Source organism: Ancylobacter sp. G4_0304 (assembly GCF_047501495.1).
Taxonomy (GTDB): domain Bacteria; phylum Pseudomonadota; class Alphaproteobacteria; order Rhizobiales; family Xanthobacteraceae; genus Ancylobacter.
On the sequence record NZ_JAZDRM010000033.1, the window covers coordinates 1 to 52,358 of the forward strand.

47 protein-coding genes and 2 tRNA genes are annotated in these 52,358 nt (G+C 66.2%); 31 read left to right on the forward strand and 18 right to left on the reverse strand.

Going from position 1 to position 52,358, the window contains the following annotated elements; genetic code table 11:
- Positions 1 to 229, forward strand: a 229-nt coding sequence (locus VRZ77_RS17115) for a hypothetical protein (RefSeq protein WP_414593820.1), incomplete at its 5' end; no start/stop codon positions are given.
- Positions 230 to 432: 203 nt separating this feature from the next.
- Here VRZ77_RS17115 and VRZ77_RS17120 read toward each other — a convergent pair.
- From VRZ77_RS17120 to VRZ77_RS17140, 5 genes are all read right to left on the reverse strand, one after another.
- Positions 433 to 1,488, reverse strand: coding sequence for a serine/threonine protein kinase (locus VRZ77_RS17120; protein ID WP_414593821.1), 1,056 nt, complete (start codon positions 1,486 to 1,488; stop codon positions 433 to 435).
- A complete protein-coding gene (gene trmFO / locus VRZ77_RS17125; protein WP_414593822.1) occupies positions 1,485 to 2,918 on the reverse strand; it encodes a methylenetetrahydrofolate--tRNA-(uracil(54)-C(5))-methyltransferase (FADH(2)-oxidizing) TrmFO in 1,434 nt (477 codons plus the stop codon). The genes VRZ77_RS17120 and trmFO overlap by 4 nt, the downstream gene beginning before the upstream one ends.
- 156 nt (positions 2,919 to 3,074) lie before the next feature.
- Positions 3,075 to 3,236, reverse strand: coding sequence for a DUF1127 domain-containing protein (locus VRZ77_RS17130; protein WP_241615986.1), 162 nt, complete (start codon positions 3,234 to 3,236; stop codon positions 3,075 to 3,077).
- A 247-nt stretch (positions 3,237 to 3,483) separates the two neighbouring features.
- Positions 3,484 to 4,785: an O-acetylhomoserine aminocarboxypropyltransferase gene (locus VRZ77_RS17135; RefSeq protein ID WP_414593823.1), complete on the reverse strand. Its 1,302-nt coding sequence runs from the start codon at positions 4,783 to 4,785 to the stop codon at positions 3,484 to 3,486.
- Between the two features lie 186 nt (positions 4,786 to 4,971).
- Positions 4,972 to 5,412: a CoA-binding protein gene (locus VRZ77_RS17140; protein ID WP_414593859.1), complete on the reverse strand. Its 441-nt coding sequence runs from the start codon at positions 5,410 to 5,412 to the stop codon at positions 4,972 to 4,974.
- Between the two features lie 149 nt (positions 5,413 to 5,561).
- On the opposite strand from VRZ77_RS17140, the gene VRZ77_RS17145 reads away from it, so the two are divergent.
- From VRZ77_RS17145 to VRZ77_RS17165, 5 genes are all read left to right on the forward strand, one after another.
- Positions 5,562 to 6,011 (forward strand): PaaI family thioesterase, encoded by a 450-nt coding sequence (locus tag VRZ77_RS17145; RefSeq protein WP_414593860.1) that lies wholly within the window; start codon positions 5,562 to 5,564, stop codon positions 6,009 to 6,011.
- Positions 6,012 to 6,176: 165 nt separating this feature from the next.
- Complete coding sequence (gene rplM, locus VRZ77_RS17150; RefSeq protein WP_414593824.1) at positions 6,177 to 6,638, forward strand: 50S ribosomal protein L13; 462 nt, start codon at positions 6,177 to 6,179, stop codon at positions 6,636 to 6,638.
- Position 6,639: 1 nt separating this feature from the next.
- A complete protein-coding gene (rpsI, locus tag VRZ77_RS17155) occupies positions 6,640 to 7,113 on the forward strand; it encodes a 30S ribosomal protein S9 (protein WP_414593825.1) in 474 nt (157 codons plus the stop codon).
- Between the two features lie 142 nt (positions 7,114 to 7,255).
- Complete coding sequence (locus tag VRZ77_RS17160; RefSeq protein ID WP_414593826.1) at positions 7,256 to 8,455, forward strand: diguanylate cyclase; 1,200 nt, start codon at positions 7,256 to 7,258, stop codon at positions 8,453 to 8,455.
- Between the two features lie 260 nt (positions 8,456 to 8,715).
- Positions 8,716 to 9,942 (forward strand): GGDEF domain-containing protein, encoded by a 1,227-nt coding sequence (locus VRZ77_RS17165; RefSeq protein WP_414593827.1) that lies wholly within the window; start codon positions 8,716 to 8,718, stop codon positions 9,940 to 9,942.
- Between the two features lie 88 nt (positions 9,943 to 10,030).
- Here VRZ77_RS17165 and glnA read toward each other — a convergent pair whose 3' ends face one another.
- Together glnA and VRZ77_RS17175 are read right to left on the reverse strand one after the other, a co-directional pair.
- On the reverse strand, positions 10,031 to 11,440 hold the full coding sequence (glnA, locus tag VRZ77_RS17170; protein WP_414593828.1) for a type I glutamate--ammonia ligase: 1,410 nt from the start codon (positions 11,438 to 11,440) through the stop codon (positions 10,031 to 10,033).
- Positions 11,441 to 11,764: 324 nt separating this feature from the next.
- Positions 11,765 to 12,103, reverse strand: a complete 339-nt coding sequence (locus VRZ77_RS17175) for a P-II family nitrogen regulator (RefSeq protein ID WP_213355983.1) — start codon at positions 12,101 to 12,103, stop codon at positions 11,765 to 11,767.
- Positions 12,104 to 12,466: 363 nt separating this feature from the next.
- Here VRZ77_RS17175 and VRZ77_RS17180 point away from each other — a divergent pair, with 363 nt between their 5' ends.
- The 5 genes from VRZ77_RS17180 (at position 12,467) to clpX (ending at position 18,197) form a co-directional block, all read left to right on the forward strand.
- Positions 12,467 to 13,954 carry an NAD(P)H-hydrate dehydratase gene (locus VRZ77_RS17180; protein WP_414593829.1) on the forward strand — a complete coding sequence of 496 codons (1,488 nt, stop codon included), beginning with the start codon at positions 12,467 to 12,469 and terminating at the stop codon, positions 13,952 to 13,954.
- Between the two features lie 208 nt (positions 13,955 to 14,162).
- A tRNA-Leu gene (locus tag VRZ77_RS17185) sits at positions 14,163 to 14,247 on the forward strand.
- Between the two features lie 133 nt (positions 14,248 to 14,380).
- Entirely contained in the window at positions 14,381 to 15,730 is a 1,350-nt protein-coding gene (gene tig / locus VRZ77_RS17190) for a trigger factor (protein WP_414593830.1), read from the forward strand.
- Between the two features lie 195 nt (positions 15,731 to 15,925).
- The gene (locus VRZ77_RS17195) at positions 15,926 to 16,558 is read left to right on the forward strand and encodes an ATP-dependent Clp protease proteolytic subunit (protein ID WP_414593831.1); all 633 of its coding nucleotides are present in this window, start codon (positions 15,926 to 15,928) and stop codon (positions 16,556 to 16,558) included.
- 367 nt (positions 16,559 to 16,925) lie between these two features.
- Positions 16,926 to 18,197 carry an ATP-dependent Clp protease ATP-binding subunit ClpX gene (clpX, locus tag VRZ77_RS17200; RefSeq protein WP_414593832.1) on the forward strand — a complete coding sequence of 424 codons (1,272 nt, stop codon included), beginning with the start codon at positions 16,926 to 16,928 and terminating at the stop codon, positions 18,195 to 18,197.
- Positions 18,198 to 18,409: 212 nt separating this feature from the next.
- Here clpX and VRZ77_RS17205 read toward each other — a convergent pair whose 3' ends face one another.
- Complete coding sequence (locus VRZ77_RS17205) at positions 18,410 to 18,640, reverse strand: hypothetical protein (protein WP_414593861.1); 231 nt, start codon at positions 18,638 to 18,640, stop codon at positions 18,410 to 18,412.
- On the opposite strand from VRZ77_RS17205, the gene lon reads away from it, so the two are divergent.
- The 9 genes from lon to VRZ77_RS17250 all read left to right on the forward strand — a co-directional run bounded on the left by lon (position 18,546) and on the right by VRZ77_RS17250 (position 28,105).
- Positions 18,546 to 20,909, forward strand: a complete 2,364-nt coding sequence (gene lon, locus VRZ77_RS17210) for an endopeptidase La (protein WP_414593862.1) — start codon at positions 18,546 to 18,548, stop codon at positions 20,907 to 20,909. The genes VRZ77_RS17205 and lon overlap by 95 nt on opposite strands.
- A gap of 307 nt (positions 20,910 to 21,216) precedes the next feature.
- On the forward strand, positions 21,217 to 21,495 hold the full coding sequence (locus VRZ77_RS17215; RefSeq protein WP_241616001.1) for an HU family DNA-binding protein: 279 nt from the start codon (positions 21,217 to 21,219) through the stop codon (positions 21,493 to 21,495).
- 277 nt (positions 21,496 to 21,772) lie between these two features.
- Positions 21,773 to 21,848: transfer RNA gene (locus tag VRZ77_RS17220), tRNA-Val, on the forward strand.
- Between the two features lie 39 nt (positions 21,849 to 21,887).
- Positions 21,888 to 22,559 carry an HAD-IA family hydrolase gene (locus VRZ77_RS17225; protein WP_414593833.1) on the forward strand — a complete coding sequence of 224 codons (672 nt, stop codon included), beginning with the start codon at positions 21,888 to 21,890 and terminating at the stop codon, positions 22,557 to 22,559.
- Positions 22,556 to 23,317, forward strand: a complete 762-nt coding sequence (locus tag VRZ77_RS17230; protein ID WP_414593834.1) for an ATP12 family chaperone protein — start codon at positions 22,556 to 22,558, stop codon at positions 23,315 to 23,317. Before VRZ77_RS17225 ends, VRZ77_RS17230 begins: the two co-directional genes overlap by 4 nt.
- A 342-nt stretch (positions 23,318 to 23,659) precedes the next feature.
- Positions 23,660 to 24,400: a hypothetical protein gene (locus VRZ77_RS17235; RefSeq protein WP_414593835.1), complete on the forward strand. Its 741-nt coding sequence runs from the start codon at positions 23,660 to 23,662 to the stop codon at positions 24,398 to 24,400.
- 108 nt (positions 24,401 to 24,508) lie between these two features.
- Positions 24,509 to 25,744 carry an outer membrane beta-barrel protein gene (locus tag VRZ77_RS17240; protein WP_414593836.1) on the forward strand — a complete coding sequence of 412 codons (1,236 nt, stop codon included), beginning with the start codon at positions 24,509 to 24,511 and terminating at the stop codon, positions 25,742 to 25,744.
- Between the two features lie 91 nt (positions 25,745 to 25,835).
- Positions 25,836 to 26,618, forward strand: a complete 783-nt coding sequence (locus VRZ77_RS17245) for a metallophosphoesterase family protein (RefSeq protein ID WP_414593837.1) — start codon at positions 25,836 to 25,838, stop codon at positions 26,616 to 26,618.
- Positions 26,615 to 28,105 carry an O-antigen ligase family protein gene (locus VRZ77_RS17250; protein WP_414593838.1) on the forward strand — a complete coding sequence of 497 codons (1,491 nt, stop codon included), beginning with the start codon at positions 26,615 to 26,617 and terminating at the stop codon, positions 28,103 to 28,105. Before VRZ77_RS17245 ends, VRZ77_RS17250 begins: the two co-directional genes overlap by 4 nt.
- Positions 28,106 to 28,210: 105 nt before the next feature.
- On the opposite strand, the gene VRZ77_RS17255 is transcribed toward VRZ77_RS17250, so the two are convergent.
- The gene (locus VRZ77_RS17255; protein ID WP_414593839.1) at positions 28,211 to 28,825 is read right to left on the reverse strand and encodes a polysaccharide biosynthesis/export family protein; all 615 of its coding nucleotides are present in this window, start codon (positions 28,823 to 28,825) and stop codon (positions 28,211 to 28,213) included.
- Positions 28,826 to 29,094: 269 nt separating this feature from the next.
- On the opposite strand from VRZ77_RS17255, the gene VRZ77_RS17260 reads away from it, so the two are divergent.
- Complete coding sequence (locus tag VRZ77_RS17260) at positions 29,095 to 31,299, forward strand: GumC family protein (RefSeq protein ID WP_414593840.1); 2,205 nt, start codon at positions 29,095 to 29,097, stop codon at positions 31,297 to 31,299.
- Positions 31,289 to 31,963 (forward strand): hypothetical protein, encoded by a 675-nt coding sequence (locus VRZ77_RS17265; RefSeq protein ID WP_414593841.1) that lies wholly within the window; start codon positions 31,289 to 31,291, stop codon positions 31,961 to 31,963. The genes VRZ77_RS17260 and VRZ77_RS17265 overlap by 11 nt, the downstream gene beginning before the upstream one ends.
- A 13-nt stretch (positions 31,964 to 31,976) precedes the next feature.
- Here VRZ77_RS17265 and VRZ77_RS17270 read toward each other — a convergent pair whose 3' ends face one another.
- A complete protein-coding gene (locus VRZ77_RS17270) occupies positions 31,977 to 33,164 on the reverse strand; it encodes an acetate/propionate family kinase (protein WP_414593842.1) in 1,188 nt (395 codons plus the stop codon).
- Positions 33,165 to 33,413: 249 nt separating this feature from the next.
- On the opposite strand from VRZ77_RS17270, the gene VRZ77_RS17275 reads away from it, so the two are divergent.
- Both VRZ77_RS17275 and VRZ77_RS17280 read left to right on the forward strand, forming a co-directional pair.
- Entirely contained in the window at positions 33,414 to 34,106 is a 693-nt protein-coding gene (locus tag VRZ77_RS17275; protein ID WP_414593863.1) for a fumarylacetoacetate hydrolase family protein, read from the forward strand.
- Between the two features lie 16 nt (positions 34,107 to 34,122).
- Positions 34,123 to 35,517 (forward strand): FAD/NAD(P)-binding protein, encoded by a 1,395-nt coding sequence (locus VRZ77_RS17280; protein WP_414593843.1) that lies wholly within the window; start codon positions 34,123 to 34,125, stop codon positions 35,515 to 35,517.
- Between the two features lie 117 nt (positions 35,518 to 35,634).
- On the opposite strand, the gene VRZ77_RS17285 is transcribed toward VRZ77_RS17280, so the two are convergent.
- Positions 35,635 to 36,027 (reverse strand): RidA family protein, encoded by a 393-nt coding sequence (locus tag VRZ77_RS17285; RefSeq protein WP_414593844.1) that lies wholly within the window; start codon positions 36,025 to 36,027, stop codon positions 35,635 to 35,637.
- Between the two features lie 47 nt (positions 36,028 to 36,074).
- A complete protein-coding gene (locus VRZ77_RS17290) occupies positions 36,075 to 37,427 on the reverse strand; it encodes a formimidoylglutamate deiminase (RefSeq protein ID WP_414593845.1) in 1,353 nt (450 codons plus the stop codon).
- Between the two features lie 106 nt (positions 37,428 to 37,533).
- Here VRZ77_RS17290 and hutI point away from each other — a divergent pair, with 106 nt between their 5' ends.
- The 6 genes from hutI to VRZ77_RS17320 are packed head-to-tail and all read left to right on the forward strand — an operon-like array spanning position 37,534 to position 44,767.
- The gene (gene hutI / locus VRZ77_RS17295; protein ID WP_414593846.1) at positions 37,534 to 38,739 is read left to right on the forward strand and encodes an imidazolonepropionase; all 1,206 of its coding nucleotides are present in this window, start codon (positions 37,534 to 37,536) and stop codon (positions 38,737 to 38,739) included.
- Complete coding sequence (gene hutH / locus VRZ77_RS17300) at positions 38,736 to 40,271, forward strand: histidine ammonia-lyase (RefSeq protein ID WP_414593847.1); 1,536 nt, start codon at positions 38,736 to 38,738, stop codon at positions 40,269 to 40,271. Before hutI ends, hutH begins: the two co-directional genes overlap by 4 nt.
- Positions 40,272 to 40,281: 10 nt before the next feature.
- Complete coding sequence (gene hutG / locus VRZ77_RS17305; RefSeq protein WP_414593848.1) at positions 40,282 to 41,100, forward strand: N-formylglutamate deformylase; 819 nt, start codon at positions 40,282 to 40,284, stop codon at positions 41,098 to 41,100.
- Between the two features lie 11 nt (positions 41,101 to 41,111).
- Positions 41,112 to 42,779 (forward strand): urocanate hydratase, encoded by a 1,668-nt coding sequence (gene hutU, locus VRZ77_RS17310; protein ID WP_414593849.1) that lies wholly within the window; start codon positions 41,112 to 41,114, stop codon positions 42,777 to 42,779.
- Positions 42,779 to 43,366, forward strand: coding sequence for a HutD family protein (locus VRZ77_RS17315; protein WP_414593850.1), 588 nt, complete (start codon positions 42,779 to 42,781; stop codon positions 43,364 to 43,366). The genes hutU and VRZ77_RS17315 overlap by 1 nt, the downstream gene beginning before the upstream one ends.
- A 45-nt stretch (positions 43,367 to 43,411) precedes the next feature.
- A complete protein-coding gene (locus VRZ77_RS17320) occupies positions 43,412 to 44,767 on the forward strand; it encodes an LLM class flavin-dependent oxidoreductase (protein WP_414593851.1) in 1,356 nt (451 codons plus the stop codon).
- Positions 44,768 to 44,773: 6 nt separating this feature from the next.
- Here VRZ77_RS17320 and VRZ77_RS17325 read toward each other — a convergent pair whose 3' ends face one another.
- From VRZ77_RS17325 to VRZ77_RS17335, 3 genes are read right to left on the reverse strand one after another with little or no spacing between them, the layout of a single operon-like run.
- On the reverse strand, positions 44,774 to 45,571 hold the full coding sequence (locus VRZ77_RS17325; protein WP_414593852.1) for a hydroxypyruvate isomerase family protein: 798 nt from the start codon (positions 45,569 to 45,571) through the stop codon (positions 44,774 to 44,776).
- Positions 45,572 to 45,605: 34 nt separating this feature from the next.
- Positions 45,606 to 46,550 carry a dihydrodipicolinate synthase family protein gene (locus VRZ77_RS17330; RefSeq protein ID WP_414593853.1) on the reverse strand — a complete coding sequence of 315 codons (945 nt, stop codon included), beginning with the start codon at positions 46,548 to 46,550 and terminating at the stop codon, positions 45,606 to 45,608.
- Positions 46,547 to 47,254 carry a GntR family transcriptional regulator gene (locus tag VRZ77_RS17335; RefSeq protein ID WP_414593854.1) on the reverse strand — a complete coding sequence of 236 codons (708 nt, stop codon included), beginning with the start codon at positions 47,252 to 47,254 and terminating at the stop codon, positions 46,547 to 46,549. Before VRZ77_RS17335 ends, VRZ77_RS17330 begins: the two co-directional genes overlap by 4 nt.
- Before the next feature lie 179 nt (positions 47,255 to 47,433).
- Between VRZ77_RS17335 and VRZ77_RS17340 the strand changes: the two genes are divergently transcribed.
- On the forward strand, positions 47,434 to 49,152 hold the full coding sequence (locus VRZ77_RS17340) for an IlvD/Edd family dehydratase (RefSeq protein WP_414593855.1): 1,719 nt from the start codon (positions 47,434 to 47,436) through the stop codon (positions 49,150 to 49,152).
- 137 nt (positions 49,153 to 49,289) lie between these two features.
- On the opposite strand, the gene VRZ77_RS17345 is transcribed toward VRZ77_RS17340, so the two are convergent.
- Genes VRZ77_RS17345 through VRZ77_RS17355 form a run of 3 tightly spaced genes read right to left on the reverse strand, consistent with a single transcriptional unit; the run spans position 49,290 to position 52,005 of the window.
- The gene (locus tag VRZ77_RS17345) at positions 49,290 to 49,952 is read right to left on the reverse strand and encodes an aspartate/glutamate racemase family protein (RefSeq protein ID WP_414593856.1); all 663 of its coding nucleotides are present in this window, start codon (positions 49,950 to 49,952) and stop codon (positions 49,290 to 49,292) included.
- A gap of 21 nt (positions 49,953 to 49,973) precedes the next feature.
- A complete protein-coding gene (locus VRZ77_RS17350; RefSeq protein ID WP_414593857.1) occupies positions 49,974 to 50,696 on the reverse strand; it encodes a molybdate ABC transporter substrate-binding protein in 723 nt (240 codons plus the stop codon).
- 31 nt (positions 50,697 to 50,727) lie between these two features.
- Complete coding sequence (locus VRZ77_RS17355) at positions 50,728 to 52,005, reverse strand: alpha-hydroxy acid oxidase (protein WP_414593858.1); 1,278 nt, start codon at positions 52,003 to 52,005, stop codon at positions 50,728 to 50,730.
- Positions 52,006 to 52,358 lie beyond the last annotated feature (353 nt).

Genomic DNA, 52,358 nt, shown 5'->3' on the forward strand with positions numbered 1-52,358 from the left:
CGAGGCGATGCTGCGCGCCGAGATCGCCGGCGCCCTGCCCGATCATCTGCCGCCCGAGCATATCCAGGTGGTCGAGCGCCTGCCGCGCGATGCCGGCGGCGCGGACGCCTCGGGCGCGGTCATCACGAAAGGCGGCGGTGCGAGAGGGCGGGCGCGGGCGTTGAGGTCGGGAGCGGCGGGCTGGTCCGGTGTGCCGGCAAAGGGCAGTTCGCCGCGCACCGCGCCATAGAGCAGCGCGCCCACCGCGCAGCCGGCCGCGAACAGCAGGCATACCGAAAGCCGCCCGGCCAGGGCGGAGTCCAGTGGGCGCTGCGTCGGACGCGGGGACGGTACGGGATGGGACAACGCGCAACCGTGATCGGGTGACAACCACGGCTTTTATAATGAACGCTTCGTAAACGGATCGCTAAGGCGCTTGCCGGGGCCCGGGCGCTACAGGCTGCGCCGCACCCGGTCGCTCAGGTTGCGGCGGTCGCGCAGGATGGCGTCAAGCGCGGCCTGCTGGTCCGGCGTCGCTGGGAACTGGCCGAGTTGGTCGATCTGGTTGAGCGCGACCAGCCGCAGCAGGTCCTCCCTCGCGGCGCCGCCGGCATCGCGCGGCAGGCGCTCGACCACCTGGATATGCTCGGGCGGCAGATGATCGGGCAGGGCGCCGGCGATCTCGGCGCGCAGCATCGCCTCGCTGACCGAATCGTCGGCCTCGACGAAGGCGTAGAGGCCGAAGCTGTGGCCGGCGGTGGGGAAGTCCATGATCTGGACCTCGCGCACGCCCGGCACCGCCGCCATCGCCTGCGCGAGGCGGGGGCCCTGCTCCATGGCGCGCGGGCCGCGCCCTTCGGTGTCGTGGTAGTTCAGCAGGCGACGGGTGACGAAATTATAGACGCGTTTGCCGGTCGCCATCCAGACGCGGGTGAACAGCGTCTTGCGGGCGAGGATGCGCTTTTCAGTGGCGGTCAGCGCCTCGGGGCAATAGCTGCGCTTCTGCTTGAGAAGGTGGCGGATATCCTCATAGGCAGCGACGCGGAAGGCCTTCGAGCGGCGCCGGAAGCAGAAGGCGAGCTGGAAATCCATCAGCAACGCCTGTCCGTCGGCGGTGTAGAGCCAGTTCTGCGGCTTGGCGAGGTCGTTATGGGCGATGTTGCGGCGGTGCACCGCGCGCAGCCCCTTGCGGGCCGAGGCGAACCAGGCGGTGTCGCCATAGGGCCGCGCGATCTGCAGCGGCACGCCGTCGACCCAGCCGCGCACCAGCCAGCCTTCCTCCAGCGCATAGACCGGCACGGTGTAGCCCGAGCCCTCCGCCCGGCGCAGCGCCTTCGCCTCACGCTTGGCGAAATGACGGGCAAGCGGCTTGATCCACCACGCCACGTCGGAATAGCGGCGACGCACGGCGGGGAAAGCGCGGCCGGCGTCGTCGTGCCAGTGGCCGCGTTCGATGGTGCTGAAGACATCGCGCTTCAGCACGGTATCCAGTTCGAACTGTCCGCTCACGCCGCTGCCTCGACGGTCGAATCGACCTCTGCTGCGGCCCAGCCATCGAGGTCGCGCAGCGCGCGGCGCGCCATTTCCTGCTTCTTGGCGGCGGTCTTCTGCGGGCCCTTGAGCCGCTTGCCGTCTTCGTCGTGCAGCGGATTGGCGACGAGGGGCGGGAACAGGCCGAAATTGATGTTCATCGGCTGGAACGAGCGCGGGCCGGGCTCCACGGTTTCGATATGCCCGCCGGTGATGTGGCCGAGCAGGGCGCCGAGCGCGGAGGTGGCGGGCGGGGGCGTCAGTTGCCGGCCCAGCCGCTCGAAGCTGGCGAACAGGCCGGCGAGCAGGCCGATCGACGCGCTCTCGACATAGCCCTCGCAGCCGGTGATCTGGCCGGCGAAGCGCAGGCGCGGCTCGGCCTTCAGGCGCAGCGTGGCGTCGAGCAGCTTGGGCGAATTGAGATAGGTGTTGCGGTGCAGGCCGCCGAGCCGGGCGAATTCCGCGTTCTCCAGCCCCGGAATCATGCGGAACAGGCGAACCTGATCGGCGTAGCGGGTCTTGGTCTGGAAGCCGACCATGTTGAACAGCGTGCCGAGCGCGTTGTCCTGCCGGAGCTGGACCACGGCATAGGCCTTCACGGTCGGGTTGTGGGCGTTGGTGAGGCCCATTGGCTTCATCGGGCCGTGGCGCAGCGTTTCGGGGCCGCGCGCGGCCATGACCTCGATCGGCAGGCAGCCGTCGAAATAGGGGGTGTTGGCCTCGAATTCGCGGAACGGCACGGTGTCGGAGGCGACCAGCGCGCTCACGAAGGCCTCGTACTGCGCCTTGTCCATCGGGCAGTTGATGTAGTCGGCGCCGGTGCCGCCCGGCCCCGCCTTGTCGTAGCGCGACTGGAACCAGCACACGTTCATGTCGATCGAATCGAAATGCACGATGGGCGCGATGGCGTCGAAGAAGGCGAGCGCGGTCTCGTCGGTGCGGGCGCGGATCGCCTCGGCAAGGGCCGGCGAGGTGAGGGGGCCGGTGGCCACGACCACGCTGTCCCACTCCTCGGGCGGCAGGCCGCCGACCTCGCGGCGGTCGACCGTGATCAGCGGGTTGGCCTCGATGGCGTCCGTGACGGCCTGCGCGAAGCCCTCGCGATCCACCGCCAGCGCACCGCCGGCGGGAATCTGGTGCGTGTCGGCGCAGTTCATGATCAGCGAGCCGAGCCGGCGCATCTCGGCGTGGAGCACGCCGACCGCGTTGGAAGTCGCGTCGTCGGAGCGGAAGGAATTCGAGCAGACCAGCTCCGCTAGCCGGTCGCCCTGATGGGCGTCGGTGCCGCGCTCCGGGCGCATCTCGTGCAGCACCACGGGCACGCCGCGCCGGGCGATCTGCCACGCCGCTTCCGAGCCTGCGAGGCCGCCGCCGACGACGTGGATGGGGCGGGTGGTTTCGATGCTCATGCCGTTCCGGTCCGAATTCACGAGCGGCCGTTTAGCACGGATCGTGACAAGCTGTGCAGTCCGGGCGGGATGCCTTGTGGACGCGGCCGTGCCCGCAAACGAAAACGGCCCCGGAAATCCGGGGCCGTCCGTACATCTAGGCGTAACGTCGATCGATCAGGCGGCGGCGGCGGCGCGGCGCGCAACACGCACGATCTCGCTGCGCGACACGTTGATGTCGGCAAGGGTGCGGTCGTCGAGCTGCGACAGCTCGAGAAGGGTGCGGCGGTAAGCCTGCCAGCGGCGGATCTGCTTGGCAACAAGGCCCCAGAGCAGCATTTTAGTCTCCATCAGTTAAAGGCAATGGATCGCGGCCGCATCGCAGCTGCACGTCCATTAATCATCCTGGTGCCTATATATTCGACACCTTGCCCAAACAGTAGGAAATATACTGCATTCCAGCCCTGCGCCGCCCGCATGACGCGCTCATATTTCATTCACGATTCGCGGGGCGCGGAGCGGGCGGAAAACGACAAGGCGCGCGGAAGGGCTCCGCGCGCCTCGTTTTCCAAGGGTTTGGCCGGGCTCAGATTCCGGCGAGCGCCTGTTCCAGATCGGCGATGATGTCGGCGACATCCTCGATGCCGACCGAGATGCGGATCACGTCCGGTCCTGCGCCGGCGGCGGTCTTCTGGACGTCCGACAATTGCCGGTGCGTGGTCGAGGCCGGGTGGATGATCAGCGAGCGGGTGTCGCCGACATTGGCGAGATGCGAGAACAGCCGCACGCGCGACACCACCGCTGCGCCGGCCTCGTAGCCGCCCTGCACGCCGAAGGTGAACACCGCGCCCGCGCCCTTGGGGAGGTAGCGCTGGGCGAGATTGTAATAGCGGTCGCCTGGCAGGCCGGGATAGCTCACCCATTCCACCTTGGGATGGTCGGACAGGAAGCCGGCCACTGCGCGCGCGTTCTCGCAATGCCTCTGCATGCGGAGCGGCAGGGTCTCGATGCCGGTGAGCAGCAGGAAGGCGTTGAACGGGGAGAGCGCGGGGCCGAGATCGCGCAGGCCGAGCACGCGGGCGGCGATGGCGAAGGCGAAATTGCCGAAGGCTTCGCCCAGCACCATGCCATTATATTCCGGGCGCGGCTGCGACAGCATCGGATAGCGCGCGTCGCGCAGCCAGTTGAACGTGCCGCCATCGACGATGATGCCGCCGATCGAGTTGCCATGGCCACCGAGAAACTTGGTCGCCGAATGCACCACGATGTCGGCGCCGTGCTCGAAGGGGCGGATCAGGTAGGGGGTGGCCAGCGTGTTGTCGACGATGAGCGGCACGCCGGCACGGCGCGCGACCTTCGAGATTCCCTCGATATCGGTGACCACGCCGCCGGGATTGGCGATCGATTCGATGAAGATCGCCTTGGTGCGCGGGGAGACCGCGCGGGCGAAGGATTCGGGATCGTCGCCATCGGCCCACACCACGTTCCAGCCAAAGCTCTTGAAGGCGTGGTTGAACTGGTTGACCGAGCCGCCATAGAGCTTGTTTGAGGCAATGAACTCGTCGCCTGGCGCCAGCAGGGTCTGGAAGGTGAGAAGCTGGGCGGCGTGGCCGGACGCCACCGCCAGCGCGGCGGTGCCATCTTCCAGCGCCGCCACGCGCTCCTCCAGAACCGCCGTCGTAGGGTTGGTGATGCGCGTGTAGATGTTGCCGAACGCCTGCAGGCCAAACAACGCCGCGGCCTGGTCGACATCCTCGAACACGAAGGAGGTGGTCTGGTAGATCGGCGTCACCCGCGCCTTGGTGGTGGGATCCGGCTGCGCGCCGGCATGGACGGCGAGGGTGGAAAAGCCCGGTGCGTGGGCGGTGTCGTGCGGCGTGTCGGTCATGGGCATCCTCCTCGCGTCCCCTCTGTCGGGGCTGTTCGACGGTCACGCAACCATGGCGGCGGAAGGTGATGCAAGTACCTATCTCTACAGATGCAAGGGCGTGCGGTCGCCAGCTCCCGGTGAGTGGAGGGCAACGGCGCGGGCATCTTTCAGCGTTTCAGCGGCTTTGCCGGTGATGGCTGCGCATCAAAGCGGAGCCGAGATGCCGAGCCGGGGAATCTCGATCGCCGGGCAGCGGTCCATGATCACCGCGACGCCGGCGGCTTCCGCCTTCGCTGCGGCGGCATCATCGCGCACGCCGAGCTGTCCCCAAATGAGCTTCGGGCGCGGAGAGAGGGCGAGCGCCTCGTCGACCACCCCGCTCAGATATTCGGGCGCGCGGAACACATCCACCATGTCAATCGGCTCGGGAACATCCGCGAGACGGGCATAGGTCGGCAGGCCGGCAATGTCGCGCCCCGCCTGACCGGGGTTGATCGCGATGACCCGGTAGCCGCGCGCGGCGAGGTAACGCGCCACGCCATGGCTCGGCCGCGCCGGATTGGGACTGGCGCCGACCACCGCGATGGTGCGAACCCGGCCGAGCCAGCCGGCGATGGCGTCGTCGTCATAATGATCGTGATCGATGGCAGCGGTCATGCGAAAGCTCTCCTGCGCGAACATGCGGTTTCCATCAATATGGTGCGCGGTGGGCATCAAAACTATTGGCGTGCGCGCGGGCCGGGCGCGCGGCCTAATGCGCCCGCGAAAAACGACAGGGAGGCGCGCCGATGCGCATGGATGCCGGACAATTGCAGGCCTATCTGGTGAAGGAGTTTCCGCAGGCCTTCGGACCGGGGCGTGCCCATGAGGTGGTGCGGGTCGATGCCGGCGGGATCGGCCTGAAGCTGGAGGCCGGCGACGAGCATCTGCGCCCCGGCGCCACGGTCTCCGGCCCGGCGATGATGGGGCTCGCCGACATCGCGGCCTATGCGGCGATCCTCGCCGCCATCGGTCCGGTGCCGCTGGCGGTGACCACCAATTTCTCGATCAACTTCCTGCGCAAGCCGGAGCCGGGCGCGATCATCGCCGATGCCAGCCTGCTCAAGCTCGGCCAGCGGCTCGCCGTGTGCGAGGTGGGCCTTCGCGCGCCTGCGACCGGCGCCGATCCCTATGCTCAAGCGGGCGAGGAGGCGCTTTACGCCCACGCCGTGACCACCTATTCGATCCCGCCGCGAGCGATTTGAGGCACCTATTGGAAGGTATTAAAATACCAACTTTATAAGCATTTGATTTCGCTTATATATTTCGGATATGTGCGCATTGACGTTACGCGCCGCTTCGCGTAGAAGCCGCCCTAAGTGAAATGCGGCCGCGAGAGGCTGCATGTCTCTCGCATATGGAATGGTCTCATGAAGACGTTTTCGGCAAAACCCGCCGATGTTGTGAAGAAGTGGGTCGTGATCGACGCCTCCGGCCTCGTGGTCGGCCGTCTCGCGACCATCATCGCGACCCGCCTGAAGGGCAAGCACAAGCCGACCTACACCCCCCACGTCGATTGCGGCGACAACATCGTCGTCATCAACGCGGAGAAGGTGGTGCTGACCGGCGCCAAGCGCGACGACAAGGTCTATTACCACCACACCGGCTTCCCCGGCGGCATCAAGGAGCGGACTGCGAAGTTCATCCTCGAAGGCCGTTTCCCGGAGCGCGTCGTGGAGAAGGCCGTGGAGCGCATGCTCGCCCGTGGCCCGCTCGGCCGCAAGCTGATGGGCAATCTGCGTGTCTACAAGGGCGCCAGCCACCCGCACGAGGCCCAGCAGCCGGAAGTGCTCGACGTCGCTGCGCTCAACCGTAAGAATGTGGGGAACTGACATGGCCGAGCTCAAGTCGCTCGACGGGCTCGAAGCCCTGAAGACCCAGGCCGACGACGCGCCCAAGCACGTCCAGAAGCTGGACAAGTTCGGCCGCGCCTACGCCACCGGCAAGCGCAAGAACGCGGTTGCCCGCGTGTGGGTCCGTCCCGGCACCGGCAAGATCACCGTCAACGAGCGCACCCTCGAGGTGTATTTCGCCCGTCCGGTGCTGCGCATGATCATCAACCAGCCCTTCGGCGTCGCCAACCGCGTCGGCCAGTATGACATCGTCGCCACGGTTTCCGGCGGCGGTCTCTCCGGCCAGGCCGGCGCTCTGCGCCACGGCATCTCTCGCGCGCTCACCTATTATGAGCCCGAGCTGCGCAGCCCGCTGAAGAAGGGTGGCTTCCTGACCCGCGACTCGCGTGTCGTCGAGCGTAAGAAGTACGGCAAGGCCAAGGCCCGCCGCAGCTTCCAGTTCTCGAAGCGCTGATCGTTTCTGCACCGTCAATTCGAGAGGGGCAGGCCGCAAGGCCTGCCCCTTTTGCTTTGGCGGCGCTATGCTCCCCTGCGTGAAGCGGGCGAAAGGCTTTGCGCGAGGGCGTTGGCGGGGACCGGGGAGCTCCGGTTGTTCGATGCGATTGGACCCCTGGACCTTATGGGTCATCGTCACAATGGTCGCGGTGCTGGCCGCCGTCGCGATGAATATCGCCTGGCTCGCCAGCCCGCGCGAGCGCTCGCTTGCGTATTGGAGCCTCGGCGTTCTGACTCAGGTGCTTGGGCTCGTAGGTATCCTGCTGCGCGGTAGCCTGCCGGAATTCTGGGTCATCCTGTTCGCCAACGCGCTGCTGTTCGTCAGCTATAGCCTGCTGCGGATCGCGATCCGACAATTCGCCGGGCTGCCGCTGAAGTGGCATCAAATGCTCTATGCGCCGGTGCTGTGGGCGGTGTTGTGTAGCTTTCCCGCTTTCGTCGAGTCGCTGCCTGCCCGCATCAGCGTGTTCTCGCTGCTCTCGGCAGCGCTGCTCGCTTTGGGGGTGCTCGACCTCGAACGGGTGAAGGGCCATGGCGGGATTGGCCGCTGGGGCATGCGGTGCACGCTGGGCTTCACGGTCGCGCTGCATCTCGTGCGTGCGGTGCTTATGTGGGGGGCCGACAGCGTGCATGGCGCACCGATCATCAGCTCCAGCGCGGCGGCATGGTTCGGGCTCACCGGCATGTCCGGCCTGCTGCTGGCGAGCTTCATGCTGCTATTGATGGTGCGCGAGCGTTCGGAGCTGCAGCTGCGGCGCGCCGCGCAGGTCGACGAGCTGACCAGCCTGCCGAACCGGCGCGGTTTTCAGGAACAGGCGATCGCGGCCTGCCATGCCGGGGGCGTGATCGCGGTGGTGCTGCTCGACATCGATCATTTCAAGCAGATCAACGACCGTCACGGCCACGCGACCGGCGACCACGTGTTGCGGATCTTCGGGCAGGTGCTGCACGCCAGCGCCCTCGGGCGCGGCGCGATCGGGCGCATGGGCGGCGAGGAATTCGCGGCGCTGCTGAAAGGGCTCGATCTCGCCACGGCGCGTGCCCGCGCCGAGCAATTCCGGGCTGCATTCCGCGACGAAAGCACGCGGCTCAAACCCGGCGAGGCTGGGGCTCGGCTCATGGCGACGGTGAGCATCGGAATCGCTCGCGCGCGGCTGGAGCCGACGACCTGTCCGGTTACCGCGCAGACGCGGCTGGACTTGCTGCTGAGCCGAGCCGACGCTGCTCTCTACGCCGCGAAGGCGGCTGGACGCGATCGCGTCGAGGCCGCCGAGACTGAAATCGTCGAGAGGCCTTCCTGATCGTTCGGATGATTTTATCCGATGGAGAAAGGGTTTGGTTGATTCGAGGGGCGGCGGCGCGCTCGTCGATGGCCGGCCACCCTGCAGCGTTGCTGGCCTTTTTCTTTGCGTCGCGGTCGCGTATCCATCATGCGTCGGGTCACTCCCGGCGGGAATCGAGCGCCGATCCTCACCGGCCACCGTGCGGGCGGACCGAGATGGGCGAGGGCGCCGAGGCACGGCAAAGCCGTGCCTTTTGGGGGCGGAGCGTGCGGTCGGTTATGTTCTATGATCCGATGACGGTCTGGTACTTCGCCCTCTTCATGATGATGGTGTTGGCCGGCGTCATGTTCTTCTCCTGGCTGATCATGCAGGAGGAGGCGGCACTCGGCTGGTGGGGCGGGGCGCTGCTGCTGGTGATGCTGGGCATTGGCGGCGTGATCGGTCGCGGAACGCTGCCCGATTTCGTCTCGATCGAACTGGCGAATGCCGTCGTGCTGCTGGCGGCTCTCTGTGCCTGGACCGGTTTCCGCTCATTCGAACGGCGCCCGCCGCTCTGGCTGGTGATCGCGGTCGTGCCGATATTCTGGATCGCGCTCTGCCAGTTTCCGCTGTTCCAGAACTCGGTTTTCAACCGCACCATGCTGCTGTCGGGGCTGATGGCGCTGATCATGGGCAGCGCGGTCTATGAGCTGTGGCGGGGGCGGGCCGAGCGCATGATCGCGCGCACCGCTGCCATCGCGCTCATCGTGGGCCACATGATGCTGATTCTGCTGCGCCCGGTGATCATCGGCAATGTCGGCGAGAACATGAGCCGCACCGGCATGATGCTGCGCGACCCTTATCTCGCCTGGTACGCCCATGAATGGATCGCGTTCCTTGTCATCATGAGCTTCATCGTCATCGGGCTGGTGCGTGAGCGGCGCGAGCTCAATCTGCGCCATGCCTCGATGATCGACGAACTGACCGGGCTGCTGAACCGTCGTGGCTTCATGGCGCGATCGGTGCAGGTTTGCCATCCCGGCGGGCAGGTGGCGCTGCTGGCGCTCGACCTCGACCGGTTCAAGGAGGTGAACGACCGGCACGGACATGCCGGCGGCGACCGGCTTCTGGTGCTGTTCGCCGACGTGCTGCGGGCCACGGTACGCGCCGGCGACATCGTGGCGCGCGTCGGCGGGGAGGAGTTCGACGTGCTCATGCCGGGTGCCAGCGCCGAGGCGGCACTGATGGGGGCGGAACGTGTGCGCCAGGCATTCCGGCAAAGCGCGCAGCGGCTCGGCATGGACGGCATCGAAGGCACGGTGAGCATCGGTGTCGCGAGCGGCGAGATGCCGCCCGGTGGGTTTCCCGACAGCGTGGGGCCGCTGATGGCGCGGGCCGACATCGCGCTCTACCGCGCCAAGGCGCTGGGGCGCAATCGCGTCGAGCTGTTCGAGGCGGTGGAGAGCACGGTGGTGCCGATCTCCCCAGCTGGCGCGTTTCCCCGTCAGGACCGCCGGGCGCGCTGACGCCGTTCCCGATCGGGACGAAGGCTCTGCAACCGAACGCAAAAAGGGCGCCCGAAGGCGCCCTTTCGCAGGTCCGCTCCCGAAGGGATCAGACGGAGTAGTACATCTCGAACTCGACCGGGTGCGGCGTCATTTCGAAACGGGCGACCTCGGTCATCTTGAGGTCGATATAGGCGTTGATGAAGTCGTCGTCGAAGACGCCGCCCTTCTTGAGGTAGTCGCGGTCCTTGTCGAGCGAGGACAGCGCTTCGCGCAGCGAGCCGCACACCGTCGGGATCTTCTTCAGCTCACGCGGGGGCAGGTCGTAGAGGTCCTTGTCCATCGCCTGGCCGGGATCGATCTTGTTCAGGATGCCGTCCATGCCCGCCATCAGCATCGCGGCGAAGGCGAGGTAGGGGTTCGCGCCCGGATCGGGGAAGCGGACCTCAAGACGCTTGGCCTTCGGCGAGGTGGTGTAGGGGATGCGGCAGGACGCCGAGCGATTGCGCGCCGAATAGGCGAGCAGCACGGGGGCCTCATAGCCCGGCACCAGACGCTTGTAGGAATTGGTGAGCGGGTTGGTGAAGGCGTTCAGCGACTTGGCGTGCTTGATGATGCCGCCAATGTACCACAGGCAGTAATCCGAGAGGTCGGCATATTTGTTGCCGGCAAACAAAGGCTTGCCTTCCTTCCAGATCGACTGATGGACATGCATGCCCGAGCCGTTGTCGCCAAAGATCGGCTTCGGCATGAAGGTCGCGGTCTTGCCGTAGATGTTGGCCACCTGGTGGATGCAGTACTTGTAGATCTGCAGGTGGTCGGCCATCGTGACCAGCGGGCCGAACTTCAGGCCGAGCTCGTGCTGGGCGGAAGCGACCTCATGGTGGTGCTTCTCGACCTTGGCGCCCATGCGGGCCATGGCCGCGAGCATTTCGCCGCGCATGTCCTGCGCGCTGTCCACCGGCGGGACGGGGAAGTAGCCGCCCTTGGTGCGCACGCGGTGGCCGAGATTGCCGCCTTCGTACTCGGTATCGCTGTTGGTCGGCAGTTCCGACGAATCCAGCTTGAAGCCGGTGTTGTACGGGTCGGCCTTGAAGCGCACGTCGTCGAAGATGAAAAATTCAGCCTCGGGGCCGAAGAACACGGTGTCGCCGATGCCGGTGCTCTTCACATAGGCTTCCGCCTTCTTGGCGATGCCGCGCGGGTCGCGGCCATAGGGCTCGCCCGTGGTCGGCTCCAGCACGTCGCAGACCACGACAAGGGTGGTCTCGGAGAAGAACGGATCAATACAGCAGGTTTCAAGATCCGGCTGCAGGTGCATGTCGGATTCGTTGATCGCCTTCCAACCAGCGATGGACGAGCCGTCGAACGCCTGACCCTCGGCAAAGAAGTCTTCGTCGACCATCGTGATGTCGAAAGTGACATGCTGCCACTTTCCGCGGGGATCGGTGAAGCGAAGATCAACGTATTTGACGTCGTTCTCCTTGATGAGCTTCATTACGTCCTTGGCCGTCGTCATTTCAGTCGTGCCTTTCTTGTCATTCTGCCCCGCGGGGGCAGGTGAACTCCCAAGCCTATGGCGGGACGTGCGCCGCGTGACAATGGCGTCGCGCATCGTCGCGCGGAACATACGAGCAAGGCGGAGTTTGAACAACATGCGCGCCGCATCGCTTTCGCGTTGCAGCGCGCACATTCAGGTCATGATGTTGGGGAATCCGGCCCGCAGCGGCCGGGTGGCTTCACCCGAACCGCGGCAGCGCTCTGGAAGCGGGCCGGTCTCGACATTGCGCCCGGCGCGCGTGCCACGCTTGCGCGCGGCCCGCGACGCTGGTGCCGCGACGTCTCAGATGGCGTCGACGCCGGACTCGCCGGTGCGGATGCGGATGGCCTCTTCGATATTCGACACGAAGATCTTGCCGTCGCCGATGCGCCCGGTCTGGGCGGCGCGGCGAATGGCATCGATCGCGGTTTCCACCATCTCGTCGCCGACGACGACCTCGATCTTCACCTTGGGCAGGAAATCCACCACGTATTCGGCACCGCGATAGAGTTCGGTGTGCCCTTTCTGCCGGCCGAAACCCTTGGCTTCGGTGACGGTGATGCCCTGCAGCCCGACTTCCTGCAGCGCCTCCTTCACCTCGTCCAGCTTGAAGGGCTTAATGATGGCCTCGATCTTCTTCATTTCATCTCGTCTCCCTGACCCGACGATCCGCGACGCCCTGTCGAGCCGAGCCGCCATCAAGCAGAACCCATGCCAAACGTCTTCGTCGGCTTGAAAATAGCGCGATATCAGCTTCTTGCGAGAGGGAAAATCCGGCGCTTTCCCAAGGGATTTTCGACAGAGATGAATTTATGGGCATATTGTACTAAAATTAGGCAACATTTGCCGGGCGGCCGGCGCTGGCGCCGCGCTAAATTTGTGCATTCGACTTGCGCGCGATCTTCGCCGGTAAAAAGGTAGGTTTTGAAGCTGTCGACGGGTTGGCGCGGCACGGGTCGCGCGCCAAGGGGTTGGCAAGGCGCGGCGCGGGCGGGATGGTAGCGCATGGAACTGCTCGACCCACGGGAAATGGCGCGCGCCGACGCGCTCACGATCGCCGGCGGCGTGCCCGGCCTTGCCCTCATGGAGAAGGCCGGCGCCGCCGTTGCACGCGCTGCCGCTCTGCGCTGTCCACCGGCCGGGCGCGTGCTGGTGCTGTGCGGACCGGGAAACAATGGCGGCGACGGCTTCGTCGCGGCGCGGCTGCTGGCGGGGCAGGGCTACCGGGTCACGCTCGCCTTGCTCGGCGAGCGAGCGACGCTGCGGGGCGATGCCGCCGCGATGGCCGCGCGCTGGGGCGGCCCGGTGCTGCCCGCGCAGGAGGTGGAGCCTGCCGGCGACGTGATCGTCGACGCGCTCTACGGCGCCGGCCTCGCGCGCGATCTCGATGGCGCGGCGCGGGAACTGGTGGAGCGGGTGAACGCCGGCGGTATTCCGGTGGTCGCGGTCGACCTGCCATCGGGGATCGACGGCGCCACCGGCGCCGTGCGCGGGGCGGCGATCCGCGCCGTGGAGAGCGTCACCTTCTTCCGGCGCAAGCCCGGCCATCTGCTGCTGCCGGGTCGGGTTCACTGCGGCAAGGTCACGGTCGCCGATATCGGCATCAGGCCCGCCGTGCTGGACGAGATTGGCCCGCGCACGTTCGAGAACGTGCCCGCGCTGTGGCAGGGGGCGTTCCCGGTACCGCGCGTCGACGGCCATAAATATGACCGAGGCCACCTCGTCGCGGTGTCCGGCCCGGCGCAGGCGACCGGCGCGACGCGGCTTTCCGCGCGGGCGGCGCTGCGGGCCGGGGCGGGGCTGGTGACGGTCGCCTGCCCGCAGGAGGCGCTGGCGATCCATGCTTCCAACCTCTCCGCCGTGATGGTGCGCCCGGTTGAGGATGCGGCGGGGCTCGCCGCTCTGCTGGAGGACCGGCGGCTGTCTACCGTCATTCTCGGCCCCGGCGCCGGTGTGGGCGCGGAGACGCGGGCCAAGCTGGAGGTCGCCCGCGAGCGGCGCCTCGTGCTTGATGCCGACCTTATCACCAGCTTCAAGGGCGAGCCCGAGCAACTGGCGGCGATCGTCGCGGCTTCTCCCGGCGCGATCTTGACGCCCCATGACGGCGAGTTCGCGCGCCTCTTCGCCGGTCACGAGGAGGTGCTCGGGGCACCGTCCAAGCTTGCACGGGCGCGGGCAGGCGCGGCGCTGGTCGGGGCGGTGATCGTGCTGAAAGGTCCCGATACCGTGGTCGCCGCGCCGGACGGGCGGGCCTCGATCGCCGCCAACGCCCCGCCCTGGCTTGCGACGGCCGGCGCGGGTGATGTGCTCGCGGGCATAGCCGGAGGACTGCTGTCCCAGGGAATGGCGCCGTTCGAGGCCGCGAGCGCAGCGGTGTGGCTACATGGCGAGGCGGCGCGGGTGGCCGGGCCGGGGCTGGTGGCGGACGAGCTGATCGACGCGCTCCGGCCGGTCTATGCCGCGCTCTATGCCCAGCTGGGCGTTCCGGGCTGAGTGCGACTCGATTCCGCGCCAACGTCGCGCCGCCGGCCGAGGACGCTGCGAAACGCCGCCAATCCTCGCGAAACCGTGCGGGAAGGCGCTCATTTTGGACTGGCGCAGCGTCATCGCCGTGCTATAAGCCCGCACCCGGCTGGCGGCATCTTTCTCGGGTGCGCGCGCCCGTGCGCCGTTGCGATGAGCGATGGCGCGGGCGTGTTTCGCGGGCGTGGCGGAACTGGTAGACGCGCTGGATTTAGGTTCCAGTGTCGCAAGATGTGGGGGTTCGAGTCCCTCCGCCCGCACCAGACACCCCACGGCGCCCGACGCCTTCCGACCGAAATTTCACCGTCGGGGATTGCGACGCTCGCGCGGCGCGATATCTCGCAACCGATATTCCTAGACGCCGCGCCCGCGGCACTAAAGACGAAGGCCGAAGACATGCAGGTCACCGAACTCCTCGCCGAAGGTCTCAAGCGCGAATATCGCGTGGTGCTGCCGGCCGCCGAACTCGACGCCAAGGCCAATGCCCGCCTCACCGAGCTGAAGGACAAGGTGCGGATCAACGGCTTCCGCCCCGGCAAGGTGCCGGTCGCCCATCTCAAGCGCATGTATGGCAAGTCGGTTCTCGCCGAGGTCATCGACCAGGCGGTGAACGAGGCCAACACCAAGATCATCGACGACAACGGCTTCAAGCTCGCCATGCAGCCCAAGGTCGAGCTGCCGCAGGACGAGGCGGCCGTGAACGAGGTGATCGAGGGCAAGGCTGACCTGTCCTACACCGTGAACCTCGAAGTGCTGCCGGCGATCACGCTGGGCGACTTCTCCACCATCTCGCTGGAGAAGCCGGTCCTCGCCGTGACCGACGCCGAGGTCGACGAGGCCGTCACCAAGATCGCCGAGGCTAACCGCCCGTTCAGCGACAAGGAAGGCGCCGCCGAGAACGGCGACCGCGTGACCATTTCCTTCGTCGGCTCGATCGATGGCGAGAAGTTCGACGGCGGCAGCGCCGAGGACGTGCCGCTGGTGCTCGGCTCGGGCAGCTTCATCCCCGGCTTCGAGGAGCAGCTGGTCGGCATCAAGGCGGACGAGACCCGCACCGTGAAGGTGACGTTCCCGGCCGAGTATCAGGCCCCGCACCTCGCCGGCAAGGATGCCGAGTTCGAGACCAAGGCCACCAAGATCGAGGCGCCCGGCGAACTGACCGTTGATGACGAGTTCGCCAAGACGCTCGGCATGGACAGCCTTGAGGCGCTCAAGGAGCAGGTGAAGAGCCGCATCGCGCAGGAGCACAATTCGGCGAGCCGCGCCAAGGCCAAGCGCAAGCTGCTCGACGCCCTCGACGAGCTGCACCAGTTCGACGTGCCCCCGACCCTCGCCCAGCAGGAATTCGACGGCATCTGGAACCAGGTGACCTCGGAGATGGACGCGCAGAAGCGGACCTTCGCCGACGAGGAGACCACCGAGGAGGCCGCCCGCGCCGACTACGAGAAGATCGCCAAGCGCCGCGTGCGCCTCGGCCTCGTGCTTGCGGAAATCGGCGAGAAGAACAATATCCAGGTCACCGACGACGAGGTGACCCGCGCCGTTGTCGAGCGTGCCCGTCAGTTCCCCGGCCAGGAACAGCAGGTGTGGGAGTTCTACCGCAGCAACGCGCAGGCTCTTGCCTCGCTGCGCGCGCCGATCTTCGAGGAGAAGGTCGTCGACTTCCTGCTGGAGCAGGCCAAGGTGACCGAGAAGCCGGTGAGCCGCGAAGAGCTCTACGCCGAGGACGAGGCCGACAAGGCCTGATCCCGACCGACACCGGTGCCGTTTCGCGGGCGGGGATGCGTCTCTCTGTACACAGGGACGCGGCCCCGCCCGCGGCTTTATGGCCCGCCGGGCTGGTAGGTGCGCGCTTTCTCATTATGTTGGAAAGATGGATTCGTGGGGGAGGGCATGGGCCCGACCCTTCAGGAAGGGCGATGGCCCGCCGAGGACCTTGAGATGCGTGACCCGATCGATACGTACATGAACTATCTGGTGCCGATGGTGGTCGAACAGACCAATCGGGGCGAGCGTTCCTATGACATCTATTCCCGCCTCCTCAAGGAGCGCATCATTTTCCTGACCGGCCCGGTCGAGGACAACATGTCGACCCTGATGGTCGCGCAGCTCTTGTTCCTCGAAGCCGAGAACCCGAAGAAGGAAATCTCGATGTACATCAACTCCCCCGGCGGAGTGGTGACCTCGGGCCTCGCGATCTACGACACCATGCAGTTCATCAAGCCGGCGGTGTCGACGCTGTGCATCGGCCAGGCGGCCTCGATGGGCTCGCTGCTGCTGACCGCCGGCGAGAAGGACATGCGCTTCGCGCTGCCCAACGCTCGAATCATGGTGCATCAGCCTTCCGGCGGCTTCCAGGGTCAGGTGACCGACATCCTGATCCACGCCAAGGAAGTCGAAAGCCTGAAGAAGCGGCTGAATGAAATCTACGTGAGGCACACCGGCCAGTCGCTTCAGGCGGTCGAAGACGCGCTGGAGCGCGACAATTTCATGACGTCGGAGGCCGCCAAGTCCTTCGGCCTTATCGACAATGTGATCGACAAGCGCCCGGACGACCTCAGCGCGAAAGCCTGAGCGGACGGGATATTCCGGAATTGGTACCGCGTCCCTATATTGGGGATGCGGTACGATGCCCGAAACAGGCTCTTGCGTGCGATGCGGTATCGCGCTTGCATGACGGAATGACGAAATATTCGGCGGGAGGCGCGACAGGGTTAATTAGCGGGCAGCGGGGCGTCTCGAAAGCGGGGACGGCGCGATTGCCTTCTTGATCGATCCTCGCCAGCCATGCTTGGCTGGCATCAAGGGTCGACCCTTAAGTCGCTTCCTTTAGACGGCCCTGTTGGGACCGTCGCGTTTCTCCCCACTTGGAGGCCCGCGGCGGCCTGCGAGACTGAGGCGGGTCCAGTTTCCCTGGCCCGCCGAGCGGACGGAGAGACGCATGAGCAAGGTTGGCGGCGGCGACAGCAAGAATACCCTTTATTGCTCGTTCTGCGGCAAGAGCCAGCACGAGGTCCGCAAACTTATTGCCGGACCCACCGTGTTCATCTGCGATGAATGCGTCGAGCTGTGCATGGACATCATCCGCGAAGAGAACAAGTCCTCGCTGGTGAAGTCCCGCGACGGGATTCCCACCCCGAAGGAAATCTGCAAGGTGCTGGACGACTATGTGATCGGCCAGTTCCATGCCAAGCGCGTGCTGTCGGTGGCGGTGCACAACCACTACAAGCGCCTGAACCACGCGACCAAGAACGGCGATGTCGAACTCGCCAAGTCCAACATCATGCTGATCGGGCCGACCGGCTCGGGCAAGACGCTGCTCGCGCAGACGCTGGCCCGCATCCTCGACGTGCCCTTCACCATGGCGGACGCGACCACGCTGACCGAGGCGGGCTATGTCGGCGAGGATGTCGAGAACATCATCCTCAAGCTGCTGCAGGCGGCCGACTACAATGTCGAGCGCGCGCAGCGCGGCATCGTCTATATCGACGAGATCGACAAGATCAGCCGCAAGTCCGACAACCCGTCCATCACCCGCGACGTGTCGGGCGAGGGCGTGCAGCAGGCGCTGCTGAAGATCATGGAAGGCACCGTCGCCTCCGTGCCGCCGCAGGGCGGGCGCAAGCATCCCCAGCAGGAGTTCCTCCAGGTCGACACCACCAACATCCTGTTCATCTGCGGCGGCGCCTTCGCCGGGCTGGACAAGATCATCTCCTCGCGCAGCATGGGCGGCACGTCCATCGGCTTCGGGGCGAAGGTGGCGCCGCCGGAAGACCGTCGCCCCGGCGAGGTGTTCCGCGAGGTGGAGCCCGAGGACCTGCTGAAGTACGGACTGATCCCCGAGTTCATCGGCCGCCTGCCGGTGATCGCGACGCTTGGCGACCTCGATGAGGTGGCGCTGAAGCAGATCCTCTCCGAGCCGAAGAACGCGCTGGTGAAGCAGTATCAGCGCCTGTTCGAGATGGAGAATGTCGAACTGTCGATCCACGAGGAAGCGCTGGGCGCCATCGCCCGCAAGGCGATCGAGCGCAAGACCGGCGCCCGCGGCCTGCGCTCCATCATGGAAGGCATTCTCCTCGACACGATGTTCGACCTGCCCGGCCTGGAAGGGGTCGAGGAGGTTGTCATCAGCAAGGAGGTCGTCGAGCAGAATGCGCGTCCGCTCTACATCTATGCGGACCGCGCGGCCGGCGATGCGGGCGCGAGTGCTTGAACCGGCGCCGCGCAACGATACGGCCGGGCTGCCATGCCCGGCCGACACCTTCCCCGGCTCCCCCGGATGCCGGTCCCTTGAATTGGCCGGTGGCACTCTCCATCTGAGATCCAACCACCGGTCCTCGACCGCATCAAAGTGCCCACCGCGGCTACTCCCGCCTCCGCACAGAGATCCTCGATCGCGTTCCGGCCGCATTGCGGCACGGTCCATCATCCCCGCGCGTCTTGCGCGCAAGGGTGACGGCCGGCCGACAACAGAAAGGAAAGAGCCATGACGAGCCCCAAGCCTCGCACCGCGCTCACGCCCGGCGTTCCCCAGACTTTCCCGGTTCTGCCGCTGCGCGATATCGTTGTCTTTCCGCATATGATCGTGCCGCTCTTCGTCGGCCGCGAGAAGTCCATTCGCGCGCTTGAAGAAGTCATGCGGAACGACACGTTCATCCTGCTGGCCACGCAGGAGAATGCCTCGGACGACGATCCCTCGACCGACACCATCTACAAGATCGGCACGCTCGCTTCCGTGCTCCAGCTGCTCAAGCTGCCCGACGGCACCGTGAAGGTGCTGGTCGAAGGCATCTCGCGCGCCAAGGTGGAGCACTACACCGACCGCAGCGACCTCTACGAGGCCGAGGCTGTCGCGCTGGAGGAGGAGATCGGCTCCAAGGTGGAAGCCGAGGCGCTCGGCCGCTCCGTGCTGTCGGAATTCGAGAGCTACGTGAAGCTTAACAAGAAGGTGTCGCCGGAAGTCGTGGGCGTCGTGACCCAGATCGAGGACCACTCGAAGCTGGCCGACACCGTCGCCTCCCATCTCGCGGTGAAGATCCCCGAGAAGCAGGCGGTGCTGGAAATCCTGAAGGTCACGGCGCGCCTGGAGAAGGTGCTCTCGCTGATGGAGAACGAGATTTCCGTTCTTCAGGTCGAGAAGCGCATCCGCACGCGCGTCAAGCGCCAGATGGAGAAGACGCAGCGCGAGTACTATCTCAACGAGCAGATGAAGGCGATCCAGAAGGAACTCGGCGACGGCGAAGACGGCCGCGACGAGCTCGCCGAACTGGAAGAGCGCATCAAGACGGTCAAGCTGTCGAAGGAAGCTCGCGAGAAGGCCACGCACGAGCTCAAGAAGCTGCGGCAGATGTCCCCGATGTCCGCCGAGGCGACGGTCGTGCGCAACTATCTCGACTGGCTGCTCTCGATCCCGTGGGGCAACCGCTCGAAGGTGAAGAAGGACCTTCCCTTCGCGCAGGGCGTGCTCGATGCCGAGCATTACGGCCTCGACAAGGTGAAGGAGCGCATCGTCGAGTATCTCGCGGTGCAGAGCCGGCAGAACAAGCTGACCGGACCGATCCTGTGCCTCGTCGGCCCGCCCGGCGTCGGCAAGACCTCGCTCGCCAAGTCGATCGCCAAGGCGACCGGCCGTGAGTATGTGCGTGTCGCTCTCGGCGGCGTGCGTGACGAAGCGGAAATCCGCGGGCATCGCCGGACCTATATCGGCTCCATGCCCGGCAAGATCATCCAGTCGATGCGCAAGGCCAAGAAGTCCAACCCGCTCTTCCTGCTCGACGAGATCGACAAGATGGGCGCGGACTTCCGCGGCGACCCGTCCTCGGCCCTGCTGGAAGTGCTCGATCCCGAGCAGAACCACACCTTCGCCGATCACTATCTGGAGGTCGACTATGACCTCTCGAACGTGATGTTCGTGACGACGGCCAATACGCTGAACATTCCGCCGGCCCTTCTGGACCGCATGGAAGTGATCCGTATTGCCGGCTACACGGAGGACGAGAAGGCCGAGATCGCCAAGAAGCACCTGATCCCGCAGGCACTGGCCAAGCATGGCCTGCAGCCCAAGGAATGGTCGATCGACGACGACGCGCTGCTGACGCTGATCCGCCGCTATACGCGGGAAGCGGGCGTGCGCAACCTGGAGCGCGAAGTGTCCAACCTCGCCCGCAAGGCGGTGAAGGACCTGACGCTCACCAAGAAGAAGTCGATCCGCGTGGACGAGGCCCAGCTCGAGGAATATCTCGGCGCGCCGAAGTTCCGCTATGGCGAGGCCGAGACGGAAGATCAGGTCGGTGTCGTCACCGGGCTGGCCTGGACCGAGGTCGGTGGTGAAATCCTCACCATCGAAGGCGTCATGATGCCCGGCAAGGGCAAGATGACGGTCACGGGCAACCTGCGCGACGTGATGAAGGAATCGATTTCCGCGGCAGCGTCCTATGTCCGCTCGCGCGCCGTCGATTTCGGCATCGAGCCGCCGCTGTTCGAGCGCCGGGACATCCACGTCCATGTGCCCGAAGGCGCGACGCCGAAGGATGGCCCGTCCGCCGGCACCGCCATGGCGACCGTGCTGACCTCGGTGCTGACCGGCATCCCGATCCGCCGTGACGTCGCCATGACTGGCGAGGTCACGCTCCGTGGCCGGGTGCTGCCGATCGGCGGCCTCAAGGAGAAGCTGCTGGCCGCCCTGCGCGCCGGGATCAAGAAGGTGCTGATCCCGGAGGAGAATGCGAAGGATCTCGCCGAGATCCCGAACAACGTGAAGAACGCGCTGGAAATCGTGCCGGTGTCGCGGATGGACGAAGTGCTCCGCCACGCGCTGGTGCGTCAGCCCGATCCGATCACCTGGGAAGAAAAGCCGGTGGACGTGGCGCCCCCGGTGGAGCCGGTGATCGCCATCGACGAAGGCACCGGCGTCGCGGCGCACTGAGCTTTCCGCGTGCCTTGAATGACGGAAACGGCGGTACCCGCAGGGGTGCCGCCGTTTTCCTTTTGGGCGGTGGATGCGGATCCCCGGCTTCGGCCGGATGACCCAAAGGGCGCAGCCTAATTTGCAGGCGCCCGCGCTGCGACGTCGTCATGGTATTTAAATACGACCAATTACCCTGAAACCGTTTAATTATGCGGGTTTTCGACGGGTGGGCGCTTGCAAATGCCGCAATTTGGAGAAAGTGTCTCGCCCGTCGTTGGTGCAACCCACCGACGATTCTTGTGCAATCAAGGGAAGGATCGGTCATATGACCACGAAGAACGAACTCGTCGCCGCCGTGGCCGAGCAGGCCAAGCTGACGAAGGCTGCCGCTGCGGCCGCGGTCGACGCCACCTTCGATGCCATCGCCGCCTCGCTGAAGGCCGGCGAAGAGGTGAAGCTCATCGGCTTCGGCAGCTTCTCGGTCGTGACCCGCGCGGCGCGTGAAGGCCGCAACCCGCGCACCGGCAACCCGGTGAAGATCGAAGCGTCGAAGGCTCCGAAGTTCACGCCCGGCAAGGGCCTGAAGGAAGTCGTCAACGGCTGAGGACACGGCCCGGATCGACTCCGGGCCTCGTCGTCGCGCAGGCGCCCGCGCCATGCTTGGGCTGTTGACCAGGCAGGTGGCGGGCGCCGCGTGGCACCGACAGACAGCGCCGGCAGGGCGCCCCAGTGCGGGCACCAGGGCCGGCGTTCTCGTTCCGGGAGGCATGGTCTTCCGGCATGGCGGACGGCGCGTGGGCCGCTGCGGGCTTGCCGCCCGCGCGCGGCGATGCTTTAAGGCGCTGGCCTCGCACCGGCAGCGCCGGCCTGCGGGGTCTGAAGGGCGGTTAGCTCAGTTGGTAGAGCATCTCGTTTACACCGAGAGGGTCGGCGGTTCGAGCCCGTCACCGCCCACCATCTGGCCGCGACATACCGCACCTGCCGAAAGGCCCCGCCTTGAAACTTGCCCTGTTCGATTGCGATGGAACGCTGGTGGACAGCCAGGACGTCATCGTCACCGCGATGACCCGCGCCTTTGACCGCGCGGGCCGGCCCGTACCGCCGCGCCCGGCGATCCTCTCCATCGTCGGCCTTTCCCTGGTCGAGGCGATGCGCCGCCTCGGTGACGACGACCCGACCTTTCCCGCCGAGGCTATGGCCGAGCTGTATCGCGGCGCGTTCCACGAACTGCGCGCCGAATCCGAGTTCTTCGAACCGCTGTTTCCCGGCGTGCGCGCCGCGCTCGACCTTTTGACCGCGCGCAAGGACGTGGTTCTCGGCATCGCCACCGGCAAATCCCAGCGCGGCGTTGCCGCCGTGCTGCGCCATCACGGGCTGGAGGGGCGCTTCCTCACCATCCAGACCGCGGATGACGCTCCTTCCAAGCCGCACCCGGCCATGGTGCTCCAGGCCATGGAAGCCGTGGACGTCGAGGGGGCGGACACGGTGCTAATCGGTGACACGAGTTACGACATGACCATGGCGCGCGCCGCCGGTGCACGCGCTCTCGGCGTGAGCTGGGGCTATCATGCGCGGGACCTGCTGATGCAGTCCGGCGCCGAGCGGCTGGTGGAACACCCGGACGACTTGCTGCCGGCTATGGATGCCCTATGGGAGGCCGGCCGATGACCGACGAGACACCTCCGCGGCAGGGCATCGATCCCGCCGCCTTTCGTACCCGGCCGGCCTTGCCCAAGCGGTTCTATGCCGACGCGAGCGTGATGCCGGTCGAGGGTGGGTTCGGCGTCGCTCTGGACGGGCGACCCGTGAAGACGCCCGGACGGGCGCCGCTCCGCGTGCCCGGCCTCGCCTTCGCCGAGGCGCTGGCGGAGGAATGGCGGGGGCAGGGGGAGCATATCGACCCGATCACCATGCCGCTCACCCGGCTCGTAAACTCGGCGATCGACGGCGTGGCGGTGAATCAGGCGGAGGTCGCCGCCGAGATTGTCCGCTACGCCGGCAGCGACCTGCTGTGTTACCGCGCCGACGGCCCGCAGAAGCTCGTCATGTTGCAGTGCGATATCTGGGATCCGGTGCTGAGATGGGCAGAGGCCGAGCTTGGCGGTCGATTCGTGCTGAGCGAGGGGGTTCTCTTTGTCGAACAACCGTGGCGAACGATCGATTCCTTCGCCGCCAGTTTGCCCGACGACCCTTTGAGGCTCGCCGCGCTTAACCTGATGACGACGTTGAGCGGTTCCGCCGTGCTGAGTCTTGCGGTTTTTCGAGGCGCTATAACGCCTGATGAGGCGTGGCGCGCGGCACATATCGATGAGGAATTTCAGGAAGATCTGTGGGGTAAAGACCTGGAAGCCGAACTTCGCCGCGAACGGCGTCGCAAAGACTTCAATGCCGCTGCACGCGCCCTTCATCTTCTTGGTTCACAGTGACACCTTCCGTAAATAACCAGAAATCTCACGTGAGAATAGGTAAAAAGTCTCTGATTTAGTTGAGGATATTCTGTAATTTTAGCGATTTCATAATTTGTTTTTGTCGCGCCTCTCAGGAGTTGTTCAGAAATTCTTAGAATAACTCATCGCAAAAAATGCGGTAAGAATCGAAATTATTTCCGAACATGCCCGTCGTGCGGTATTCAGCTAGTCTTGCGGTAATTTAGTCCGGTGAGGGGAGCGTATATGGTGCGCAGTTGTTGACCTGTGTGTCTTTTTTGCACTAGCGAAATGGTGAGTGCGGGGTATCTTGGGTGTGACCTAAGGAAGGGCGGGGCGGATATGATGGGCAAGTTCGGGCGGGTTACCGTTTCTGCGTTGGCACTTATGGTGTCGTTCGGTGCGCTTGACGCGGTGTCGGTGAACTCGGGTGCGGCTCGCGCTCAGGCGCTGACGGCGGCGCAGCTCTCGACGCCTCCTGCGAGTGCCAGCGCGGCGTTGGAGCTTCTTGTAAGTCTCATCAATCAGGCAACCGGCAACGGTGCGGTCACCGCGAATGGCGCCGTTGTTTCCGCCGTGGTGGGTTTTCTGATGACGCACTTTCAGGGCAGCCCTGCAGCGGTCGGGTTCATCACCAATGCTCTGGTTCAGGCGGCGAGCGGCACGGTTCCGGCGCTTCAGGGGGTGGGCTTTGCCAACCTCAAGGAGCCGATCCTGACGGGTGTTAAGGCTGTCGTTGACGGTTGGACCCAGACGGGCGGCGCGGGCTTCAATCTTGCGGCGTTCCAGGCGTTTCGTGACGAGGTCGAAACCATGGAGGGCGACTACTCGGCTCTCGATGATTTCAGGGCCATCGCATCCAATGCGTCGAAGCGTTTGCCCAAGCTGTCCAAGAAGCAGACGGACGATGAAGAGGATGGCGCTCCGCCGGACGGTACGACCGTTACGCAGAGCAATCCCTTGTCGCGAGTTGGTATTCCCAGTCCGTCGACCCCGGTAATTATCGTTGGCGGGTTTGATCCTGGTGCGCCGGTGACTTTTACGATCACGGGTGAGAATGCGGGCGGCGTGGCGCTGCCGTGAATATTTGAGTGCATCGGGTTTGCTGTCTGTTTCGTTTGGGGCGGTATCGGGTTTCTGGGGGCATAGATGAAAAAGTTTGCGGTAGTTGGGGTAGTATCGAGTTTGTCGATGGTGCCTCTCGCCAGTGTGGCGACGGCGGCAGACTATGCGCCGACGATTCGCAAGGCGGTCGAGGTTGATCCCTCGCTCGCTCCGGTCAGCGAGCGGATGGCCTACAAGCCGGACGGTGTCCAGGTGGGCTCCTTCACCTTGCTTCCGGCGTTGGGTCTGTCGACGGGTTACGACACCAACATCACGGCGACCAACAGCAACGAGAAGGCGGACTGGCTGTTCGTTGTTCGGCCCTCGCTTCTGCTTCGTTCCGACTGGACGCGGCATATGCTGCTCCTGGACACCTACTTCGAGAGCGGCAGCTACGCGAAGTACAGCGATGCCGACTATCAGAACTATTCGTTCGGTGCTCGCGGTCGTGTCGATGTGACGGATGATTTTTACGTCACCAGCTTCCTGCGCTGGTCGCACCTGAACGAACTGCCGGGTGATGACGAGACGGATACCGGTCTCCAGGAGCCCCTCGGCTACGATCAGACGGTGGCGGGTGTCGGTCTCCGCAAGGATTTCAACCGTATGTGGGTCACGGCGGACTTCAAGTTCCGTGACCGCGACTTCGACAATTTCGTGGACGGCGTTCCGAGCAACCAGTCCTATCGCGATGGTCAGACCTACACGGTGTCCGGTCGCGTCGGTTACGATATCAGCCCGCTGACCAGCCTGTTCGTCGGCGGTAGCAACAGCTGGTACGACATGGAAAGCTCGGCGTATAACGCGAGCCAGTGGAACGTGGTTGGCGGCGTCGTGTTCGAGCCGTCCCGCCTGATGCGCGGTGAGGCCTATATCGGCTACGGCGAGTGGACGTCGGATAGCGGTGACTTCGATAATGTGCCGAACGTCAGTTACGGCCTCGACCTGTCCTGGTTCGTTTCGCCGCTCCTGACGTTGACCTTCACCGGCGCCCAGGAAGTCCTGACCTCGAACTATAGCTACCTGACCTATGATGGTTCGGCGGTGCTCAGCTCGACCTTCGGCATCCGTGCGGATTACGAGCTGCGTCGCAACATCATCCTGTCGGGTTGGTTCGACTACGAGAACCAGAATTACGAAGACTTCCCGCGTGACGATGACACGTATGTCTACGGCGCCGAGGTCAAGTACGTGATGAATCGCTTCGTCGAGATGAAGCTGAACTACAGCTACACGGACTTCGACACCAACTTCAACGGTATCAATGGCGCCGAAAGCTACACGCGTAACGTCGTCCTCGGTACGCTGACCCTCACCTACTGAGTGGTTTCGACTGGTCTTTTGAAACGCTCTCCGTCTCCGGCGGAGAGCGTTTTTTGTTGCGCCGCCGCGATCATGCTAGAGTGACGCGACGGTGACCAAGGATGGTGGCTCGCGAGTCAGGTTGGGTATGTTTCTTTTCCGTTCCCGTGCGGCGGCTCCTAAGCGCAAGCCGGCCCTTATTCCCGACGGAAAGCGCGTCTACGCGATCGGCGACATTCACGGTCGTTTCGATCTGTTGAGCGCCATGCTCGACACGATCGCCCGTGACGCCTCCGCAAGCGCGGGTGAAACGCAGATCGTGTTTCTCGGCGATTATATCGACCGCGGTGCGGACAGCCGATCGGTGATCGAGTGTCTGCTCGGTGGCGAGCGGCGCGGCTGGACCTGTCTGATGGGCAATCACGAGGCCATGCTGCTGGCGGCGCTCGATGGCGAGCTGGATTGGCCGATGTGGCTTGGTCATGGCGGCGCCGAAACGCTGTTCTCCTATGGTCTTTCATCGCGCGAATTTGCCGGCCGCGCTCAGCCGGATGCTCTGCGCGACGCCGTTCTCACCGCGATTCCTCCCGCGCATATCGCGTTTCTCCGCGCTCTGTCCGGCTCCGTTCAGATCGGCGATTATTTCTTCTGCCATGCCGGCATCCGGCCCGGCGTCCCGCTGGAACGGCAGGTGCTCAGCGACCTTCTGTGGATTCGCGAGGACTTCACCGAGTCGGCCCTGGATCACGGCAAGCGCGTCGTGCACGGTCACACCCCGGTCATGGAGCCGGAAATCCTGCCGAACCGGATCAATGTCGATACCGGCGCCTATCTGACCCATCGCCTGTCCTGCGTCGTGCTCGAGGCGGACCAGGTGCGGATCCTGCAGGTATGAGCCCGGCTGCCGCGCCGCCGCGCGCCCGCCCAGCGGCACCCCGGCAGGCCTTGCCAGCCCGCCCTTCCGGCTTTTTGGTCCGCAAGACCTGGCACGAATTCTATAATGACGTGCTGTTTCTCGGCCTCGTGCTGTGTCTTGCCTGGGTCCCGCTGCCGTTCGGCAGCAATTATCTCACCCCGTGGGGAATCAATGCCGTGCTGTTCGCGGTGTTGCTCATCCTGTTCGAGGCGGGCCTGCTGGTCAGCGGCGCCCGTCATCCGGTGGCGCCGCGCCGCATCTGGTGGGCGATGGCGCTGCTCGGGCTGATAGCGCTATGGATTCTGGTACAAATCGCGCCTTTCGTGCCGGCTTCCTGGCAGAATCCGTTCTGGGAGATGGCGCGCGGCGTCCTGTCCCGGGTGCCCGGTGGACCGGAGGTCGCCGGCAGCATCTCGGTATCGCCGGATTCCGGAATTCGGACGCTGGTGCGGCTGCTGACCAATGCCGCGAGCTTCTACCTCGCGCTGCAGCTGTGCCGCGACAGTCGTCGGGCCGATCTGTTTCTCACCGCGCTGGTGGCGATCAGTGTCGCCTACGCCGCGTTCGGCATCGCGCAGTTCCTGCTGTTCCCGGACCGGCTACTGTGGATGGCGAAGCAGCATTATCTGGAATCGCTGACCTCGTCTTTCGTCAACCGAAACAATTACGCGACCTTCGCAAGTATCGGGGTGATCGCGGCGATCGGATTGCTGGTGGATGTCCACAGACGCGCGGGCGTGGGTCGCGACCTTCCTCTTCAGCTCCGCGCGGCCGCCTTTATCGAGATCAGCCTGCGCAGCGGCGCTCTACTCGTCGTCGCCGTGACGGTTCTTATGGTCGCGCTGTTCCTGACCGCATCGCGTGCCGGCGTCACGGCCGGGCTTTGCGGTGTGGTCGCGCTGATCTGCCTGTTGCTGCTTTATGCACGCCGGCGCTGGATGATCGCGGTGCTGGCGCTGCCGGTCTTCGCGTTGCTGATCGCGGCCATGGTTTATTCCGGCGAACAGTTTACCGGGCGTCTTACCGACACCTCGAATGACGCGATGCGCTCCTCGGTGATCCTACGCACGCTCGACGCGGCGATGGACGCGCCTTTGCTGGGCTTCGGCTATGGCAGCTTCGACGACATGTATGCGGTCTACAAGCTGCCGGAGCAGTGGATCAGCACGCATTGGGACAAGGCCCACAACACCTATGCCGAGCTGCTGTTCGAGCTCGGCGCGCCCGCGACGCTGGCCATGTTCCTGCTGGTGAGCGGCATTCTCGTCGCCATCCTGGTCCATGTGCGTCAGCGCGAGGCGCGGCCGGCCGTCTGCCTGGTGGCGCTGGCGGCCAGCGTCACGGTGCTGCTGCATGCGCTGGTGGATTTCAGCGTGCAGATCCAGGCCGTCGCGGTGTTTTATTGGGCGTTGGTCGGGGCGGGGCTCGCGCAGAGCTGGAGCCGCCGGATCGATACCAGCGCCTGACGACCGGCAAGGTGCCAGTTCAACGGCTCACCTTGGTTTGTCGGAAGCGCTGGTGACGCGGGAGGCCGGCGCGATGCCGGGCCTCCCGCCTGGTTCGAAGATCAATCAGAACAGGCGCTCGCCAATGCGGACGATATCGCCGGGGAAGACCATGGTGGTGGTCGTCGCGGGATACGACATTTCCTGCGTCTGCCCGGCGCGCCGAATGAAGACCGATTGGTCATTGGCGCGATAGGTGAAGCCGCCGGCCACCGCGACCGCGCTCATGATGTTCATGCCGTTGCGATAGGGGTACTCGCCCGGCTTCGAGACTTCGCCGATGATGTAGAACGGACGATATTGCAGGACTTCGACGTTCACACGCGGGTCGCGCATGTAACCGGTCGAGAGCTTCTGCGCGATCGCCTGTTCGAGCGCGTGGGCGGATTTGCCCTGTGCCTCGATGTTGCCGATCAGCGGCATCGAAACGATGCCGGAGGAGTTGACCTGGAATTCGCCGGAAAGCGTGGGTTCGTTGAAGACGGTCACCCGCAACCGGTCGCCAGTGCCGAGCAGATATTCTGTCTGTGTGTTCTGATCGCCGGTCGGGACCGAACTCGCACTCGGAACCCCGGTGCAGCCCGTCAGTGCGATAAAGGCGGGGGCCAGAAGCAGCATCGCCCAGAATGAGGCACGTCGCGCTTGGCAATTCGGTTTCGTTGAGCTACTTTTGAAACCCATATCTTTACCTTGATATTGCGTGTGTTACTCTACCATAATGCCTATTATTCAAATTGAACCTGCGTCTCTTTCGCGCGACGAGGACAAATAAGGCGTCATTCTTCAAGGACAAATTTGTTTATATCATTGGTCGGCAAAACCGTCTCTATGAATCGACGGGCTTGTCAGTATAATCCCAATCGGTGTGCGCAAGTCGCCTATCGGCGAGGTGTTGCCAAGTGGCGCCAACCTCGCGGGCCGGTGCGGATGGTTTATCTGGAATGGTAAAAATGCACGGACAGATTTCGCGGTCGCCGGTATCTGAGGATGGTGAGAGTTTTGATCTTCACCAGATCGTCGACTTCCTGCTCCGGCGTTGGATGTTGATTGCGATCATTGCCTTTATGTCGATGGCGATCGCTCTTGGCACGGCCTTTCTGCTGACGCCGCTTTACACCAGCACCGCCGAAATCCTGCTCGACCGGTCGCCGCGTTCCGTGCTCGGGAGCGAACTGGGCGGCATTGAAGCCAGCAGCGGAGCCATCGAGAATCAGGTGTCCATTCTCCGGTCGCTGACGCTGCTGCGTCGCGTGGTCGAGAAGGAGAATCTCGTCAACGATCCGGAATTCGGCGCCACGAGCACCGAATCCGGCGGCCTGGTCAGCATGGTGAAGGGCTGGTTCCGCTCGGCGCCGGCCCCCGTTGCCGACGCGCCGGACGAGGCCTCGGCTATTCCGACCGATGTCCGAATCTCGATCAACAAGCTGCGGGGCGCGCTTCTGGTCAGCCGCGTCGAGCTCTCCTACATCCTGCAGATTTCGGTCACTTCCACCGATCGCGACCGCGCGGCGCGTCTCGCCAATGCCATCGCGGACGCGTTCATCGTCGACCAGCTCGAAACGCGCTACGAGGCGGCGCGCCGGGCCTCGGACTGGCTGAACGACCGGCTTCAGCGGCTGCGCGACTCGCTGCGGCAGTCGGAGGAAGCGGTTTCGAAGTTCCGTGCCGACCACAATCTGGTTTCCGTCGGCGCCAAGACGCTCAACGAGCAGCAGCTTTCGGAAATCAGCGCTTCGCTGGTGCAGGTGGAGACCGAGGCGGCGGAGAAGCAGGCCAAGTACGAGCAGGCCAAGCAGATGATGGACGAGGGTGGCAACGTCGCGGCGCTGCCCGATGTGATGCGATGTTCGGTGATCCAGAGCCTGCGCGGGCAACTTGCCGGGATTTCGGCGCGTGAGGCTGATCTCGTGACCCGTTATGGCGAGCGCCACCCGATGGTGGTGAATGTCCGCGCCGAGCGTCGCGAGATCGAACGGCAGATATCCGCTGAAATCAGCCGCGTCGTCAGCAACCTGAAGAACGATTACGACGTCGCCCGAACCCGTGCCGAGTCTATGGCGGCTAATGTCGCGCAGGCGTCCGGTCAGAACAGCACGGAGAACGCACTGACCGTCAAACTGCGCGAACTGGAGCGCGATGCCGCGGCCAATCGCACCCTGTACGAGACCTTCCTGAGCCAGTCCAAGGTGACGACGGAGCAGCAGCAGGTCGACATTCAGGACGCGCGCATTATCACCCCGGCGCTGCCGACCTCGACGCCGTCCTTCCCGAACAAGGTGATTTTCCTTGCGGTCGGCGTGGTGATGGGCATTGCGCTTGGCATAGGCGTCGCGGCCTTGCTCGACATGCTGAACGCCGGCTTCAGCAGCCCGCGCCAGCTTGAGGAATCAACCGGCCTGCCGGTTCTGTCCTCGGTGGAATGGGTCAATTTCTCCGATGTGGAGAAGTCGAAGGACACGATCCCGATTATCCAGTATCTCACCACAAAGCCGCTTTCGCGGTTCAGTGAGTCGATCCGCAGTCTGCGGGCCGGGGTGCAGATGTCGGATGTCGACAACCCGCCGCAGGTGGTCCAGGTCACCTCTGCATCGCCGAGCGAGGGCAAGACCTCGCTGGCCATCGCGCTGGCTGTTTCCGCAGCCGGCTCCGGCAAGCGCGTCGTGCTGATCGACTGCGACCTTCGGCGTCCCTCGATCTCGCAGCAATTCGGCCTCACCGAGAAGCCGGGACTGGTCGAACTGTTGGCGCAGACCGCGTCGGCGGACGGCATCCTGCATCGCGATCCGGTTTCCGGGGTTTATGTCCTCGGCGCGGGCGCCAAGACGCAGAACCCGCCGGACCTTTTGAGCTCGGCGCGCATGCATCACCTCATCGAGCAGATTCGCCAGAGTTTCGATTACGTGGTGCTCGACGCGCCGCCGGTGGGGCCGGTGATCGACGCCGCGGTGCTGGCCGCGGTTGCTGACAAGGTGCTGTTCGTGGTGCGCTGGAACGCGACCGCCCGCGAGTTCATCCGGCAGTCGATCGAGCGTATTCCCGGCGAGCGCAAGATCTGCGGCGTCGCGCTGAACATGATCGACCTGCGGCGCACGCCGAAATATGGCCGCTATTCCTATTATTCGTCGGCCTATTACAAGAAGTATTATGTCGGCTAATGGTGGCAGCACAGCGTGGGAGGCCGGGCGGCGCGCCGTCGTTTCGGTCCTTCTGATCGCGGTTGCCGGCTGGGTGGGGTTCAAGGGCGCGCAATTCGCATGGGTCGGCATGGAAACGCGGTCCGCCTTCCCCCGCCTCCTGGCCGACTATCCGACTCTTCCCGAACAGTCGGAGGTTGTGGCGGTACGTGACCAGCTCAGCCCCTGGCGCCAGACTTGGGGGCTGCGCGACACGGCGCGGATCAGCTATTTCGACGTCGGGCGCTCCCTGCTGAAGCCTCTGCCCGCCACCGTATTGAACGAGGCGGCGGAGGTGCTGGCGGTCAATCCGCTGCGTGGGGTCACCTGGGTCGACTTCGCCGTCTTCTCGCTGCTCCAGCCGGGCACGCGAAGCCTGGCGCTCGATGCGTGGGAGCTTTCCGGTATCGCCGTGCCTTACGACGTTGGCGCGATCGCCGCCCGCACGCGTTTCCTGATGTCCTACTGGCCCCGTGCCAGAGATAGCGACAAGCAGCGCTTCTTCCGTGAGGCCAGCCTCCTGCTGTCCGTCCCTGGCGGCACGACGCAGTGGCGCACCATGATCCTGGCCTTGCCGCCCGAACAGAAGGCGCAGGTCGAACAGGAATTCAAGGCGGTTTCGCCGCGATATCGTCCGGTGCGCTGAGCGCGCGCGGGCGTCACGCGCTGCCGCGCAGCAGACGCAGCGTATGCAGGCCGATCATCCTTTCCTCGTCGGTCGGCACCACGAACACCGGCAGGCGGCTCTCCGCGCCGTCGATCCGCAGGCTGCCGGCGGCATTGGCGTCACCATCGAGGCGCACGCCCAGATGTGCGAGACGATCGGCGACGCCGGCGCGCACCTCGGGCGCGTGTTCGCCGATGCCGGCGGTGAACACAAGCCCGTCCAGCCCGCCAAGGGTGACCGACAGGGTGGCGACCGCCTGTGCGACCCGCAGCACGAAGAAATCCACCGCCATGCGCGCTTCCTGCCTATCGCTGGCGATCAGCTCACGCATGTCGTTGCTGATGCCGGAGAGGCCGAGCAGACCACTCTGATGATAGAGCATGTGCCCGACCTCAGCCGCGCTCATGCCCTTCTGCTCAATCAGGTGAAGCACCACGCCGGCGTCCAGCGTGCCGCAGCGCGTGCCCATGGGCAGGCCATCCAGCGCGGTGAAGCCCATGGTCGATTCCATGCTGCGCCCGTCGGAGAGGCCGCAGGCAGAGGCGCCGGATCCCAGATGGGCGATGACGACCCGGCCGGCCGCCACCTCCGGCGCCAATGTGCGCAGCGCGCCGGACACATATTCATAGGACAGCCCGTGGAAGCCGTAGCGCCGCACCCCGTCGTCGAAAAGCGCGCGGGGTAGGGCGAAGCGGTCGGCGAGCTCGGGGTGGCCGCGATGGAACGCGGTATCGAAGCAGGCGACCTGGGGTAGATCAGGCCGGCGCGCGCGCACCACGCGGATCGGGTCGAGATTGGTGAGCTGGTGCAACGGCGCCAGCGGGATGAAGCTCTCCAGCGTGCGCAGTACCTCGTCGTCGACCAGAACGGGGTGCGAATAGGCCGGGCCGCCATGAACCACGCGATGGCCGACGCCGATCACCTCATGCCCGGCGAAATGCGGGGTGAGCCAGTCGCCGATGCAGTGCTGGGCGGCGGCGGAACTGGCGATCGCGGCCGGCTCGAAACTCTGGTCGGCCAGGATCTCGCCGTCATGGCCCTTCACGCGCAGGCGCGGCCGGGTACCGATGCCGTCCAGCGCCCCGCCGAGCAGGGTTTCGACATCGTCCGCGAGCGCCCGGTAGAGCTTGAACTTGATGCTGGAGCTGCCGGCATTGACGATGAGCAGGATCTCGGCCAAGGGGCGCACTCCGGGTTGGCAGGGCGTTCAAGGGACGAAGGCGGTATCCCGTTCGGACGGGGCGTTGCGTGAGCGTCGCATGACGATGTGACACGCTGACCATGCCGCACGCCTTGAGCGGCCTCAAGCGGGCCCGCGTTTGATTGACAAAGCTGGCCGGACGCGATGGTGTGACGCCGTGCGGAGGGCAAGCCCCGCCGCGCACTCCCCATTCCTGCGCCGCCTGTCACGAGGAGCTTCCCGGTGAGCATGACCACCCCCGCCTATGTCATCGAGGCTCCCGGCATTCCCACCCTGCCCATCGACCGCTCGCAGCAGCTTTTCCCGATCCATCGCATCTATTGCGTCGGTCGCAACTATGCCGAGCACGCCATCGAGATGGGGCATGACCCCAACAAGGAGCCGCCGTTCTTCTTCCAGAAGAACCCGGATAATGTGATCGCGGACGGCACCTTTCCCTATCCCGACAAATCCAGCGATGTGCATTTCGAGATCGAGATGCTGGTCGCGATCGGCAAGGGCGGGGTGAACATCCCGGCCGAGAACGCGCTCGATCACGTCTGGGGCTATGGCGTGGGTCTCGACATGACCCGGCGCGACCTGCAGGGCGAGGCCAAGAAGCTCGGCCGGCCGTGGGAAGTCGGCAAGGCGTTCGAGGCGTCCGCCCCGTGCTCCGCGCTGGTGCCGGCGAGCCGTATCGGCCACCCGACCCACGGCAAGGTGTGGCTGAACGTCAACGGCAAGCCGCGCCAGGTCGGCGACCTCAACCAGATGATCTGGAAGGTGCCGGAGATGATCTCGTATCTGTCCGGCCTTTTCGAGCTCAAGGCCGGCGACATCATCATGTCCGGCACGCCGGCGGGCGTCGGCGCCATCGTGCGCGGCGACCTGATGGAAGGCGGCGTCGATGGCGTCGGCACGCTCGACGTGAAGGTGGTCTGAGCGGAGCGGTATCGCCATGGCCGCGCCGCACTATCCGGTGGTGATCATCGGCGGCGGCTATTCGGGCGCCGCCGTCGCCTGGCACCTCGCCCGGATGGGCGGCGCGCCCGCGACAATCCCGATCGTGGAGCCACGCGACGAACTCGGGCGCGGGCTCGCCTACAGCGCGGCCGACCCCAGCCACCGCATCAACGTGCCCTCGGTGCGCATGTCGCTCGATCCCGAGCGCGGCGAGCATTTTGAGGACTGGCTGCGCGCCAATGGCCGTCCGCGAGGCGATGCCGCCGCGCGGCTCGCCGATGGCAGCCACTATCCCTCCCGTGCCGAATTCGGCGCCTATGTGAACGCCCAGATCGCGGCGCTTGGGCCGCGCGTCGTCCATATCCGCGCCCGCGCGGAGGAGGTGGTCACCGCTCCCGGCGGCTATCGGGTGCGGTGTTCCGACGGGCGGGTGCTGCAGGCGAGCCTCGTGGTGCTGGCGGTGTGCCACACCCTGCCGAGCGCGCCGCCCGGCATGGCGCGGGCGCTCAGCAGCCATCCACGCTTCGTTACCGATCCATGGGCAGCGGGCGCGCTCGATGCGCTGCGGCCAGACGACCGGGTGCTGATCGTGGGCACCGGGCTGACCATGGCCGATATCGTCGCCTCGCTGGAGGGCAGGGGCCATCGCGGCCGGCTGGTCGCGGTGTCGCGGCGCGGGCTGCGCTCGCGTGGTCATGCCACGGGCGAGGCATATGAGCCCTATGGCGACTTCGCCGCCGAGCCCGCCCGCACTTTGCGCGAACTGGTGCGCCGGGTGCGGGCCACGCTGCGCAGTGCCGCGGCCGAGGGGCGGAGCTGGCATTTCGTGTTCGACCAGCTCAAGGCGCAGGGCACCGCTATCTGGAGCGCGCTGCCGATGGCGGAACGTCGCCGGCTGGTGCGCCATCTGCGCCCGTTCTGGGATGTGCACCGCTTCCGCATTGCCCCGCAGGTGGAGGCCGTGATCGACCGCCGCCTCGCCGAGGGGAGCCTCGCCATAAGGCGGGCCTCGCTGCGCCATGTCGCACGCGGGGAGGGTGAGAGCATCACTGTGACTTTAAGCAAGCGCGGCGCGCTCGCCACCGAGAGCTTTGACGCCGTGGTGCTCGCCACCGGTCCCGCGCATGGCCGGGTCTTTGCCGACAATCCCGTGCTCGCCGCGCTGGAGCGCCACGGGCTAGCCGGGCCCGACCCGATCGAGCTCGGGATCGAGGTGGATTTTCAGGGGCGGGTGATCGGTGCGGATGGCGCGGCGAACCCGGATATCTTCGTCGCCGGCCCGCTCGCGCGCGGCACCTTCGGCGAACTGATGGGCGTGCCTGACGTCACCCCCTACGCGGTCCGCATCGCGCAGGGTGTGCGGGGCCGTCTGGCCGAAATCGGGCGCTGAACTCGGTTGAGAAACCGATTCAACAGGATTGGATGAGGTTGGGGAATCTCCTGAAATATCAGTGAGATGCCTTTAATTCCTGTCTCATGTTTCGATTCAAGTTCGCCGGCTAAGTGCTCACGGGCGCTTAGCGACGAAATCGACCTCCACCAACGCATCGCGGGCGAGGCCGGTGACGCCGATGCAGGTGCGGGCCGGGCGGCGGTCCGGCGGGAAATAGGCGGCATAGGCCGCGTTCATCGCCGGGTAGTCGCGCTTGAATTCGGTGAGGTAGATGCGCGCCTGCACGACATGCGACAGGTCAAGCCCGATGCCTTCCAGCACCAGAATGAGGTTGTCCATCACGCGCCGGGTCTGGGCCTCCACGCCTTCGGGCAGCGGGCGGGAATCGTCGTCCGGCCAGGTCGGCATCTGTCCGGTGACGAACACCCAGCCATCGGCTTCCACGGCGTGGCTGAACGGGGCCACCGGCTGCGGCGCGCCGGGAATCATCAGGAACTGCGGAGGCATGGATCGATCCGGTTAAGTGAGGATGCCCCACTATGTTGGATCGAGCCTCACGGGGCAATCGCCTGAAGCGTCTGGCGAAACCGCTCGCGAACCGCATCGCGCGAGCGATGCCGGCCGCCGGTGACCAGCTTCTCGCCATGGCGCCACACGCAATCGACCGGACGCCGGGCGCTGGCGAAAATCCAGCCGTCGAGCGCAGCGTCTTCATTGCGACCTTCCAGCGCGGGCGCGGTCATGTCGAGCGTGACGATATCCGCGCTGGCGCCGACCGCGAGCCGGGCCGGGCGGCCGAGCGCCTGCCCGCCGCCGTCGAGCGCGGCCTCGAACAAGGCGCGGCCGGTGGAGCGGCCCTCGGTCATGGCGAGTACGTTGCGGGCGCGTAGCGAGAGGCGCTGGGAATATTCCAGCGTGCGCAGCTCCTCGGCGGCGTCGATCAGCACGTTGGAATCCGAGCCGACGCCGTAACGCCCTCCGGCTGCGACGAAATCCGGAGCCGGGAAGATGCCGTCGCCGAGATTGGCCTCGGTGATCGGGCACAGCCCGGCGACCGCGCCGCTCGACGCCATGAGCTTCGTTTCCTCCGGCGTCATGTGGGTGGCGTGGATCAGGCACCAGCGCTCGTCCACCGGCGCGGTGTCGTAGAGCCGCTCGACCGGACGGCGGCCGCACCAGGCGAGGCAGTCCTCGACCTCCTTCACCTGCTCGGCGACGTGGATGTGGATCGGGCCGTCAGTGAGCGGGACGAGGGCAGCGATTTCTTCGGCGGTCGCGGCGCGCAGGCTGTGCGGCGCGAGGCCGAGAACCGCATCAGAAAGTGATTCAAGTGCTTTACGACTTGATTCAATCAGTCGTGAGAAGCTGTTGAGATCATTGATGAAGCGGCGCTGTCCATGTGTGGTGTCCTGCGCGCCAAAGCCGCCATGGGCGTAGAATACCGGTAGCAGGGTCAGGCCGATCCCGGTCTCGTCCGCGGCCTGCGCGATGCGGTGCGCCAGCTCGCCAATGTCGGCATAGGCGCCCCCGTCGCGGTCGTGGTGCAGGTAGTGGAATTCGCCGACGCGGGTGAAGCCGGCTTCCAGCATCTCGACATAGACCTGCGCGGCGATGGCGGCGACATGGTCGGGGTCCATGCGGTCGACCACGCGGTACATCACCTCGCGCCATGTCCAGAAGCTGTCGCCGGTCGGGCCGCGTTTTTCGGCAAGGCCGGCCATGGCGCGCTGGAAGGCGTGGCTGTGAAGATTGGGCAGGCCGGGCAGGGCGAGGGCGTGGCGCTCATCGGCGCTTTCGGCCGGCGCATCGGCGGCAATCGCGGCGATGCGGCCATGCTCCACGCTCACCAGAACGTTGCGCGCCCAGCCGGAGGGAAGAAGGGCGGAGTCGAACCAGAGCCGGGTCATCGCAAGGGCCTTTCGTTCAGGCTGGACAAGGGGCGCGTCGTGCGATTATGTATATACATATCAGCGGCGCCTGCCAATCGCCTTTGCCGCTGCCGGGAGGAATGCGATGCGCTGCGATCGGCTATGGCGAGGGGCGAGGCTGGCGACGCTGGCACCTTCGCGTCCGGGGCTGGGGCTTGTCGAGCATGGCGTAGTCGCCGCTCTGGACGGACGCGTCGTCTATGCCGGCCCGGCGGGCGAGGCGCCTTCCTTCGAGGCCGACGAGACGATCGATGTCGAGGGTCGCTGGATCACCCCCGGCCTGATCGACTGCCACACCCATCTGATCCATGGCGGCGACCGCGCCCATGAATTCGAGCTGCGGCTCGCCGGGGCCTCCTATGAGGAGATCGCGCGGGCGGGCGGGGGCATCGTCTCCACCATGACCGCGACCCGCGCCGCCAGCGAGGACGAACTGGTCGCGAGCGCGCTGCACCGGCTCGATGCGCTGATCGCGGAAGGGGTGACCACGGTCGAGGTGAAGTCCGGTTATGGCCTGTCGCTGGAAAGCGAGCTGAAAAGCCTGCGCGCGGCGCGGGCGCTGGGCGTGCGGCGCCCGGTCTCGGTGACCACCACCTTTCTCGGCGCCCACGCGCTGCCGCCCGAGGCGAAGGGCGACAAGGACGCCTTCATCACCGCGATCTGCGACGAGATGCTGCCGGCGGTCGCCCGCGAGGGGCTGGCCGATGCCGTGGACGGATTCTGCGAGGGCATCGCCTTCCTCCCCGAGCATATCGAGCGGGTGTTCGCGCGGGCCGAGGAACTCGGACTGCCGGTGAAGCTTCATGCCGACCAGCTCTCCAATTTGCACGGCGCCAAGCTCGCCGCCGAGTTCGGCGCGCTCTCGGCCGATCATCTGGAATATACCGACGAGGAAGGCGCCGCCGCGATGGCGGCCGCCGGCACGGTGGCGGTGCTGCTGCCGGGCGCGTTCTATTTCATCCGCGAGACCAAGCTGCCGCCGGTGGATCTGTTCCGCGCGCAGGGCACGCACATGGCGCTGGCGACCGACAATAATCCCGGCACCTCGCCGCTCACCTCGCTGCTACTGACCATGAACATGGCCGCGACGCTGTTCCGCATGACCGTGGACGAGTGCCTCGCCGGGGTCACGCGCGAGGCGGCGCGGGCGCTGGGGCGGCTGAATGAAATCGGGACGCTGGAGGCCGGCAAGAGCTGCGACCTGGCGATCTGGAACATCGAGCGGCCGGCGGAGCTGGTCTACCGCATGGGTTTCAACCCGCTGCATGATCGCGTCTGGAGGGGTAAATGAACGAGATCATCCTGAAGCCGGGCGCGGTGTCGCTCGGCCAGTGGCGTGCGATCTATCGCGGCGCCCCCGCGACGGTTGCGCCGGAGGCCGCGCCGGCCATCGCCCGCGCCCATGAGGCGGTGCAGGCGATCCTTGCCAAGGGCGCGCCGGTCTATGGCATCAATACCGGCTTCGGGAAGCTCGCCAGCGTCCGCATTCCCTCCGAGGACCTCGCCACGCTCCAGCGCAACATCGTGCTCTCCCATGCCGCCGGCGTCGGCGAGCCGATGCCGGTGCCGGTGGCGCGGCTGATGATGGCGCTGAAGCTCGCCAGCCTCGCGCAGGGGGCGTCGGGCGTGGCGCCAGCCACCATCGCGCTGCTGGAGGCGTTTCTCACCAAGGGGCTGACGCCCGTGGTGCCGTGTCAGGGCTCGGTGGGCGCCTCGGGCGACCTTGCCCCGCTCGCGCACATGACCGCGACCATGATCGGCGTCGGGGAGATTTTCGTCGGCGGCGCGCGCGTGCCGGCCGCCGTCGCGTTGAGCGACGCCGGGCTGGCGCCGCTGACGCTTGGCCCCAAGGAAGGGCTGGCGCTGCTCAACGGCACGCAGTTCTCCACCGCCAACGCGCTGGCCGGGCTGTTCGAGGCCGAGAACCTGTTCAAATCTGCGCTGATGACCGGCGCGCTCTCGACTGATGCCGCGCGCGGTTCGGATGCGCCGTTCGACCCGCGCATTCACCAGCTCCGCAAGCATCGCGGCCAGATCGAGACCGCCGACGCGCTGCGGGCGCTGATGGCGGGCTCGGCGATCCGAGCGTCGCATCTGACCGGCGACGAGCGGGTGCAGGACCCCTATTGCCTGCGCTGCCAGCCGCAGGTGATGGGCGCGGCGCTCGATGTGCTGCGGCAGGCGGCGACCACGCTGGAGACCGAGGCGAACGGCGTCTCGGACAATCCGCTGATCTTCCCGGAGGAGGGTGAGGCGCTCTCCGGGGGCAATTTCCACGCCGAGCCGGTGGCCTTCGCCGCCGACATGATCGCGTTGGCGGTCTGCGAGATCGGCTCGCTCAGCGAGCGGCGCATCGCCATGCTGGTCGATCCGGCGCTCTCGGGCATGCCGGCCTTCCTCACCCCGAAGCCGGGGCTGAATTCGGGCTTCATGATCCCGCAGGTGACGGCGGCGGCGCTGGTGTCGGAGAACAAGCAGCGCGCCTATCCCGCGAGCGTGGATTCGATCCCGACCTCGGCCAATCAGGAGGATCACGTTTCCATGGCCGCCCATGGGGCGCGCCGGCTGGCCGCGATGGTGGAGAACGCGGTGTGCGTGATCGGCATCGAATTGCTGGCCAGCGCGCAGGGCTGCGATTTCCACGCGCCGCTGGCATCAAGCGCGGTGCTGGAGAAGCTGCGGACGCTGCTGCGGGCGCAGGTGCCGCATCTCGACGAGGACCGGCATTTCGCGCCCGACATGGAAGCGGCGAACGCGCTGGTGCGCTCCGGCGCGGTGGCGGCACTGGGCGGCGCGCTGCTGCCGACGATTTCCGGGGAGTGAGGGTCGCGGCATGACGAACCCGTCCTTCATCTCCGTCCATCGTGGTACCGCCCCGCTCGTGCTGTCGCTGCCGCATACCGGCACCGACATCCCGGACGACATCGCGGCCGATCTGGTCTCGCCATGGCTGGCGCGCAAGGATTGCGACTGGTGGATCGAGACGCTGTACGACTTCGCGCAGGAGCTCGGTACCAGCACTGTGCGCACCGGCATTTCACGGACGGCCATCGACGTGAACCGCGACCCGTCCGGCGTCTCGCTCTATCCCGGGCAGGCGACCACCGAATTGTGCCCGACCACCACCTTCGACGGCGAGCCGCTTTATGTCGAAGGGAAGGGCCCGGATGTGGCGGCGCGCAAGACGGCGTATTTCGAGCCCTACCATGCCGCGCTTTCCGCCGAGATCGAGCGGGTGCGGGCCGAGCATGGCACGATGGTGCTCTATGACTGCCACTCGATCCGCTCGGTGATCCCGCGCCTGTTCGAGGGCGCGCTGCCGCATCTCAATATCGGCACCAATTCCGGGGCGAGCTGCGCGCCGCAGCTTCAGGCCGAGATCGAGGCGATCTGCGCGTCCTCTGGCTTCGAGCACGTCAGCAATGCCCGCTTCAAGGGCGGCTACATCACCCGCCATTACGGCGCGCCCGCGCGCGGCGTGCATGCCGTGCAGATGGAGCTGGCCTGCCGCGTCTACATGAACGAGCCGCTCGGGCCGGTCGACGCGGGCAATTGGCCGACGCCGTTCGATCCCGCTTATGCCGCGCCCGCCCGCGCGGCGCTCACCCGCATTCTTGAGGCGTGCATCGCCTTCGCACGCACGGCACGCTGAGGAACCGCCCGATGACCCGTATCGACAATTCCCGCACCATCCGCGCCGCCCACGGCACCACGCTCTCCGCGAAAAGCTGGCTGACCGAGGCCCCGCTGCGCATGCTGATGAACAATCTCGACCCCGATGTCGCCGAGAAGCCGGGCGAACTCGTGGTCTATGGCGGCATCGGCCGGGCGGCGCGCGACTGGGAGAGCTTCGACCGCATCGTCGCGAGCCTGCGCGAGTTGGAGGAAGACCAGACCCTGCTGGTGCAGTCCGGCAAGCCGGTGGGCGTGTTCCGCACCCACAAGGACGCCCCGCGCGTGCTGATCGCCAACTCGAACCTCGTGCCGCATTGGGCGACCTGGGACCATTTCAACGAGCTGGATAAGAAGGGGCTGGCCATGTACGGCCAGATGACCGCCGGCTCGTGGATCTATATCGGCTCGCAGGGTATCGTTCAGGGCACTTACGAGACCTTCGTCGAGATGGGACGCCAGCATTTCGGCGGCTCGCTCAAGGGCAAGTGGATCCTCACCGCCGGGCTCGGCGGCATGGGCGGGGCGCAGCCGCTGGCGGCGACCATGGCGGGGGCCTCGTGCCTTGCCATCGAATGCCGGCCGTCCTCGATCGAGTTCCGGCTGCGCACCGGCTATGTCGACGTGCAGGCGCGCGACCTCGACCATGCGCTGGAGCTGATCGATGAGGCGACGCGCGCGGGCAAGGCGCTCTCGGTCGCCCTGCTCGGCAATGCCGCCGAGGTGCTGCCCGAGCTGGTCAAGCGTGGCGTGAAGCCCGACGCGGTGACCGACCAGACCTCCGCCCACGACCCGGTTAACGGCTATCTGCCGATCGGCTGGACGCTCGCCGAATGGGAAGACCGCAAGCTCTCCGACCCCAAGGGCGTCACCAAGGCGGCGAAGGCCTCGATGGCGGTACATGTGAAGGCGATGCTGGACTTCTTCCACGCCGGCATTCCGACGGTCGACTACGGCAACAATATCCGCCAGATGGCGCTGGAAGAGGGGGTGTCCAACGCCTTCGACTTCCCCGGCTTCGTGCCGGCCTATATCCGCCCGCTGTTCTGTCGGGGCATCGGTCCGTTCCGCTGGGCCGCGCTCTCGGGTGACCCGGAGGACATCTACAAGACCGACGCCAAGGTGAAGGAACTGCTCCCCGACAATGCGCACCTGCACAACTGGCTGGACATGGCGCGCGAGCGCATCCACTTCCAGGGCCTGCCGGCGCGCATCTGCTGGGTGGGCCTGGGCGACCGCCACCGGCTCGGCCTCGCCTTCAACGAGATGGTGCGCAACGGCGAACTCAAGGCGCCGATCGTGATCGGCCGCGATCATCTGGATTCCGGCTCGGTGGCCTCGCCCAATCGCGAGACCGAGGCGATGCAGGACGGCTCGGACGCGGTGTCCGACTGGCCGCTGCTCAACGCGCTGCTCAACACCGCCTCCGGCGCGACCTGGGTGTCGCTGCACCATGGCGGCGGCGTCGGCATGGGCTTCTCGCAGCATTCCGGCATGGTGATCTGCTGCGACGGCTCGGCGGATGCCGATGCGCGCCTCGCCCGCGTGCTGTGGAACGACCCGGCGACCGGCGTGATGCGCCACGCCGATGCCGGCTATCAGATCGCCATTGACTGCGCGAAGGAGCACCAGCTCAACCTGCCGGGCATTCTCGGGTGATGCGGGTCCTGCGCGCGAGTGGCCATCGCTTGATGCCCTGGAAGAACGGTGGCGGCTCGACGACCGAGATCGCCGTCGCGCCGGAAGGGGCGGGGCTGGAGGCCTTCGACTGGCGCGTCAGCATGGCGGACGTGGCGGGCGACGGGCCATTCTCGTCGTTTCCCGGCATTGACCGCACGCTGGCGATCCTGAGCGGGGCGGGGATGCGGCTCGACATTGCCGGCCGCGCCTCGCTGGAACTGAAGGCGGCCAGCGCGCCGGCAGCGTTTCCCGCCGACGTGCCGACCGCGGCCAGCCTGATGGATGGACCGATCCGCGACCTCAACGTGATGACCCGGCGCGGCGTGTTCGCGCATCGGGTGACGCGGCATGAGTCGCGCGCGGTAGTGGGCGCGCCCGCGGGCGGCGTGACGCTGGTCCTGTCGCGCATGGCGGGGCTGGTGGTCTCGGAGGCCGCGGGCGCGGCGGTGGAACTCGGGCCGGACGATGCCGTGCTTCTCGACGGCCCGGCGACGCTGGTGCCGGGTGGCGAGGGCAGGTTCTTCGTCATCGAGCTGTGGCCGGTTGCCGCGACCGCTCGACTTTAAGGTCTATACAAATCAAGATCGGCGCATCGCCTTTGGAGAGATGTGATGCGCCGGTCGGACAAGCTGAAGCTGGGAACCTTCGTCTATACCTTCGGCTACAACCCCGCCGGCTGGCTGCACCCGGCGTCTGACGTGAACGGCGCCAATGATTTTTCCCATCTGCTTAAGGTCGCGCAGATCTCGGAAGCGGCGAAGTTCGACTTCATGTTCCTCGCCGATTCTCCGGCCGCCGCGATCGGCGATCCCGAGGGCCTCTCGCGCTCGCCGACCAAGATGAACCGTCCCGAGCCGCTGACGCTGCTGGCGGCGCTGGCGGTCACTACCTCGCGCCTCGGCCTCGTGGCGACCGCCTCGACCTCCTATTACGAGCCGTTCAACCTCGCGCGCATCTTCGCGTCCATCGACCATCTCAGCGGTGGGCGCGCGTGCTGGAATGTCGTGACCTCCGATCATGACGAGACCGGCTACAACTTCAACCGCGAGGGGCTGGACCCGCACGCGCTGCGCTATGAGCGTGGCAAGGAGTTCGTCGATGTCGTGTTCGGGCTGTGGGACAGCTATGAGCACGACGCGCTCACGCTCGATCGCGAGAGCGGGGTCTATTACGACAAGGACAAGCTCCACACGCTGAACCACAAGGGCAAGCACTTCCAGGTGCGCGGCCCGCTCAACATCGCCTCGACGCCGCAGGGAAGGCCGGTGATCGCGCAGGCTGGCGGCTCTGAAGCCGGTATCGAGCTGGCGGCCGAGACGGCGGAGGTGGTGTTCTCGCTCGCCTCCAACCTCCAGCGCAGCCAGGCGTTCTACGCCACGCTGAAGGACCGCATGGCCAAGTTTGGCCGCGCGCCGGATGAGTTGAAGGTGATGCCGGGCGTCGTCATCAATGTCGGGCGCACCGAGGACGAGGCGCGCGAGAAGGTGCGCTTCCTCGCCGACAAGCTGCACCCGGATGTCGGCCGGCTGATGCTGGCGGAATTCCTCGAAGCCGACCTCACCGGCGTGCCGCTCGACGCGCCGTTCCCCAAGGACCGGCTGCCGGCGGCGGCCAAGGGCTCCAAGGCGCTGTTCGACGAACTGACCGACTTCGTGATGAAGGGCCACACGGTGGGCGAACTCATCCGCCTGTTCAGCGAGAAGCACACCGGCAACGGTATCACCGGCACGCCGGCTCAGGTCGCCGATTTCATGGAAGAGTGGTTCGAGACCCGCGCCGCTGACGGCTTTATCGTGATGTGCCCGACGCTGCCCTCGGCGCTGGAGGACTTCACCGAGCTGGTGGTGCCGGAGCTGCGCCGTCGCGGCCTGTTCCGCGACGAGTACGAGGGCACGACGCTGCGCGACAGTCTCGGCATTCCCGTGCCGGAGAACCGCTACGCGCGGGCGCGCCGGCAGGCCGGGTGAGGGGACTCAGGCGACGCGGGCCTCGGCGCGGGCCTTGGCGAGCCAGCTCAGCCCCTCCAGCGTCCCGGCGCGCGGGGTGTATTCGCAGCCGATGAGGCCGTCATAGCCGGCCTCATCGAGCGTGCGGTAGAGGCGCGCGAAATCGATGGTGCCGGTGCCGGGCTCGTGGCGGCCGGGATGGTCGGCGATGTGGATGTGGTAGATAAGCTCCACATGATCGGCGATGAAGGCGAACGGGTCCGAGCCGATCATGGTGGCGTGGAACACGTCGTAGAGCAGGCGCACATTGGGCGCGCCGATCTCGGCTATGGCGCGCACGGCGTCGCGCGGGTCCTCGATGAAGTAATCGGCGATGCTGCCGCTGCTGATCGGCTCGATCAGGAGCAGCAGGCCGCGTTCGGCGGTTGCCTCGGCGGCAAGGCGCATATTGGCGATGTAGGTGTCCCACATGCGCGCGGGATCGGCGTCGGCCGGGCGCACCCCCGCCATGCAGTGCAGGGCCGGGATGCCGACGACTTCCGCGAAGTCGAGGCTGGGCGCGAGGCTGGCGCGGAAGCGCTCGATCTGATCGGGCAGGGCGGCAAATCCCTTCTCGCCGCGCGAGATTTCGCCGGCGGGAAAGCTCGACTGCACGATCGGCAGCCCGCATGCGTCGAGGAGCTGGCGCACGCGGGCGGCCGGCAGCCCGTAGAGCGCGGGATGCTCCACGGCATCGAAGCCGGCCGCGCGGGCTGCCTTAAATCGGCTCTCCAGCGGCATTTCGTTGAAGAGATAGCCGATATGGCCGCTGAAACCCTTGATCATGGTGCGTCTTTCGCTGGTCGGGCGGCGGGTTGGCTCAGGAGGCGGCGAGCCAGGAGGCGAGCTTGCCGTCGCGCCGTTCCAGCCGCTCCAGCAGATAATCGACCTCGGCGCGGGCCTTGGCGGTCAGCGTCGAGCCGGGCTGGCGCTGGGCGTCGCAGCTGAGAATGCCGCGGCGCATCAGCACGTATTTGCGCACCGAAAGGCCGACGCCCTGCTGCTGCTCGTAGCGCAGCAGCGGCAGATGGGCGTCGAACAGGTCGTGCGCCTCGTCGCGCCGGCCTTCCTTCTGCAACCGCACCACAGCAGACAGCATTTCCGGGAAGGCGTAGCCGGTCATGGCGCCGTCCGCGCCGCGCTCCATCTCGAAATCGAGGAACAGGCCGCCATTGCCGGTGAGGATGGAAATCTCCCGCATCGAGCCTTCCTTCTGGAAGCCGCGCAGGGCGGTGATCTTCTCCAGACCCGGCCAATCCTCATGCTTGAGCATGACGCAGGACGGATTCTCGGTGACGATCTGCCGGATCACCTTCGGCGTCATCTGCACGGTGAGGGTGAGCGGATAATCCTGCAGCACGAAGGGAATGTCCGTGCCGATGGCCTGCACCGCCTGCCGGAAATAGCCGGTGATCTGTTCGTCGGTGCGCAGCGAGGGAGGGGGCGCGATCATCACGCCCGCCGCGCCGCGCTCCATCACCGCATGGGCGAGGGAGCGCATGGCGGCAAAGCCCGGCGCGGAGACGCCGACGATGACGGGAAGCGCGCCGAAACCGTCGATGAAGCGCGCGGTGATGGCGAGCGATTCGGCGGCGTCGAGCTTGGGCGCCTCGCCCAATATGCCGAGCACGGTGACGCCGTTGGAGCCGGCGGCGAGATAGCGCTCGATCAGGCGATCGATCGACGCCTCGTCGATGCGGCCGTCCTCGTGAAACGGGGTGGGGGCGATCGGAAAAACGCCAGCGGCGCTGGGATCGAGTGTCATGAGCGGGTTCCTGTGCGGTCTTGGGTAGCGGCTCGCGCGGCCATCTGCGCGAGGCGGGCGAGATAGGCGGTCTTGCTGGCCTGCATGTGCGCGACATTCAGCTGCGCCAGCGCCCAGGCATCGCTGCCCCGGAGCAGCGCGATCATGTGATCGTGCTCGCGCAACGAGCGTTGCAGGCCCTCGCCATCGGCGAGATTGCCGGCGCGGATCGGCAAGGTGAGGCGCATATACTCCTTGGCGGTGCGGACCAGATAGGGATTGCCGCAGCCTTCCAGCATGGCGAGGTGGAAGGCGTCGTTGAGCTCATGCAGCCGCCGCAGGTTCGGCGCGTCCGCCTCGCGGCGATACTCGTCCTGGATGGCCTCAAGACGGGCGATCAGCGACTCCGGAGCGGGGAGCGGGATCATCAGCACGATCTGCCGCGTGATCATCTCGCGCGCCTCGTAGATCTGGCGCACTTCCTCGGCCGTGAAGGAACAGACGGTGGCGCCGACATTCGGAACGTGGCGCACCAGCCCGTCGCGCTCCAGCGCGGCCAGCGCGCGGCGGACATAGTGCCGGCTGGTGGCGTAGCGCTCCATCATCGCGTCCTCGACCAGACGCGCGCCGGGCGCGAGCCGGCCGAAGATGACGTCATCCTCAAGCTGGCGCAGCACGTCCATCGGCGCGTGCAACTCGGCAGGGGGCGCGTTTCTGGTGCGCATGACAGGTTCCGGGACGGAGAATTCCTCGGCGGCATAGTGCGGTGATCGACAGGATTGTCAATAATATCGGCGATAAATTGCCATATGCCGGATATTACCGACAGGATTATTGACAATCCGGCGAGCGCTGACCAACCTGCGTCGTCCTCATGAGGGGCGCGTGTCAAAGGGAGGCCGGGATGGCCAAGGGTCTGAGCAAGGGTCTCACCAGCTATGGCGACGACGGGTTCTCGCTGTTCCTGCGCAAGGCCTTCATCAAGGCCATGGGCTATTCCGACGACGCGCTGAGCCGCCCGATCGTCGGCATCACCAACACCTATAGCGACTACAACCCCTGCCACGGCAACGCGCCCCAGCTCATCGAGGCGGTGAAGCGCGGCGTTATGCTGAGCGGGGCGATGCCGATGGTGTTCCCGACCATCTCGATCCATGAAAGCTTCGCCCACCCCACCTCGATGTTCCTGCGCAACCTGATGGCGATGGACACCGAGGAGATGATCCGCGCCCAGCCGATGGACGCGGTGGTGGTGATCGGCGGCTGCGACAAGACGCTGCCGGCGCAGATCATGGCGGCGGCGAGCGTCGACCTGCCGACCGTGGTGGTGCCGGTCGGGCCGATGGTGGTCGGCCATCACAAGGGCGAGGTGCTCGGCGCCTGCACCGACTGCCGGCGGCTCTGGGCCGCGCACCGGGCAGACACGATCGATGCCGAGGAGATCGAGGTGGTGAACGGTCGGCTTGCGCCCTCGGTGGGCACCTGCATGGTGATGGGCACGGCGAGCACCATGGCGTGCATCACCGAGACGCTCGGCCTCTCGCTGCCGATGAGCGCCACCGTTCCCGCGCCCCATGCCGAGCGTATCCGCATCGCCGAAGCCAGCGGGCGGGTGGCGGCGCGGATGGCGGTGGAGGGCGGGCCGCGGCCGAGCGAACTGCTGACGCCGCGCTCCCTGCGCAATGCCGCGGTGGTGATGCAGGCGATTGGCGGTTCCACCAATGGCGTCATCCACCTCGCGGCCATCGCCAACCGCACGCCGCACGCCTTCGACCTTGCCGAACTCGACGAGATCGGCCGCCGCGTGCCGGTGCTGGTCGACCTCAAGCCGTCCGGCGCTCATTACATGGAGCATTTCCACCATGCCGGCGGCGTGCCGAAGCTGCTGAAGGAGCTTGGCGACCTTATCGACCTCGACGCGCCGACCGTCACCGGTGCCACGCTGCGCGAGGTAGCCGCCGCAGCCGAGGACGTGCCGGGGCAGGACGTGATCCGCCCGCGCAGCGCGCCGATCAAGGCGGAAGGTTCGATGGCGGTGCTCACCGGCAATCTGGCGCCGGGCGGGGCCATCATCAAGCAGGCCGCCGCCTCGCCCGGACTGCTGACCCATACCGGCCGCGCGGTGGTGTTCAGCTCGGTGCCGGACATGATCGCCCGCATCGACGATCCCGACCTCGATGTCGCGGCCGAGGATGTGCTGGTGCTGCAGAATGCCGGCCCCAAGGGCGCGCCGGGCATGCCCGAAGCCGGCTATCTTCCGATCCCGAAGAAGCTGGCGAGGCAGGGCGTCAAGGACATGGTGCGCATTTCCGACGCGCGGATGAGCGGCACGGCCTTCGGCACCATCGTGCTGCATGTGACGCCGGAGGCGGCGGTGGGCGGGCCGCTGGCGCTGGTGGAGACCGGCGACATGATCCGGCTCGACACGGCGGGGCGGCGCATCGAGCTGCTGGTGGAGGAGGCGGAGCTGGAGCGTCGGCGGAAGAAGCTGGATGCGCAGCCGGCGCCGGTCGCGGCGGAGCGCGGCTATGCCCGGCTCTACCAGACCAGCGTGCTGCAGGCGGATGAAGGCTGCGATTTCGACTTCATGCGCCATCCCTCGCGGCTCACGGCCGAGGACTGAAAGAAAGCCGCCCGGTGGAAGGCCACCGGGCGGCTTCGGGCTGTCTGCTGTCGTCATCGGGTGCTGCCCTTCCGCTGCGAGTGGGCGCCCGGACGCCGGCGCGGCGCGACAGGCGGGGAGGGGCCGCGTGACGGCGTTCACGCCGCCACGAGTTGCTGCATTAGCTCGACGGCGGCGTCGGGAGCGGTCAGCACCGGCACATCAACCACCGCCCGCACGGCTTCGGCCGCCCGCGAGGTGGAGAAATGCGCAAGCATGATGGCATCGGAGGTCTTCAGCTCCGGCGCGCGGGCCGCGACCAGCTCGTTATGCGTCGCCGCGTCGCCTTGGCGCAGCAGATCGATCGCCCGGTCGACGACGATGGTGGTGAGCGAAGCGTCGCTCGCCGCCTGCCGCACGAATTCGTCGAACTCCTCGCGCATGGTCACCACCGCCGGGGCGAAGGTGGCGAGCATGCCGATCCGGCGGCCCTGCGCGATGGCGGCGCGGAACATCGCTTCATTGGGCTTCAGCACCGGGATCGGCAGTTCGTCGATCAGCCGGTCGATGGCGGGGCCGAAGGCGGAGCAGGTGATGAGGATGCCGTCCGCGCCACTGCGATGGGCGTAGCGACCGAAGGCGATGAAGCGCTCGATCATCTCGTCCGTCAGTTCGGGATCGCGGGCGCGGTCGACCGACAGGCTGTCGTCGAGCAGGTTCACCGTCTCGGCGGTGGGCCAGCGCCGGGCGAAGGCGTTGCGGATCGGCTCCATCGCCACCGGGGTGGCGTGAAGCAGGACGATGCGGGGGCTGGCGGCCATGAAAACCTCCTGGGATGTGGATCAGGCGGCCGAAGGCGCGCGCACGAGCGAGGAGAGGCCGCCCTTCTCATAGGCGGCGACGGCGGCGTCCGATCCCAGCAGGTCCAGGAATGCCTGCGCGGCTTCCGGGTTGCGGGCGTCGGTGAAGATGGCGGCGGAGAAGTCGGTGAAGGTCTGAACCTCGTCGGGGAAGGGGCCGACGATATCCACCCCGTCGACCGACATCAGCTCGCTGATCTGCTGGACGGCGTATGCCGCCTCGCCGGTAACGATCTTGCCGGCGGTGAAGCCGGCGGGAATGGTGACGCCGCGCGCCTTCACCTCCTCGGCGATGCCGAGTTCGGCGATCAGGCGCTGGAAATAGATGCCGCTGGCGCCGCCCAGCGAATAGGCGACCGACGGCGCGGCCAGCAGCGTGGCCTTCAGCGCCTCGACCGTCGAGATATCCGGGCGCGGCGCGCCCTTGCGCACGGCGAGGCCGACCATGGCGCGGGCCACCGGAATCCGGGTGTCCCGGTGGATGATGTCGTCCTGCACCAGCTGGTCCATCGCATGGTCGATGGCGAGGATGATGTCGGCGCGCTCGCCGCTTTCGACGCGGCGCATCAGGACGGTGGTCGGGTCCCAGAGGATGTCGGCACGGATGCCGGTTTCCTCTTGGAAGTGCGGCACGATCCAACGCTTGAACGCCACCTCGACGGCCAGCGCGCTCATGATGGAAACGGTGTTGGTCTGGGTACTCATCGATGTTCCTCCCATTGCGGCCGGACGAGGCTCAGCGGCGCGGGTGCGTCGGGCGCACCATGTCCGGCGTGATCTCGGCCAGCGTCCGCAGCCCCATCAGGGCCATGTCGCGATGAATTTCCTCGGAGAGCAGCCGGATTGCATGCCGCACGCCGTCCGCGCCGCCGAGCGCGGCTGCATAGAGGAAGGGGCGGCCGAGGAAGACGAAGTCGGCGCCGAGCGCGAGGGCCTTGAGCACATCGGTGCCGCGGCGGATGCCGCCATCGACCATCACGGTCATGCCCTTTGCCTCCGCACGCACGTCGCGCAGGGCCTCGATCGGGGCGAGGGCGTAGTCGAGCTGCCGGCCGCCGTGATTGGAGACGATCACGCCGTCGGCACCAAGCTCGCGGGCCATCGCCACGTCGGTGGCGGCGAGCAGGCCCTTCACCACCAGCTTGCCCTTCCAGCGCTTGCGGATGGCTTCGACATGGCGCCAGGCGAGCTGGTCGCGGCTGTTCATGTTGCGCACGAAATCGCGCGAGAACATGGGCGGGCCCTGCGCGGCGTCCATGTTCTCGAAATGGGGAACGCCGTGGCGCAGGAAGGTGCGGCCTACGGTGCCGAGCAGCCAGCGCGGATGCAGCACGCTGTCGAGCGCGACCTTGGGCGTGATCTTTAGCGGCATGCTGAAGCCGCTCCGCGTGTTGTTCTCGCGATTGCCGGGAACCGGCGTGTCGGCGGTGACCACCAGCGTGCCGAAGCCGGCTGCGGCCACGCGGTCGATCATCGCGTCGATGCGCGGCTGATGGCCCGCGAGATAGGCCTGGAACCACGCATCTGGGTTCTCGCGATACACGTCCTCCAGCTTGATGAGCGAGGAGGCGCTGAGAATCATCGGCACCTGCGCCGTGCGGGCGGCCGCGGCCAGTTCGGTGTCGGCGCGATAGGCGACCATCGCGGCGCCGCCGAGGGGCGCGATGCCGAACGGGCTCGCATAGGTCTTGCCGAACAGCTCGCGGCCCTGCTGGCGGCCGGCGACATCCATGAGGGTGCGCGGCACCAGCGCGAGCTCGGCATAGGCCTGCCGCGCCTGCCGCAGGCCCGAGCCGGTTTCGACCGCGCCGGACACATAGCCATAGATCATGCGCGGCAGCATGCGCCGCGCGGCCTGCTCGAAATCGTCGAGCGCCAGATAGTTGCGGAATCGGCGCGGAACACTCGGAGCCGCCGGGCGGACGGCGCCCTGGATCGGGGCGGCCTCGGCGACGGTTTCGCTAACCGTCCCTCGCGTCTCGGGCGGCAGCGACATCGAACCTGCATCGCTCATCACCGAAGCCCCGCCGACATTATACGCAAGTGATGGTCGAGATTTATCATGATGGCGTCACTACATAATCTGTCGTGATTCTTGTTCTTTTGAAGTGATCCAAAAGAGAATCACATTCAGCTCGATTCCGGCGACCAAAGGCACCGATCGGCCTTATTGTGGAAGATGTACATAGCTCGCACAGCTCATTCGGGCTGTCAATGGCATCGGAATCAGGCGCGTCTTGCATATAACATATTGAAAATGAACGATATAAGTCTGTCGAGACGATGTGTAAAAATTACATAGAAGCGGGAGTTTTGCGACAATTCAGCCGCGATAATGGCTTTCCGTGTCGCGCAAAAGGGCGGGCG

Bases quoted from the DNA above. Each gene is read 5' to 3' on its own strand.
- VRZ77_RS17350 (WP_414593857.1), bottom strand. From the start codon at position 50,696: ATGAGTACCCAGACCAACACCGTTTCCATCATGAGCGCGCTGGCCGTC.
- VRZ77_RS17175 (WP_213355983.1), bottom strand. From the start codon at position 12,103: ATGAAGAAGATCGAGGCCATCATTAAGCCCTTCAAGCTGGACGAGGTG.
- rplM (WP_414593824.1), top strand. From the start codon at position 6,177: ATGAAGACGTTTTCGGCAAAACCCGCCGATGTTGTGAAGAAGTGGGTC.
- VRZ77_RS17320 (WP_414593851.1), top strand. From the start codon at position 43,412: ATGCGCCGGTCGGACAAGCTGAAGCTGGGAACCTTCGTCTATACCTTC.
- VRZ77_RS17275 (WP_414593863.1), top strand. From the start codon at position 33,414: ATGACCACCCCCGCCTATGTCATCGAGGCTCCCGGCATTCCCACCCTG.
- VRZ77_RS17165 (WP_414593827.1), top strand. From the start codon at position 8,716: ATGTTCTATGATCCGATGACGGTCTGGTACTTCGCCCTCTTCATGATG.
- VRZ77_RS17255 (WP_414593839.1), bottom strand. From the start codon at position 28,825: ATGGGTTTCAAAAGTAGCTCAACGAAACCGAATTGCCAAGCGCGACGT.
- VRZ77_RS17335 (WP_414593854.1), bottom strand. From the start codon at position 47,254: ATGCGCACCAGAAACGCGCCCCCTGCCGAGTTGCACGCGCCGATGGAC.
- VRZ77_RS17195 (WP_414593831.1), top strand. From the start codon at position 15,926: ATGCGTGACCCGATCGATACGTACATGAACTATCTGGTGCCGATGGTG.
- tig (WP_414593830.1), top strand. From the start codon at position 14,381: ATGCAGGTCACCGAACTCCTCGCCGAAGGTCTCAAGCGCGAATATCGC.
- VRZ77_RS17135 (WP_414593823.1), bottom strand. From the start codon at position 4,785: ATGACCGACACGCCGCACGACACCGCCCACGCACCGGGCTTTTCCACC.
- VRZ77_RS17235 (WP_414593835.1), top strand. From the start codon at position 23,660: ATGATGGGCAAGTTCGGGCGGGTTACCGTTTCTGCGTTGGCACTTATG.
- VRZ77_RS17240 (WP_414593836.1), top strand. From the start codon at position 24,509: ATGGTGCCTCTCGCCAGTGTGGCGACGGCGGCAGACTATGCGCCGACG.
- hutH (WP_414593847.1), top strand. From the start codon at position 38,736: ATGAACGAGATCATCCTGAAGCCGGGCGCGGTGTCGCTCGGCCAGTGG.
- VRZ77_RS17340 (WP_414593855.1), top strand. From the start codon at position 47,434: ATGGCCAAGGGTCTGAGCAAGGGTCTCACCAGCTATGGCGACGACGGG.
- VRZ77_RS17230 (WP_414593834.1), top strand. From the start codon at position 22,556: ATGACCGACGAGACACCTCCGCGGCAGGGCATCGATCCCGCCGCCTTT.
- VRZ77_RS17285 (WP_414593844.1), bottom strand. From the start codon at position 36,027: ATGCCTCCGCAGTTCCTGATGATTCCCGGCGCGCCGCAGCCGGTGGCC.
- VRZ77_RS17280 (WP_414593843.1), top strand. From the start codon at position 34,123: ATGGCCGCGCCGCACTATCCGGTGGTGATCATCGGCGGCGGCTATTCG.
- trmFO (WP_414593822.1), bottom strand. From the start codon at position 2,918: ATGAGCATCGAAACCACCCGCCCCATCCACGTCGTCGGCGGCGGCCTC.
- VRZ77_RS17330 (WP_414593853.1), bottom strand. From the start codon at position 46,550: ATGACACTCGATCCCAGCGCCGCTGGCGTTTTTCCGATCGCCCCCACC.
- VRZ77_RS17290 (WP_414593845.1), bottom strand. From the start codon at position 37,427: ATGACCCGGCTCTGGTTCGACTCCGCCCTTCTTCCCTCCGGCTGGGCG.
- hutG (WP_414593848.1), top strand. From the start codon at position 40,282: ATGACGAACCCGTCCTTCATCTCCGTCCATCGTGGTACCGCCCCGCTC.
- VRZ77_RS17205 (WP_414593861.1), bottom strand. From the start codon at position 18,640: ATGAACGTGTCGTTCCGCATGACTTCTTCAAGCGCGCGAATGGACTTC.
- VRZ77_RS17145 (WP_414593860.1), top strand. From the start codon at position 5,562: ATGGATGCCGGACAATTGCAGGCCTATCTGGTGAAGGAGTTTCCGCAG.
- VRZ77_RS17355 (WP_414593858.1), bottom strand. From the start codon at position 52,005: ATGAGCGATGCAGGTTCGATGTCGCTGCCGCCCGAGACGCGAGGGACG.
- VRZ77_RS17325 (WP_414593852.1), bottom strand. From the start codon at position 45,571: ATGATCAAGGGTTTCAGCGGCCATATCGGCTATCTCTTCAACGAAATG.
- VRZ77_RS17315 (WP_414593850.1), top strand. From the start codon at position 42,779: ATGCGGGTCCTGCGCGCGAGTGGCCATCGCTTGATGCCCTGGAAGAAC.
- VRZ77_RS17250 (WP_414593838.1), top strand. From the start codon at position 26,615: ATGAGCCCGGCTGCCGCGCCGCCGCGCGCCCGCCCAGCGGCACCCCGG.
- VRZ77_RS17345 (WP_414593856.1), bottom strand. From the start codon at position 49,952: ATGGCCGCCAGCCCCCGCATCGTCCTGCTTCACGCCACCCCGGTGGCG.
- VRZ77_RS17180 (WP_414593829.1), top strand. From the start codon at position 12,467: ATGGAACTGCTCGACCCACGGGAAATGGCGCGCGCCGACGCGCTCACG.
- VRZ77_RS17260 (WP_414593840.1), top strand. From the start codon at position 29,095: ATGCACGGACAGATTTCGCGGTCGCCGGTATCTGAGGATGGTGAGAGT.
- VRZ77_RS17130 (WP_241615986.1), bottom strand. From the start codon at position 3,236: ATGCTGCTCTGGGGCCTTGTTGCCAAGCAGATCCGCCGCTGGCAGGCT.
- rpsI (WP_414593825.1), top strand. From the start codon at position 6,640: ATGGCCGAGCTCAAGTCGCTCGACGGGCTCGAAGCCCTGAAGACCCAG.
- hutI (WP_414593846.1), top strand. From the start codon at position 37,534: ATGCGCTGCGATCGGCTATGGCGAGGGGCGAGGCTGGCGACGCTGGCA.
- VRZ77_RS17265 (WP_414593841.1), top strand. From the start codon at position 31,289: ATGTCGGCTAATGGTGGCAGCACAGCGTGGGAGGCCGGGCGGCGCGCC.
- VRZ77_RS17160 (WP_414593826.1), top strand. From the start codon at position 7,256: ATGCGATTGGACCCCTGGACCTTATGGGTCATCGTCACAATGGTCGCG.
- glnA (WP_414593828.1), bottom strand. From the start codon at position 11,440: ATGACGACGGCCAAGGACGTAATGAAGCTCATCAAGGAGAACGACGTC.
- clpX (WP_414593832.1), top strand. From the start codon at position 16,926: ATGAGCAAGGTTGGCGGCGGCGACAGCAAGAATACCCTTTATTGCTCG.
- VRZ77_RS17215 (WP_241616001.1), top strand. From the start codon at position 21,217: ATGACCACGAAGAACGAACTCGTCGCCGCCGTGGCCGAGCAGGCCAAG.
- hutU (WP_414593849.1), top strand. From the start codon at position 41,112: ATGACCCGTATCGACAATTCCCGCACCATCCGCGCCGCCCACGGCACC.